We start from the raw sequence: 57,671 nt of genomic DNA, 5'->3' as shown, positions 1-57,671 counted from the left end.
CAGGAAATCTCCTGCAGCCACTGTATGCTGCTGTATGAGAAGGACCAGCTGTCCGAAGCCGTCACAAAAGCATCCAGTCTGCGCAGCCAGGGGATCGAAGTAGAGCTGGTGCGCATCACAGAAGACAGAACACGCGAAAAGTGCAGGAATTATGCGAAAAACTGTACGCTCGTCGTTGAACTATAAAAATAGTACAGGGAGTCTTGAAAATGGAAAAAGAGACAAGATATCTGACGTTTGCACTGACCAAGGGACGTCTTGCAAAAAAAACAATGGAGCTGTTTGAACAGATCGGGATCTCCTGTGAAGAGATGAAGGATCCGGATTCGCGCAAGCTGATCTTTGTAAATGAAGAACTGAAGCTCCGGTTCTTTCTGGCGAAGGGACCGGATGTGCCGACGTATGTGGAGTACGGAGCCGCCGATATCGGGGTCGTCGGGCGTGATACGATCCAGGAAGAGGGGCGAAAGATCCATGAGGTGCTTGATCTTGGATTTGGAAAATGCCGGATGTGCGTATGCGGGCCGGAATCTGCCAGACAACGCTTAAATGGACAGGAGCTGATCCGCGTGGCAACGAAGTATCCCGGGATCGCCAAGGATTATTTCTATAACCGGAAAAATCAGACGGTGGAGATCATTAAGCTCAATGGCTCCATCGAGCTTGCTCCGATCGTCGGTCTTGCTGAAGTTATTGTAGACATCGTAGAGACAGGTTCCACTTTGCGCGAGAACGGGCTTGTCGTGCTGGAGGAGATCTGTGAACTGTCTGCACGGGTTGTGGTGAATCCCGTAAGTATGCGGATGGAAAATGAGCGGATCACAGGCCTGCTTTCCAGGCTTAATGACGTGATCACACAGGAGGGATAAGATGCGGAAGATAAAACTGACAAACGAAACGAAAAAAAATATTCTGGAGCAGCTTTTAAAAAGAAGCCCGTCCAGCTATACGGGATTTGAAGAGCAGGTAAATGAGATCGTCCGCAATGTCAAAGAACATGGGGACCAGGCGGTGTTTGATTATACAAAGCGCTTTGACGGCGCACAGGTAAGCGCAGAAAATGTGCGGGTGACAGATGCTGAGATAGAAGAGGCTTACCGGAATGTGGACCAGTCGCTGCTCCTTGTGATACGCAGATCTCTGGTCAATATCCGCAGCTATCACGAAAAGCAAAAAAGATACAGCTGGTTTGACAGTACAGAGAACGGGACGCTGCTTGGGCAAAAGATCACGCCGCTTGCTACCGTCGGCGTGTATGTGCCGGGAGGAAAGGCCGTCTATCCCTCCTCTGTCCTTATGAATGTCGTGCCGGCAAAAGTGGCCGGTGTCAGACGCATTGTGATGACAACGCCGCCGGGAAAGGACGGGAAGATCCCTGCCTCTACGCTTGTCGCTGCCAAAGAGGCGGGCGTAGATGAAATCTATAAGGCAGGCGGCGCTCAGGCGATCGCCGCGCTTGCCTTTGGTACAGAAAGCATCCCAAAAGCAGACAAGATCACCGGTCCTGGAAATATCTATGTAGCGCTTGCCAAAAAGGCAGTCTATGGACATGTCAGCATTGATTCTGTCGCAGGGCCAAGCGAGATCCTCGTACTGGCAGATGAGAGCGCGAACCCCCGCTATGTGGCGGCTGACCTTCTTTCTCAGGCAGAACATGATGAAATGGCCTCGGCGATCCTCGTGACGACGAGCGAGACACTGGCCGGGCGTGTTTCCTGTGAGATCGAGCGCTTTTTACAGACACTTTCCAGAGCAGATATTATCCGAAAATCTCTGGATCAGTACGGATTTATCCTGATCGCATCGAGCATGGAGGAGGCCATTGACGCTGTCAATGAGATCGCATCGGAGCATCTGGAGATTGTTACACAAAATGCATTCGAGGTAATGACGAAAATCCGCAACGCCGGCGCGATTTTTATCGGGGAATACAGCAGTGAACCGCTTGGCGATTATTTCGCAGGACCAAATCATGTACTCCCGACAAATGGTACAGCGAAATTCTTTTCACCGCTTTCTGTAGATGATTTTATTAAAAAATCAAGTATTGTTTATTATTCAAAAGAGGCGCTTGCGCCGATCAGCAAGGATATTATGACATTTGCCCGGGCAGAACAGCTCACGGCGCACGCAAATTCAATCCAGGTACGATTTGAGGAAGTACAGCAGGAGGAGATATGAGCAGAACAGCACAGGTGATCAGAGACACAAAAGAAACGCAGATACGTATGCGCTTAGAGCTGGACGGGACAGGACAATACTGTGGAAATACCGGCATTGGTTTTTTTGACCATATGCTGGAGGGCTTTGCCCGGCACGGACTGTTCGATCTGGAGCTTGAAGTATCCGGCGATCTTCACGTAGACTGCCATCATACGGTTGAGGATACCGGCATCGTACTCGGCGAGGCAATCCGGCAGGCCGTCGCAGACAAAGCGGGGATCCGCAGATATGGAAGCAGGATCCTGCCTATGGACGAGGTGCTGATGCTCTGCGCTGTTGATCTTTGCGGACGTCCGTACTACCGCTCAAATATCGTGTTCCCGACAGAGCGGATCGGCGAAATGGATACCGAAACGATACAGGAATTTTTCTATGCCGTATCGTATGGCGCCGCCATGAATCTTCACTTTAAACTGTTTGACGGTGGAAACAGCCACCATATGGCAGAAGCAATGTTCAAGGCCTTTGCAAAGGCGCTCGATGAAGCAGTCTGTCTGGATCCGCGCATCTGCGGTGTGCTTTCCACCAAGGGAACCATCTGACAAAAAGCGCTGCCGACCGGAATGGAGGAAGAATATGAACAAAAAAGAACTGCTTGTGCCGCTCTACCTTGGCGATGGGGCAGCGGTATCCGGCTTAACTGACCAAACGCCGTATGCAGACGGAGACGCTGTCCGCCTGTCCCGCATGTATGACCACGCAGGAGCAGATGCGCTGCTTTTGTTTGATCTGTCAGAAAATGACACTCAGCATGACGCCAGCCTGGCTCTTATGAAGGAGATCGCGCGCACCATTGATATCCCATTGTATGCAGGCGGCAATATCTGTCGTCTGGAGGATGTCAAGAAGCTGATCTACGCAGGCTGCCGCAAGGTGTTTTTAAACTTTTCAAAAGAATCGAACATCGAGCTGGCGCATGAGGCGTCTGCACGGTTTGGAAAAGAAAAAATACTGGCCTGTGTAAAAACAGCTGAGGAGCTGGCATGCGCGCAGGCACACGGAACACTGCTCGACGGCATTGTTCTCCTGAATGATCTCTGCGTCAAAGACAGGGAGGATACACTGGCATATTATATTGTGGCAGATACCCCGCAGCAGGCGGGAGCGCTGCTGCAGGGCAGCTGTGTACAGGGCGTCGCTTCGCCTGCCTTTATGGAGGAGAGCTTTGATCTCATGGAGCAAAAGCACGAACTTCGCTTACAGGGGATCGCCATCAATACATACGAGTCCTCCCTTGCGTGGGAGGATATAAAAACAGACGCGAACGGTCTGCTGCCTGTAGCGGTACAGGACTATAAAACGCAGGAGGTCCTGATGCTCGCCTATATGAACCGCGAAGCATTTGAGATGACCGTCCGCACTGGAAAGATGACGTACTGGAGCCGCAGCAGGCAGGAGCTCTGGATCAAGGGGATGACCTCCGGACATTTTCAGTATGTAAAGGAGCTTCTCATCGACTGTGATAATGATACGCTGCTGGCTAAGGTATCTCAGGTCGGCGCAGCATGTCATACCGGGAACAGGAGCTGCTTTTACCGCTCTATCCTGAAAAAGGAATACGATGAGACCAATCCGCTCAAGGTCTTCGAGGACGTATTTTCCATAATACAGGATCGGAGGATCCATCCAAAGGAGGGATCTTATACAAACTATCTCTTCGACAAGGGTATTGACAAGATCCTGAAAAAGGTTGGCGAGGAGGCCACTGAAATTATCATCGCCGCAAAAAATCCGGATCCGGAGGAACTAAAATACGAAATTTCTGATTTCCTTTATCACGTTATGGTATTAATGGTACAGCGCAAAGTGACCTGGGAGGATATTACAAAGGAGCTTGCACGCCGGTAGGCGGATAGTGTATACTGAAAAAAAGAATTCCCGGTACGGTATCACACACTCCGGGCTCAGAGGGAGGTATGCAATATGAAAGGAAAACAGCTGGCAGCAGGTCTGCTCTGCGGACTTTTGATGATCGGTTCCTGCAGCACCGGTACACAGGCCGCATTTGAGGCATCTGTGGAGGCCGCATATAATACGGCCGTACAGGGGCAGGATGCGCTGGACGGACTGGATGTGACAGTGGAAGAGAAGATCGTATCTGCAAGTACCAATGTCATATCCCACAAATCGGTAGCTTTGAAGGTCTCCGGCATGAAAGGAACTTCTCTGAAAGCAAATATGGCAGTGACGACCGAAGAAGGGACAACAAAAAATTATTATGACAACGGCTGGTTCTATACGCAGACTGCCCAGGAAAAGCAGAAGCGGAAAATGGACCGCACGCAGATCTGGGATATGATCAATTCCGAGATCTATATGAATATGACAAGCAATTACTTCAAAATGCTGTATTCAGAAAAAGGCAGCGACGGTGCAGTCACGTATCATTTTGCAGCCACAGACGAAACTCTTGGAGATTACTCGAAAAAACTCCTTGCAGGTTCTGGAAGCGAAGGGATCGAGATCGACGCTCTTTACGGCACGCTTCAGACGAACGCGCAGGGCAGTATCACGCAGCGCAGTATTCAGATGATCTATACGGTCCTGCAGGGAGACAGGGAAGAAACTTTTCTGGTGCAGACGGATGCAGTATTCACTCAGAACGGGCAGGCAGTGGACGTCATGCTGCCCAGGCTTGACGGATATGAAAAGCTGGATCCGGAGGAGCCGGCAGCGACGATCACACCGCTTGAGCGGACGCTGTACGTGACAACAGATGTCAATGTGCGTGCAGCCGGAAATACCAGCGCTGTGATCCTCGGAGGGCTGCCTGCGGGAAGCGGTGTGACACAGACCGGATATACGAGTGATGGATGGATCCAGATCCAGTATAATACAGCGACCGGATATATCTGGGGTGAGTATACGAGCACCAGGCAGCCGGTACTGACGCAAAACGGCAGCGGCATCATGTATGCGACCACCGGTGTGAATGTCCGGGATTCCTATTCCTCTGATGCAGCCATACTGGGAGGCCTTACAAAGGGGCAGGCAATAGAGATCACCGGCACAACGAGCAATAACTGGGTGCGCGTGAAATTCAACGGGCACATTGGTTACGTATATGCGGATTACCTGTCATGGTCTGAGCCTGTGTCTGATACGTATGTAAAGAATGGATATTTGTCGGGGATCGTTACAGATGCTTCTTATGGTACTCTGACAATCCGGCGTGATGACGGTCAGGGAGATGCGATCTTTAATACCATCTACGCGAATATGAACCTCAAAGACGGTCTCTCGACCGGAGACTGGGTAGAAGTGTATTATACCGGCGCCGGTTCTCCATTCACAGCCACGCAGGTGGATAATTACACAGTCCATACACATTCCGACGAGATGCGTTCCGTATCTGTGGAAGGAGTTGTCGTATACTGTTCCCCGGACCGGCTGGAATTAAGCGGGCTGGATGGCGTGTATCGTACCTTTGATATTTCCAATACGGATATCGAAATGTCAGATAATCTTTCCGAAGGACAGGTCGTAGAAGTCACATGGATGTCTTCCACAGACGGAGCAGAGCTTACAGACATCGAAGCGCTGCGGATCCGCGGATAAATCTACAGCAGGGTGTTGTATCTGTTGAGTTTAGCAGATACAGCACTCTTTTTTTGCCTCTCTGGAAAAACAGGTAGCCGGGCAGACGGAGACATGGTAAAATAAAAAATCAGACGTCCGAAATCCCGTTTGGGACAATTCTGCAACATTTCAGATTTATACTGTCTGTAATACTTTAAAGGGGAGGGACTCTATTTGCGAAAAATCCTGATCATAGAAGATGACCGTCTGTTGAACAGAACGCTTTCTTATAACCTGATTTCAGATGGATATGAGGTTGTTTCAGTATATAATTTTGACAGCGCTGCAGAGCAGCTGCGGCAGAATGAATTTGATGTGGCATTATTAGACATCAACCTTCCGGATGGCAATGGTCTGGAATTGTGTGAGGAAATCCATATGCGCGGGCAGCATACTTATATCATTTTTATGACAGCCAATGATAAGGAGAGCGATATGCTAAAGGGCTACGAAGCCGGAGGCTCGGATTATGTGACCAAGCCGTTTTCTGTGACGGTGCTTTGTAAAAAAGTGGCGGCGGTTTTTGCAAATCTGGAGCTGCGGACACCCCGGCATGATCTGTTTGACGATGGCTTTTTGAGAATTGATTTTTCAGAGCGCAGCGCAGCCCTTGCAGGGGATCCGTTGGAGTTCACACCAAAGGAATATCGTACCCTGTCTTTGTTTGTAAAAAATCCCCGTATCATTCTGACAAAGCGGCAGATTTTAGAAAAGCTCTGGGATGTGGACGGAGACTTTGTGGACGAGCATACTCTGACTACGATTATCAGCCGTATCCGAAAGAAAATTGAAACGGATGAACACAAATATATCAAGACAGCCTATGGGATAGGCTATCAGTGGATCGGCGGTGAGTCACGATGAAACTGCAAAATTTATCTGTTCGGGCATTTTTGAGAAAAATTGCGGCAGGGACTATGTTTACTGCAGCTATATTGGTGCTGATTTTTTATTTGCTGACAAAAGATGTGCGTATTGTGACCTGCGGATGCCTTTTGACAGGAGCGTTTTATATCTGGGGGATTGTTTTTCTGCACTATTTTCAAAAGAAATTGTCACTGTTTACCGACGGGTTGTGTCGGACGCTGGACGATATGATGGATCGTACAGAGAGGCCTCAGATAGACTATGAAGCGGAAACACTGTTATCACGGATCAGCCACCGTCTGGAACGGCTCTATCATGTCATGCAGAAAACCAGACATAAAGTTGAGCTGGAAAAAGAAGATCTGCAGTCTCTGATATCGGATATTTCCCATCAGACGAAAACACCGATTGCTAATCTGAAGATGCTGAATGATACGATGCTGACACGGCCTTTGACAGAAGAAAAGCAGAAAGAGTTTTTACAGGCCACAGGCGCGCAGCTGGATAAACTGGATTTTCTCATTCAGGGGATGGTGAAAACTTCCCGTCTGGAAACAGGGGTGATCACTCTGGAAAAACAGGCAGCTCCTGTTGAGGACACATTGGTGCATGCGATCAATGGAGTTCTGGCTCTAATGGAGCAAAAGGAGATCAGTTTTTCAGTGGATTGTCCGTCCGAACTGATCGTATCTCATGATAAACGCTGGACGTCTGAAGCATTGTTTAATATTCTGGATAATGCAGTAAAGTACACTTGCGCAGGCGGCAGCATCCAGGTAAGTGTGCAGGAGTGGGAAATGTATGTAAAAATTGATGTGACGGACACGGGCAGAGGAATCCCGGAACATTCTCAAGGCGCAATCTTTAAGCGCTTTTACCGGGATGAAGCGGTACATGATATAGAGGGGATTGGAATCGGGTTGTATCTTGCCCGTGAGATCATCACCATGCAGGGAGGCTATATTAGCGTAGAGTCCAAAGTCGGGGAGGGATCCACTTTTTCCGTGTTCCTGCCCATAAAATAATTTTTAGGCAGTCTGTTTCGGCAGGCTGCCTTTTTTTAAAATTTTCAGAGGGGAATGGATTTTAGGACAATTCTGCAACATTTTTCATTTATCCTATACTCAACAAATCAAGAAAGGCAGGTAACTGTTATGAAAATTTTGCAGACAACTGATCTTAAAAAATACTACGGCACAGAGCCGAACATCACCCGCGCACTGGACGGCGTGAATTTTTCCGTGGAGGAGGGCGAATTTGTGGCGGTAGTCGGCACTTCCGGCTCCGGTAAGTCCACCCTGCTTCACATGATGGGCGGTCTGGATACCCCCACCTCTGGTAGCGTGATGGTGAGGGATAAGGAGCTGGCGAAGATGAACGACGAGCAGCTTACCATTTTCCGCCGCCGCAATATCGGTTTTATTTTCCAGAACTACAATCTGGTGCCGATCCTGAATGTGTATGAGAACATCGTCCTGCCCGTGGAGCTGGACGGGGATACGGTGGATCAGAAATTTATGGCGGATGTGGTGTCCATGCTGGGGCTGGAGGATAAGCTGAAAAATATGCCAAACAACCTCTCCGGCGGTCAGCAGCAGCGTGTGGCGATCGCCCGCGCCCTGGTGTCAAAGCCCGCGATCGTTCTGGCGGACGAACCCACCGGAAACCTGGACAGCAGGACCAGCGCCGATGTGCTGGGGCTTTTGCAGAGAACGAGCCGCGAATTTAACCAGACACTGGTGATGATCACGCATAACGATGCCATTGCCCAGCTTGCAGACCGCATCGTGCGGATCGAAGATGGCAGGATCGTGGAATAAAGGGGGTGCGGACATGACATTGCCTTTTGAAAATGATACAGGGCCGGTCATTAAAAAAATAGCGTCACGGAGCATTCAGACAGATAAGCGGCGCAACCTGTTTGTGATCGTAACGATTGCCCTGGCAGCCGCTTTGATGGCAGCGATTTTTTGTGCAGGAGCGGGAAGTGACAGAAAACTGGAGAAGGACATCCGGGGACAGTATCAGGCAGTTGTGGTGAATTGCGACCGCAGCATGATTGAAAAATTAAAGGCTTGCCCGGAGGTGGAACGCTGGGGACTTTCGCAGAATTATGGTTCCGCCCGCTATGGTGACAGTGTTCTGACCGTAGAGTATGCGGATGCCAACTGGATGGACCTGGGGAAGAAACCGTCATTTACCGGGGCGCTTCCGCAGGATGTCAATGAGATTCTGGTAGAACGGGCATTTCTTGATTATTTTGGAATTCCGGCAGAAATCGGACAGACCATAGAAGTGGACCTTGGAAACGGAAAGCAGACCTATACCGTGAGCGGCATTATGGATACAGAGAACGACTCCCGTATGTTCCAGCTTTATGTATCCGAAGCATTTGTGGAGGAAATGGCGCAGGGAGAGCCGCTGTTTGAATTCCGTCTTCGTTATACCGGTGCAGACGATATGGAACTGGAACAGCTCAAGGCGGATATTGCAGCCTTCCTTTCTGCCAACGGCGTCGCAGAGGATCAGATTTTTTACAGTTCCAACTATTTCGATATGCAGGGCTTTAAGACCGGCGTGATGAAATATTATATTCCGGTGGCAATCCTTTTGCTGGTTGCCTGTGCCGTGGTCATTTACAGTATCTTTTTTATTTCCGTGAAGGGGAAAATGCGGGAATATGGACGTCTGAAGGTGATCGGCACTACGCCGAAGCAGATCCGCCGGATTGTGCGGCGGGAGGGATTATTGTTATCTCTTTTGGGAATCCCCCTTGGGCTTTTGGTTGGGGGCGCTGTCGGGTTTGCTATTTACCCGGCGCATTGGAGCTGGATTGGGAATCTGCCTTATCTGGCTGCGACCGCAGCAGCCTGCGCCCTGACAGTATTTCTGTCCATTCATGCGCCAGTCCGTATGGCGGCGAGGGTATCCCCGATCGAAGCGGTGCGTTCCAGTGGTTATGAAACGGCAACAGACCGGAAGGATCAGAAAAATCACCGCATTACGCCATTCTCCATGGCACAGATGAACTTCCGGCGAAGCAGGAAAAAGACAGTCATCACCCTGACTTCTTTAGGACTGACAGGTGTATTTCTGGTAACGGCTGCCACGGTGCTGAACTCCATCAGTCCCGAAAAGATGGCGATGGAAGCCATGGGGGATCACTGTAATTATGAGGTCAGCTGGATGGATTCGGGAGGCGCGGAAGGAGTGCCTGATATTGCACGGGAGAATCCGCTGACAGAAGAGCTTCGTCAAAAGCTGCTTGCCCTGGATGGAGTGGAATCCATCACCAGCCATGAAATGATATCCGCAACGGTAAAATTCCCCCAGGAAAGCGATGCATTAAAATTCCCGGTGTTTGACAAAGAGCAGATGGAGCAATGGCTGCCAAAGGAAAATCTGGAACAGGGCAGTGCGGACTATGAGGAGCTTGCTGCAAACAACGGTGTGGTCGTGACGGACGCGGAAGATCACTTTTTAAGTATGTTTTATGGCTATACGCCTGCGATCGGGGATGTGCTGACCTTTGAATCCATGGACGGCAGGGCTATAGAAGTAACGGTCATGGGCATTGCGAAACCGTCAGTGACATCAGGCACCGGCGCATGGGGGCTGTTTACCCTTACAGAAGAATTGGCTGATCAGCTTTACCCGGACATTGAGAACAGAGAGGCTGTCTGGAATGTCCATACATCAGAGGACTCGGATGCGCTCAGAGCGTCTATTTTCAGTCTGCTGGAAAATCCGGTGCTGACGGTCTTTTCCAGAGCAGACCATGCGGCTTCCCTGGAATCGCAGCTAAAGACAATGACCCGCGGTATTTATCTGCTGCTGGCATTTCTGTTTGTATTCTCTATGGTAAATCTGGTCAACACCCTGATGACGAATCTACTGGCAAGGCAGCAGGAGATTGGGATTTTGCAGTCTGTGGGCATGACTGGAAAGCAGGTTTCGCGTATGCTGATCGCAGAATGCCTGTGGTATGCAGGGGTTACGGTGCTTTTGTCGGTTGGTATCGGCGGAATCCTGGGCTGGATTTTTGACTATGTGCTCAGCAGTTTTAATATTTTCGGGGAACTGTCCTATCAATTCCCCTTGATGGAAACGCTTGTTTTTGTTCTGGCACTTTTGGTTGTGACCGGAATCTTCTCTGTGGTTGCTGTCCGCTACTCCAAACGGCTTTCCCTTGTGGATCGGATCAAGACCATGGATTAACCAGAGGCGGCAGCTTCCAGGGTGAAGCCGCCGCTTTACTGACAGCAGAAATATAGGACTTAAAGGAGATGAGCAAAATGACAGTACCATTTGAGAATGATACAGGAAATATTGTCAGGAAACTGGCAAAGAAAAGTTTGAAAAGCGAGAAACGCCGGAACCTGATGGTGGTGATCGCCGTTGCACTGGCATCCTGTCTGATCTGTTTTTCGATTGTGATGGCTTTATCTACCCGGCAGATAGAGAAAAATCATGTGGAGGATACCTATGAGGCGGTCTATACCGGGATTACTGAGGAAGATGTGTCTACCCTGAAGGGACTGGATGACTTTTCAAGGGTAGGAGAGTATTATATGCTGGCTGTGGAACCTGCCCAGCAGGGATACAATGCCTCCTATATTTATTGTGATGAGGAAACGATGTATATTGCCCGTGACCAGATGAAGCTTTTGGAAGGCCGCCTGCCCCAAAAGGAGGATGAGGTAGCGGTCAGCCGCTATTTCCTTTCCGAATACGGTGCAGATGCCAGGATTGGCGAAAAGGTTATGCTAAGCAGCGAGAGCTTCCATGGAGAATATACGGTGACTGGTATTCTGGAAGGCTATAAGGAAAAAGAGGTAAATGGCTCTTCTATCCTTCTTTCCAAAGAAGCTTTGAAAGGATGGAGCGGCTATGACCCTTCCGATTATCGTGCCTATGTGCATTTTAAGAATGAGCAGCAGATGGATGAAACCGAGCTGACTGCCCGCAGCCGGGAGATTGCCAAAGAATATCAGCTGGAAATGCCGGTCATGAACCTCAGCTATATGAAATTCTATAAGCAGCCTGTGAATGTCAGTATGCTGGCTTTGGTTGGCGGAATTGCAGCTTTGGTCATCATCGGAGGATATGTTGTGATACAAAGTATCTTCCGAATCTCTATCAATGATAAAATCCAAAGCTATGGACAGCTTCGGACCATCGGCACAACGCCAAAGCAGATCCGCCGTATTGTAAAAAAGGAAGGCCGTTTGCTTGGCTGGACCGGCATAGGAATCGGTATTTTGCCAGGATGTGCAGCCGGGTTTGCTCTGTTTTCCCGTGGATTTCATCTGCCATTTTATGCAGCTGCGATTGTTTTGACGGCACTGCTTGGCTGGTTTATGGTATCCATTGCGATCCGCAGACCGGTAAAGATTGCTGCGAGTATTTCTCCGATTGAAGCAGTCCGCTTTACTGGCATTCAGAGCGGAAAGATCCACACGCATAAGAAAAATATGCGCTTAAACCCGCTCTCTATGGGAATTGCAAATTTCAGACGTGACCGCAAAAAAACGATCAGCATCGTGGCTTCCCTGAGCCTTGGCGGCGTGATCCTTCTGGTGACGGCATCGGTTCTTCTGGTTCGTTCGCCGGAGCGGATCGCCAGACAGTTTTTCCCGGATGGAGATTATAAAATCTATATCCACTCCGAAAAATCAGAATATGAGGTGATGTCGGAAGGAAATCCGTTGAATGAAGCACTTCGGCAGGAAGTGCTGGCCGTAGACGGCGTGACAGATGTGATAGGAAATCGTCAGGCGGTTCATGTGCGGTTTGAAAATGAGGAAAGTTCCTCCGGTGGAATGTGCGATTTATTGAGTGACCGAAACAGAGATAAAATGGAAGCGGCGCTTGTGTCGGGGACATTGCCGCAGGACGCCCATAGTATTGCACTGGATATGGAATATGCAGAAGATATGATTGGTGTAGATGTGGGTTCAGTTATAGACCTTACCATAGGGGATCAGACGATTCCTGTCACTGTTTCCGGTCTGATCACAAACAATAAACTTAAAAATGGGCATGGTCCTCTGGCATTGGACAACACCTGTATGATCGCAACAAAAGAGCTGTTTCAGGAAGCAATGCCAAAGATTAATTGTTTTGATTATTCCTGGAGCATTGTCGGCGATCCCCAAAAGGCGGAGCAGATTGAAAACAGCCTGAGTGCGATCATTTCTTCCAATCCGGATCTTAAATTGGATACCATTGAGATACATAAGGATTATGAGGAAATGGAAAACAGGGTTGTTTTTGGAGGATTTCAGGCGCTGTCCTGGCTGGTATTCCTCTTTGGCGTGGTTAACCTTATCAATACAACCCTATCCAATCAGATGTCCAGAAAGAGGGAAAACAGTGTCTTTCGTGCCATCGGGCTGACCAGAAAACAGCTCTGTCAAATGACTGTCTATGAGGGAATCTGCTATGCGTTTTCTGCTGCGCTGGCAACGCTGGCGGTCGGCCTCCCGATTGCAGTGATCGCTGCCCGGAAATTCAGTGAAATGACGTTCCATGGAACGATTATGCCATATTCCTTCCCCTTCCTGCAAATGGGCTTATTCGTCCTGATGCTGTTTGGCTTGGAGGTCATCCTGTCTTTTTGGACGATGCACAGGCAGAAAAATCAATCACTTGTGGAAGAAATGCGGTCGATGGAATGACCTGTTGGGAATGGCGGGGGCGGCAGTGTAATGTTCCGCTTTTTCCGTTATTGTTTTAATAAATCAAAATGGGGGGATATATGGTCAAAACGGCGTCCACTTTACAAGAAGCGCGGGTTGCTTTCCAAGAAGAAATGCCGTTGGTAGTCTATTGTGACCTCGATATGCCGGACGGCTCTGGCATAGACTTTCTGGACGAGGTGCGGACTGCAGATAAGGAGGTGCCTTTTATTCTGGCATCCTGCCATGATAAGGAGGCCTACGTACAGGAGGCCATGCGCCGGGGCGCAACGCTGTGCATGGATAAAATGAAAGGGCAGTTATTACAGGATAAGTTGGTGGAATATGCCTACAGGCGCTTATCCGACGAACCGGCTCCGACTTTTCACAGGCTACTCTTTGTCCATGCGGAAGATACCAGTGCTGGAGCGCTGAGGGCGGCTTTGTAAAGTAAGGCCGCCATTTTTAAGTCTTTTTATCTTTAATGCTCGTTTTGAATATTGTATAATGTATGGGAATGGCCGTGATTTCATAAATGTTGAGGATTTTTTGAGATTTGCATATATCATTGCTGACATGATACAGACGTATTTTCAATGGAAAACTTAGTTTCTCTGATTCTTGTTTTTCTATATCAAATTCAGGTTGTGCAAAACAAATGAGAAGGTTATACAAAAATGTAGAGGTGTTTATATAATGGATGAACGAGAAAAAACAATTCGGCTATGGTTTGATATGTGGCTTAACCAGCAGGATATGGGAATTGACGATATATTTACAGAAGATGTAATTTATACAGAAAGCTGGGGTCCCCAGTATAACAACAGTAAAACAGTAAAGCATTGGTTTCAGGAATGGAATACCCGTGGCAAGGTGGTTGTTTGGGAAATCAAGCAATTCTACCATAAGGGAGATCAAACGGTTGTAGAGTGGTATTTCAAAAATGAAATGAACAATGGGAGTATAGAGGAATTTGATGGAATCTCACTGGTTGAATGGACAGAGGATAATAAAATAAAGAAGTTAAAAGAATTTGGGTGTAATCGCAATACCTATAATCCATACCAGGAAGGCGATACCCCTCAACTCAGAGCAGAAAAAGTAAATTGGTTTTGAGTGAGTGCTTATGGAGGTAAAAATACGATGTATCGGACAGAATTAGTAGAAGGAATTACCGTGGAAAATGTAACAGAGAAAATCAACGCAAAAATAGAAGAAATGGAAAAGGAAAGCTATCGACTTGTTACGATGTCTTTTTGGGGAGCCGAAAGAGCTGTACTGGTTTTCAAAAAAGGGTTAAAGGGTAGTTTGCTTTAACATACATACTTATGCCAATGGGAGAATGAACAACTGCATATCGTATTTTTTTCACGGAGGCTGATATGAAAGAAAAAATATTGATAATAGAAGATGTCCCGTTGATACGGAATGAATTGAAAACGCTGCTGCAAAGCAACGGCTATGAAACGGTGGCTCCAGAGGGTTTTTCTGATGTGATTGACCGGATCAAAGCCAAGCAGCCACACTTGATTATACTGGACATCAAGCTACCTGGGACCAATGGCTTTTCTCTTTGCACCGAGATTCGCACATTCTCCGAAGTTCCAATCATTTTTGTGACAAGCTGCAGCACAGATATGGACGAACTAAATAGCATCATGCTGGGAGGAGATGCTTTTATCACGAAGCCCTATAACACAGCGATCCTGCTTGCGAAGATAGCATCTCTTTTGAAAAAAGCCTATCCCACGCAGCAGAGGGAGCAGATTGTCTATGGAGGTGCTGTGCTGCACCTGGAATCCAGCAGGTTAGACTATCATGGACAGAGCGTAGATCTGACCAAGAACGAATTAAAAATTCTCTATTACCTGTTCAAGAACGGAGGAAAAATCTGTTCTCGTGCAGATATGATTGAGTATTTGTGGGACAATCAATTATATGTGGATGACAATGCATTAAGCGTTAATATCAATCGTATCCGGGAGAAGCTGGCAGGCATCGGCCTGACAGATTTTATTAAAACAAAGCACCGACAGGGGTACACGATATGAGCAGCAGACGATATTGGAAAAACAGGCTGCCATTTCTGCTGACGAATCTTGTTTGTATGGCTGCGCTTACTGTATTCCTGCTGGTGTGTGGCAATTCTGTTTCCGCAGTAGTATTGATTCTGATTGTCTGGGCCTTGATTTTGCTGGCTGGAATTGTCCTTACTTACTGGAAACGGAAGCGGCAGATGAAAAAACTTCTGGATATGGCGAAACAGCTTTCAGAACGATACCTCATTCCCGAAGTGATGGAGCTGCCAGAACAGGCTGAGGATCAGGTTTACTATCAGCTTTTGAAAATGGCTGAAAAATCCATGCTGGAGCAGATTGGAGAGGTCGAGCGGGAACGTCTGGAATACAAAGAATATATTGAACAATGGATTCATGAAATTAAAACGCCCATTACTGCCATGAAACTTTTATGCGAAAACCATCGGACAGACTGGGCAAAAGAACTTCTGCTGGAACTGGAAAAGACCGACCGCTTTACCGAACAGGCCCTTTATTATGCCCGTAGTGAGCATACGGAGAAAGATTATTCTGTTCGGGAAATAGTGCTGTCCCAAGTCGTGCATCAGGCGATTGCAGATAATAAATATCTGCTGCTTCAAAGTGGTATGCGTCTGGAAGTGGAGGAAATGCAGGATGCGGTTTATTCCGATGAAAAGTGGGTACGCTTTATTCTGAACCAACTGATTGCCAATGCGGTCAAGTATCGTACTGAAAAGCCGACTCTCCGCATTTCTACCCGTAAACGACAGGATCAGATTGTCCTTGTCGTAGAGGATAATGGAATTGGGATTACCGCATCCGACCTGCCTCGTATTTTTGAAAAGGGATTTACCGGTCAGAATGGTCGTATGGTTCAGCAGTCCACGGGCATTGGTCTGTACCTGTGCAAACGGCTCTGTGAAAAGCTGGGCACTGGTATTACGGCGGAATCGTCGGAACAGGGCACAGCCATTTCCCTTTCTTTTCACATTAACTGTCTGATTCATGAAGTGCAGAGCTGAGAAACGTTCTGCACTTCTTACATTTTTGTTAGAACTTTGTAAGAAAACTTGATACAAACAAGGTTGCTTTTATCTTACAATAGAAATCAGAGGTGATGATAATGAAAGAAGTATTGAAACTGGATCATATCCAAAAATATTACGGAAATGGCGGGAATGTTACAAAAGCAATTCAGGACATCAGCTTTTCCGTTCAAGAGGGAGAATTTGTAGGGATCATGGGAGCATCCGGCTCTGGCAAGACTACCCTGCTCAACTGTATTTCCACCATTGATACCGTCAGCGCGGGACATATTTATCTGGACGGGACTGATGTGACGGAAATCAATGAAAAACAGATCGCCCGGTTTCGCCGGGAAAATCTTGGGTTTGTGTTCCAGGATTTTAACCTGTTGGACACGCTGACCATCTCGGAAAACATAGCTCTTGCGCTGACGATCAATAAAATCCCCGCAGGAAAGATCGATGGACGGGTGCTGGAAATGGCCGGAAAGCTGAATATCACGGATATTCTGGATAAATACCCCTATCAGGTGTCCGGTGGTCAGAAGCAGCGGTGCGCCTGTGCCAGAGCCATTATCAACCAGCCTAAGCTGATCTTGGCGGACGAACCTACCGGCGCGTTAGACAGTCATTCGTCCCAGATGCTGCTTTCTACGATCCAGAGTATCAACGAAGCTCTCGGAGCCACGATCCTGATGGTGACACACGATGCTTTTTCGGCAAGCTATGCAAATCGCATTCTCTTTTTGAGGGATGGTGCGATCTTCACGGAAATCCGTAAAGGTGGTGATTCTCGCAGGACTTTCTTTGAAAAGATTCTGGATGTCCTCACCATGATGGGAGGGGGCGTGAGCGATGTACGCTAAGCTTGTTTTCAAAAATGCAAAGAAGTCTGCGAAGGATTATTTGATTTACATTGTGACTATGACGGTCTGTGTCACCTTGTTCTATGCGTTTTTGTTTATCAGCAGCAGCCACTATCATCCGGTCATCGGTGCGGAGTATAACATTTCTCTGCTGGCCGGAGGTATGAAACTGGCGATTTGCGGAATCAGTTTGCTTTTGTTGTTCCTGATTCACTATGTCAATCGTTTCATGCTGCGAAAAAAACAAAAGGAGTTTGCCGTTGAGGCAACACTGGGAATGGAGCAAAAAACGATAGGACTGCTCTTTTTTTGCGAGACTTTTTTTCTGCTTATATTCTCTGTAGCGGTGGGTATCCTTCTGGGGATGATCGTTTCTCAGGTCATTACGGCTATGCTGCTTGCTTCTTTTGGGGAACCCTACACTTTTTCCTGGTTATTTTTCCCAGATACTGTGTTGCTGACCGTGGGCTTCTTTGCTGTCTGTCAGATTCTGGTCGGGCTGGGAAATGTCCGTATCTTAAATAAAAGCAGGATTATCGAACTTATGACGGCAAACCGGAAGAATGAAAAGCCTCTTCATAAAAGCAGATGGATGCCTGTAATCTGCATTTTGTATGGTATCCTGCTGCTGTGGATGCTGCAAGTGGGCGCTGTAAAATGTTATTTTTATTTTGATTCCAGACATCCGCTTCCTGTTAAGCTCATGTATTGGGGAAATATCATTTTTCCTGCCTTGACGTTGCTTTGGGCAACAGCAGGTACTTTTTTACGCAGAAAAATAGGGTTTTCCAGATACCTTTGCGGGATTCTGGCTGGAGCCGTCATGACCGCCATACCGATTTTTTCCATCGCAAAACTGGAAAACACCTATTTTCTAGGATTTGATGCTCCAACCCTGAATCAATATTTATTGTTTGGGATTGCGGATATTTTGTTTATCCTTTCCGCAGTCATTTATTTATCGAATGCGGCGCTTTTGTACTGGAAGGAGTCTAAAGTGTCCCGCAAATATCACAATACGAGCTTATTTCTGTTTGGCCAGCTTTCCTCAAAGCTTGCTACCAATACGAAAACGATGACGGTGATTTGTATTACGCTGACTTTTTCTATCTGCCTGTTTGTTATTGCACCGATTCTGACAGGATGGAGTCTGGGCTATCTGGACAGTCGGGCGGTCTATGATATTCAGATTTCAAGCCGTTACAACGATGTTTATGAAGTGGAAAATCTTCTGGATACAGACTATGGGGAAATTACAGGATTTATAGGAAAAAATCAAATTGCGATAGAGGAAGATCTGACTTTTTCAGAATATCTTCCAAAACGGGAATCCTTTCACCAACGGGTAAAGTACGATTTCCCTCCCCTGGCAATCGCACTGACGGATTACAATACCATTCGGAAAATGCTGGGATATGAGTCTGTTATCTTAAAAGCAGATGAATTTGCCACACACTGGCATTATGCGGCGGATGTCAGGGATATCGAGGATTACATCGCATCCCATCCCTTGCTGGAAACTGATGCCGGCACACTAAAGCTCAGTGAAAACGCGGTATTTCAGGAGCCTGTGGGTGAATCCATCTATAATCTTTATACAGCTGTGGTGTATATTATACCTGACGAAGCAGCGCAAGCCCTGCTTCCAGTTCAGAGTAACCGGTTTGTGACGACCAAATATCCGCTTTCTTTCAAAACCGCAGAATCGCTGGAACAGCTTCTGGTAAATTCTTATCCAGAAGAGTCCAATAAAGACAATCTGCCGAGCTATAGTACAACTATCCGCACAACGGAAGTGAACCGTATCATAGCACTTAACTTTATCTTAAAAGCGTCCCTGATCTACAGTGCAATTGTACTGGTGGTGATGTGTCTTACCGTACTGGCTCTCCAACAGCTCTCAGATGCAGAAAAATACCACTACAGGTTTTCGGTTTTGCGAAAAATGGGAGTGGAAGAGAAGGAACTGCATACTTTGGTTCTAAAGCAGCTTGGTGTTTGGTTTGGGCTGCCGAGCGCATCGGCAATTGTTGTAGCAATTATTGTGATCAGCTATTTTCTTCAAAGCGCTTCTGCGGAAATATCAGCTTATATAGGATACGGAGCCCTGGTGCGGCAAATAGGCATCATTATCGGGATTCTCGCTTTGCTGCTTTGCTGTTATTTTCTCAGTACATGGCTGCTGTTCCAGCGTTCTATTGGCACTGATAAAGGATATCCGGATCATGGGAGATGAGGCACACACATGTATGATATGTAGTATTTCAACAAATGTCCGTATTGCGAAGTGATACTGGAAGAAGCACCTGAGCTGGAGCAGACAGAAAAACCTTGTGCCGGGGCAGGTGGCTAAGGCTGTACTGCTTGCAGGAGGAAAACAGGGGATTAAGTATAAATCGTAATAATTTCTTCTGCAATGCTTCTCTTTGCTGTACAGCGATCCATTGCCTGCTTTTCAATATAACGGTGCGCATCAGGTTCGCTCATTTGCAGTTCACTGATCAAAATCCACTTTGCTTTGTTGACCAGGCGAATCTCAGCCATTTTCTCTTCGATAGACAGGGACTTTTTCTCCAATTGTCTCAGTCGTTCTCTGGCGCTTTCCATCCAGCTGAGAGAGTGCAGCATAATCGGTTTTGAGATTGGTTTTGGCAAGGTGAATACGCCGTGCTCGGCAACTTTATCGTGGATCTCGGCATGGAGATCATTTTTTACTAAAAGTAATACCGCGGACTGCTTTGTAGCACAGATATCAATCGCAAAACAAGTCCCGAAATCATCCGGCAAAGGTGCGTTAATGACAATAAAATCAAATGTTTTTTCGGTGACTGCCCGTTTGGCGGCGCTGATACTGGTAACACTGTGAATGGGGTAGTATCTTGTTTTCGGGAGCAGGTCAGAAAATGCAGAGGTAAAATTATCTGTCGCAGACACAACGAGGATACTGTAAAAACGTTCTCTTAAGCTCATAACTCCGCTTTCCCCTCCTTTTTATCTGTTTCGATCAATTGCTGCAATAAATAGACAGTATGGCATCAGGTATATGTTTTTTGACAAAACTGCTGGTTACAGCTGCTGCACATGCGGATTTGAAATCCCCCGGCAGTTGTTTGAACCTGGCAAGTGTATCTGCATCTGCTTTATACAGATTGATATCGGCAGGTTCCGGCAGTTCCAGTTTGTTTTGAATGCCATCCAAAATTGCATAAATTAACAGGGCAAATGTCAGATACGTATTTGTAGATGGATCGGGAGAGCGAAGTTCTGCACGCTGGTATTTTCCGACAGCAGCAGGGACTCTGATAAGCTGGGAGCGGTTCTCGCTGGACCAGGAGATGTATCTTGGCGCTTTATTGCTCCCAAAACGCTGATAAGAATTTTCTGTCGGGTTTAAAAACATGGTCATATCTGCAACTTTGTCTAAAATAGCAGCGATCATATAGCTCATATAGTCTGCATCATCAGTAGATTTTACGGATATATTAATATGAAATCCGTTTCCGGGTCTGTCTTTTAGCGGTTTCGGGCTGAAGTCAGCAAAAAGTCCATTACGTCTTGCGATTGTTTTTACAACAGTCTGGAATGTCATGGCATTATCGGCAGCTGTCAGCGGGTCGGAATAACGAAAATCAATTTCGTTTTGTCCGGGACCTTCTTCATGGTGAGAGCTTTCCGGCTGTATGCCCATCTGTTCAAGTGTCAGACATACTTCGCGGCGGATGTTTTCCCCTCTGTCTTCCGGTGCAATATCCATATAGCCGGCCTGATCATAAGGCTCTTTGGTTGGATTTCCATTATCATCCAGACAAAAGAGGTAAAATTCCTGTTCAGAACCAAAGAAGAACTGGAATCCTGCATTTTGCGCGTCCTGAACGGCCTTTTTTAAGATTGAACGGGTATCACATTCAAAGATTGATCCGTCCGGCCTGGTAATCGTACAAAACATCCGTACGACACGCCCATGCTCCGGTCTCCAGGGCAGCGGCATAAGCGTATCTGCGTCCGGATGGAGAAAAAGATCCGAATGATTTTCATCACCAAAACCGGCGATCGCAGATGCGTCAATGGCAATCCCACAGTCAAAAGCGCGGGAGAGTTCCTCTGGCATGATGGATATGTTCTTCTGCTTACCAAACACATCGCAAAAGGCGAGGCGTATGAACTTTACATCTTCTTCCTGTATATATTGCATGACCTCTTCTTTTGAATACTTCATAGTCTTACCTGCTTTCTTTTAATTTGCCACATACATTTGTTTATATGGATTGTTGCTGTCTGGTGTGATGACTGTAAAGGGAGCAGACAAAAGCTTGTCCATCGAACAGGTGAAATCTGCACAGTACTCAGACAGATATCCCAGAATTTCATCTAAATCTTCCGGGGCTGCGCGTCTTGCTGTCACCTGCTCCGGAAAGCAGATATCATCACAGTCACCACGCAAAAACATTTTTCCGCCATGCATTCCAGTACAGGGAAAATTACCCACGATACGTTTTTGACCAGCGTGAAGTCCGAGAACAATAATGATACCGCCAGCCTGATATTCGCCAAGGAAGCTTCCGGCGCATCCGCCGATGATTATGACAGGAACCTTTTCTTTGTAAGCTTTCATGTGGATTCCGGCGCGATATCCCGCGTTTCCTTTTACATAGATTTTTCCGCCGCGCATGGCATAACCGGCAGCATCGCCAATATTGCCATGTATCAGGATCTTTCCTTCATTCATAGTGTCGCCTACGGCATCCTGGGCATTAGAATGTACGGTGATATGGGCATTGTTTAAATATGCGCCCATCGCATTTCCCGGAAGTCCCTGGATCGTAAGATTTTTGCCGGACATACCGGCGGCAATAAATCTCTGTCCGCAGCAGCCTTTGATCATACAGTCACCGTCTGTTCTGCGCAATGCTTCATTTACAGCTTTATAATCTAAATTCGCAGCATCAATGATTTTCATATTATACCATACCTCCAAAAAAATGTTTACGCTTTTCTAAAGAATATGCCGCAGGATCCCCCGCTTTCTTTCCGTTATCATTCTCCTGCATGAAGGATACCAAGTATCGCAAGCTCTTTTTCTGTTAATCCGATGCCACGCAGCATGAGACGGTTTCCACGCAAGGCTTCGATGGAATTAATGCCCATACCGCCCATCAGTTCTTTGATCTCGTGTTTCCATGCTGTCATAAGATGGATCAGACGTTGGCTTCCTGCTTCAGGCTCCAGTCTCTTTACAAGTTCAGGACGCTGGGTCGCAATCCCCCAGTTGCATTTCCCGCTCTGACAGGTGCGGCACAGGTGGCATCCAAGAGCCAGCAAAGCAGCGGTAGCCACATAACAGGCATCTGCACCAAGTGCAACGGCCTTTACCACATCAGCGGCACTTCGGATACTTCCGCCAACGATCAGAGACACATTGCTGCGGATATTTTCATCACGAAGTCGCTGGTCAACGCAGGCAAGCGCCAGTTCGACTGGAATACCGACATTGTCCCGGATTCTGGTCGGTGCAGCACCTGTACCGCCGCGGAAACCGTCGATCGCGATAATATCAGCTCCGCTGCGTGCGATGCCACTTGCGATAGCAGCGATATTATGAACAGCAGCCACTTTGACGATGATGGGTTTTTTATATTCGGTGGCTTCTTTCAGTGAAAAAACAAGCTGACGTAAATCTTCAATCGAATAGATGTCATGGTGCGGAGCCGGTGAAATGGCATCGGAACCCTCCGGGATCATTCTCGTACGCGATACGTCTCCGATGATCTTTGTCCCTGGAAGATGTCCTCCGATTCCCGGTTTTGCCCCCTGTCCCATTTTTATTTCAATCGCAGCGCCGGCCTCAAGGAAATCCGCATGGACACCGAAACGTCCCGACGCTACCTGCACGATCGTATTTTCACCATAGCAATAAAAATCTTCATGCAGACCGCCCTCGCCGGTATTGTAAAAAATACCAAGCTCAGATGCAGCCAGAGCAAGTGATTTATGCGCGTTGTAGCTGACAGATCCGTAGCTCATGGCAGAGAACATGACAGGCATGGAAAGTTCCAGCTGCGGCGGGAGGCTGCAGTCCAGTTTTCCATTTTCTGATCGTCGTACCTTCTGCGGTTTCCTCCCGAGAAAAACCCGTGTTTCCATTGGCTCACGCAGAGGATCGATAGAAGGATTTGTTACCTGCGAGGCATTGATCAGGATCTTATCCCAATATACAGGGTACGGATCCGGGTTTCCCATGGAAGACAGGAGGACACCTCCGCTGTTCGCCTGTTTATATATTTCTTTGACTGTATTATCAGACCAGTTTGCATTTTCCCGAAGAGTACAGTCGCTTTTTACAATTTTCAATGCCCTGGTCGGGCAGAAGGAGACGCACCGCTGACAGTTTACACATTTTGCTTCGTCGCATTTCATGCTTTTATGTTCTTTATCGTAGCTGTGGACTTCATTGGCGCATTGCTGCACACATATCTGACAGGAAATGCATCTGTCGTTATTTCTGATCACTTCAAATTCAGGATAAATAAATTCTATTCCCATTAAAACATTCCCTCCTTCACCTTTATGATGACCGGTTCGCCTCCGGCGGGAGACCAGATGTTTTCTGCGTTTGCTTCCATCGTACGAATAGCGGCTTCTTCGCTGGCTATAAAGACAAGATCGTCCTTCTCACCAACTACCATGGAGCGGAGCTTCAGCCGATCATTCAAAGCCATCAGTCCTCCGGTAAAGCCCAGAACAATGGAGAACGGTCCTGTCACAAGCAGGCTGGAGAAAAGCGTTCTGAGGTAACTGTGCTTTTTCTGATCCTCCAGATCCGTCTTTGCATCGATCGTACTCCAAAACGGCGCTGCAACAACGCTTGCAGCTTCTGAGAGAGTAAGCCCCTGAACACGGAGCAGATAATCCATGATATAGGTGATGACCTCTGTGTCTGTCTGGAGCGTGCATTTGTAGCCAAACATTTCAATAAACCGACGGTTCGCATCATAGGAAGAGATCTCGCCGTTATGTACGATAGAATAGTCAAGCAGCGTAAAAGGATGGGCGCCGCCCCACCAGCCCGGTGTGTTGGTTGGATACCGTCCGTGGGCAGTCCATGAGTAGCCTTCATACTCGTCCAGTTTGTAAAAGACTCCGACATCTTCCGGAAATCCGACCGCTTTGAAGGTTCCCATATTTTTGCCGCTGGAAAAAACGTAGGCTCCAGACATATCTTCATTGATCTTCATGACTGTTCTGGCAACAAATTCTTTTTCGTCCAGCTGCAAAGATACTACAATAGATTTTAGCGGAGCCACGAAATATCTCCATATAATAGGCTCGTCCGTGATTGCCGGGATCTTGCGCGTCGGAATTATTTCGGACTGGACGATCTCAAAACGTTCCTTCAGGAAAGCCTCACATTTCTTTCTTGTATCACGGGTATCAAAGAACATATGAAATGCATAAAATTCTTTATATGCAGGATAAATGCCATAACCGGCAAATCCTCCGCCAAGTCCGTTGGATCTGTCGTGCATGGGTTTCATAGAATTTGTGATCATTTCACCGGACATCTTATTTCCGTCTTTCGATATGACGGCAGAGATTGCACATCCGGAAGGGATTCGTACCTGACCTTCCATTTTCATACTATCTGTACCTTCCTTTCGGCGTAAATAAAAAGAAAGGCGTCCACTTCAAGGGCAGAAATAATCTGCCTGAAAATGAACGCCTTTGCTCATATTTAATATTTATACAGCGAACAGTAATTTTTGTCAAGAGATGAGAAAAATAATCTGCTCAGTGTCCCATTGGAAGTTTGGCACGGTATGTTGCAAGCTCTTCATCTGTCGGGATGTGATCGGTCATGTCGCCATTATGGTATTTTTCGTATGCGACCATGTCAAAGTAACCAGTGCCTGTAAGGCCGAATACAATCGTTTTTTCTTCGCCCGTTTCTTTACATTTGAGCGCTTCATCGATCGCAGCCCGAATAGCGTGTGAACTTTCCGGAGCAGGCAGAATACCTTCTACACGTGCAAAATATTCAGCGGCTTCAAAAACTTCGGTCTGCTTTACGCTGACGGCTTCCATAAGTCCCTGATGGTAAAGCTCCGAAAGCGTAGAACTCATGCCGTGATAGCGCAGACCTCCCGCGTGGTTGGCAGAAGGAATAAAGTCACAGCCAAGCGTATACATTTTTGCAAGAGGGCATACCATTCCGGTATCACAGAAATCATAGGCATATACGCCTCTTGTAAAGCTGGGGCAGGATGCCGGTTCAACAGCTATGATGCGATAGTCTTTTTCTCCGCGGAGCTTTTCACCCATAAACGGTGCGATAAGACCGCCCAGGTTGGAGCCGCCGCCGGCACAGCCGATGATGATATCCGGCTCGATATGAAATTTATCAAGCGCAGCTTTTGTCTCCAACCCAATGACAGATTGATGCAGAAGTACCTGATTGAGAACACTGCCAAGGACATAACGGTAACCGTCACTTGTCACAGCTTTTTCGACAGCTTCGGAAATCGCGCAGCCAAGACTTCCGGTAGTTCCGGGATGCTGCGCAAGGATCTTTCTTCCGATCTCCGTTTCCACAGAAGGAGAGGGCGTGACGGATGCGCCGTATGTGCGCATCACTTCACGACGAAATGGTTTTTGTTCGTAAGAGCATTTAACCATATACACCTTGCAATCCAGGTCAAAGTAGGAGCACGCCATAGAAAGGGCGGTTCCCCACTGACCGGCTCCTGTTTCTGTCGTTACACCCTTAAGCCCCTGTTTTTTTGCATAATAGGCCTGCGCAATGGCTGAGTTTAGTTTGTGGCTGCCGCTGGTGTTGTTTCCTTCAAACTTGTAATAGATTTTCGCAGGAGTATCCAGTTTTTCTTCCAGACAATATGCCCTTACAAGAGGAGATGGACGGTACATCTTATAAAAATTGCGGATCTCTTCCGGAATTTCAAAGTAAGCAGTGTCATTGTCCAGCTCCTGAGCGATCAGATCCCTGCAGAATACACCTGCAAGTTCTTCGGCTTTCATCGGCTGACGGGTAGCGGGATTTAACAGCGGCGCCGGTTTTTGCTTCATATCGGCACGCATGTTATACCATGCCTTTGGCATTTCAGATTCATTCAGATAGATTTTGTAGGGAATGTTTTCTTTTCTCATAGCTGTTTCCTCCTCATAAAAATAAAGTGATAAGTTCCTTTTATTCTGAGTCAGGGAACTTGAAAAGAGAAAAATGTGCTTTTTACACGGCTGCGTTTTTACACAGCAAAAAGTCCCTGACAGAATAAATGATCTGTCAAGGACGAATTACGTACGATCATAAAGAGTACGACACGATCCGCGGTGCCACCTTGCTTCACAGGAAATGCTCCCATGCACTTAGCGGGATACAGGTATATCCCTGGCAACTAACGTATGCCTGTACGTTGCAGAATACTGGGTGTAAAGAAATACACTTTTGACTGCACCCTCAGCGGTCCATTTGACAAATTGTTTCTTGCCTGATTCTCAGCACCACAGGCTCTCTGTAAAGGCATCATTGCCGTTATCTCCGCTTCAACGGTTTAATGTATTAATTCAGCAAAGATACTAACATTGATTTATTCGGATGTCAATAGGGAATTTCAAAAAGTTAAAATAAAACAAATTGCCGGAAGCAGAAGTGACAGAGGTGGAGAAATAAAAAAAGGATTGACAAATGATTTTTCGGGGTGTATTATCCAACACGTAAAGGCAAAGGCGTCTTTGAGAAGGAGTTCTCAGAGACGCTTTATGTTTATCACGGAAAACAGATACAACAGGAATCAAAAGGCAAGGGTGTCTTTCATGTACAGAGGAACGTATCATGAAGACTGCCCTTGCCTTTTCCAATTCAGGAGGAGCGACATTATGAAAAATGTATCAGAATTTTTTGGATGTAATGTATTTGATGACAGAGTGATGAAAGCAAATTTATCAGCGAAGGTGTATGAGTCGTTGAGAAAAACGATTGATGAAGGAGCAAAGCTTGACATTACTGTGGCAAATGCGGTTGCGGCAGCTATGAAGGACTGGGCAGTGAAGCATGGCGCTACTCATTATACACACTGGTTTCAGCCGCTTACCGGCGTAACGGCAGAAAAGCATGACAGCTTTATTTCTCCTTCTCCAGACGGAGGCGTAATCATGGAATTTTCAGGAAAAGAGCTGATCAAGGGGGAGCCGGACGCTTCTTCCTTTCCATCCGGCGGTCTTCGGGCTACCTTTGAGGCGAGGGGATATACAGCATGGGATCCTACATCTTATGCATTTATAAAGGGAAAAACATTGTGTATTCCGACAGCATTCTGTTCTTATGGCGGTGAGGCTCTTGATAAGAAAACGCCGCTGCTTCGTTCTATGGAAGCCCTGAACAAACAGGCGATGCGCATTCTGCATCTGTTTGGAAATGACGATGTGAAGTGTGTCCGTACTTCGGTAGGACCGGAACAGGAATACTTTCTCATTACAAAGGAAATGTATGAGCAGCGAAAAGACCTTCGGTTTACAGGACGTACTCTTTTCGGGGCAAAGCCGCCCAAGGGACAGGAGATGGACGATCATTACTTTGGCGTGATCAAACCAAGAGTAGCGGCTTATATGGAAGAACTTAACGAGGAGCTATGGAAACTGGGAATCCTGGCAAAGACGGAGCACAACGAAGTAGCGCCGGCACAGCATGAGCTCGCTCCGATATATACGACGACCAATATCGCGACCGACCATAATCAGCTGACAATGGAGATCATGCAGAAGGTTGCGGAAAAGAACGGGCTTGTATGCCTGCTGCATGAAAAACCATTTGCGGGGGTAAACGGAAGCGGCAAGCATAACAACTGGTCGCTTGCGACAGATAAAGGAGTAAACCTGTTATCGCCGGGCGAGACGCCTTATGAAAATGCTCAGTTTTTATTGTTCCTTTGCGCCGTGATCAAAGCAGTGGATGACTATCAGGATCTGCTCCGACTTTCTGTCGCAACTGCAGGAAATGATCACAGACTTGGCGCAAATGAAGCTCCGCCGGCAGTAGTATCTATCTTCCTTGGGGATGAGCTGAATGCGGTGTTAGAAGCGATCGAAACAGATACGCCCTATGCGGGAGCAAAGAAGGCGCAGATGAAACTTGGCGTGGATGTGCTTCCGAAATTCAACCGCGATACCACTGACCGCAACCGGACTTCACCGTTTGCATTTACCGGAAATAAATTTGAGTTTCGTATGCTTGGCTCCTCGAACAGTATTGCATGTGCAAACATTATGCTGAACAGCGCAGTGGCAGAAAGTCTGAAAATCTATGCCGACAGACTGGAACAGGCGGAAAATTTTGAAGATAAGCTGCATGAAATGATCCGGAAGACGATCAAAGACCACCGGCATATCATTTTCAACGGAAACGGCTATGACGATGCATGGATCACAGAAGCAACAGAAAAGAGAGGGCTTCTCAACTATCGCACAACACCGGATTGTATGCCGCATCTGCTTGATGAAAAGAATGTACAGATGCTCACTTCTCATAAGGTGTTTTCAGAGGCCGAGTTAAAATCAAGGTGTGAGATCATGCTGGATAACTATTGCAAGACCGTATTGATCGAAGCGAATACGATGATCAATATGGCAAAAACAGAGATTGCACCTGCAGTAAGCGCATATGTGCTGGAGCTTGCAAATACGGCGGCGGCGAAAAAAAAGGTGGATAGTTCGCTCCCCTGCAGCTACGAAACCAGTCTGCTCAAGAAGCTTGCAAGGCTGGAAGAACAGATTGCTCTAAGGGCAGAGGAACTCAAAGAAGCGGTAATAAAAGTGCAGGATATCAGCGAAATTGAAACGCAGGCTTATGGGATCAGAGATGCTGTTTTAGTAAAAATGAGTGAGCTTCGGGTTGTCTGTGATGAAGCGGAAACGACAACGGCAAAGAAATACTGGCCGTTTCCAACCTATGGGGATCTGCTGTTCGGCGTAAGATAGCGTATCACATAAAGTTACGGAGGTACTGTCCTATGTGTTCTATTATGGCTTATTGCAGCCGCAGCGCTGCCTTTGACACTTTTATGGAAGGATTTAAAGAAACAATATCAAGAGGACCAGATGATACCCGCGTGGTTGAAGTCGGAGGCGGTCTGCTGGGCTTTCACAGGCTGGCCATCATGGGTCTTACTCCGTCCGGCATGCAGCCGTTTCAGTATGAAAACGATTATGCAATCTGCAACGGAGAGATTTATGGATTCGAGAAGTGGAAGGAAGCGCTGTCAGGAAAATATACGTTTGAAAGTGAATCAGACTGCGAAATACTTTTGCCGTTATACCGCGAATACGGCACGGATATGTTTGCTATGCTGGATGCGGAGTTTGCCTGCGTCATTTATGACGGTGCAGCAGGAGAATTTATCGCGGCACGGGATCCGATCGGGATCCGTCCGCTGTATTACGGATACGATAAAGACGGCTCTGTTATCTTTGCGAGTGAGGCAAAAAATCTGGTAGGACTTTCCGATAAGATCATGCCGTTTCCTCCGGGGCATTACTATAAAGAGGGAGCGTTTATCTGCTATTGCGATATTGCCAAAGCGGATACAGTTTGTCACGACGATCTGGACGCCGTCTGCAAAAATATCCATGACAAGCTTGTAGCCGGCGTAGAGAAACGTCTCGTAGCAGATGCGAAAGTAGGATTTCTGCTCTCAGGAGGTCTGGATTCCTCGCTGGTCTGTGCCATTGCGGCAAAGAAAAGCAGAGAACCGATCAAGACCTTTGCAATCGGTATGAGTGAAGATGCGATCGATCTGAAATATGCGAAACAGGCTGCAGATTATATCGGCAGCGATCATACAGAGGTTTATATGACACCGGAGGAGGTGATCGCTTCTCTGGAAACAGTTATCCGGATCCTTGGCACCTACGACATTACGACGATCCGGGCTTCGGTGGGAATGTATCTGGTGTGTAAGGCAATCCATGAGCAGACGGATATCCGTGTCCTTTTGACAGGAGAGATCTCTGACGAGTTATTCGGGTATAAGTATACAGATTTTGCACCGGATGCAGCAGCCTTTCAGGAAGAGTCACAGAAACGGATCCGGGAGCTCCACATGTATGACGTACTCCGTGCAGACCGCTGCATCTCCGTAAATTCACTGGAGGCCAGAGTACCGTTTGGAGATCTGGATTTTGTAAGATATGTGCTGTCAATAGATCCGGAATTGAAGCGCAACACATATGGAAAAGGAAAATACCTGCTGCGCCGTGCTTTTGAAGAAGACGGTTATCTGCCGGATGAAATCCTCTGGAGAGAAAAAGCTGCCTTTTCAGATGCGGTAGGACATTCGATGGTCGATTATCTGCAGGAATATGCACAAAGCAAATATACAGATACGGAATTCCGGGAAAAATCCAAACGTTATACGTATGCCAGACCGTTTACAAAGGAATCTTTACTGTACAGAGAGATCTTTGAAACGTATTATCCGGGACAGGCCGGGATGATCGTGGATTTCTGGATGCCAAACAAAAATTGGAAAGGCTGTGATGTAAATGATCCCTCCGCAAGGGTTCTTTCCAATTATGGAGACAGCGGAAAATAAATTTTTCATAATAATAAATTGACAAGTGAAATGATACGAGGTAGAATAACGTGCATGAAGGCAAAGGCGTCTTTAAGTTGAATAGACTTAAAGGCGTTTTTGCCTCTTTTTTTGTGTCACACAGAAAAAAATTTTCGCAGTGATGTGAAAAAGTCTTTCTGCGGCACAAAATGCTCCGCTGGATCGCGCGGCAGCAGCATAGAAAGAAATCACTTTCATTTAGTACAGAAATTTGAGTAAGGAAGTGGAGAATCATGACAAAATATATTTTTGTGACCGGAGGTGTTGTATCCGGACTGGGAAAAGGGATTACAGCGGCCTCACTTGGAAGACTTTTAAAATCGAGAGGTCTGAAAGTGGCGGCACAGAAACTGGATCCCTATATTAATGTAGATCCTGGAACGATGAGTCCGTATCAGCACGGCGAAGTGTATGTGACGGAGGATGGAGCCGAGACAGATCTCGATCTGGGACATTATGAACGGTTTATTGATGAAGATCTGAACAAATATTCTAACCTGACGGCCGGGAAGGTCTATTGGAATGTATTAAACAAAGAACGCAGAGGGGAGTATCTCGGCTCTACGGTTCAGGTCATTCCGCATATCACAAATGAAATTAAAGAATTTGTGTACCGCGTGGGGAGAAAAACGGATGCGGACGTAGTGATCACAGAGATCGGGGGGACGATCGGAGATATTGAATCGCAGCCGTTTCTGGAAGCAGTGCGTCAGATTTCTCTGGAGGTAGGAGAAACAAACAGCTTATTTATCCATGTGACGCTGGTTCCATATCTGAGCGGATCTGAAGAACACAAGTCGAAGCCGACGCAGCATTCTGTCAAAGAGCTTCGCGGAATGGGCATCAGCCCTGATATCATCGTTCTGCGGTCCGATAAACCGCTGGAAGAGTCTATATTTCAGAAAATTTCTCTTTTCTGCAATGTGAAACCGGATTGTGTGATTGAAAACAGAACGCTTCCGAATCTTTATGAAGCTCCCCTGATGCTGGAAAAAGCCGGTTTTTCTGATGTTGTATGCAGAGCGCTCCACATGGACTTGCCAAAGCCGGATCTAAAGGAGTGGGAACAGATGGCTGAACGCATCCGAAACCGTTCCGGGGAAGTACACATCGGACTGGTTGGAAAGTATGTAAAGCTTCATGACGCATATCTGTCTGTGGCAGAGGCAATGAGCCATGCAGGATATGAGCAGAATACATTTGTAAAAATACGCTGGATCGATTCAGAGGATATTACGAAGGAGAATGCAGGCAGTACATTAGAGGATTTGGACGGGATCATCATTCCGGGGGGATTTGGAAATCGCGGCGTTGAAGGAATGATCCTCGCAGCAAAATATGCGCGTGAAAATCAGGTTCCCTATTTGGGGATCTGTCTGGGAATGCAGATTGCCGTTATCGAATTTGCAAGAAATGTTCTGAAAATAGAAGATGCTCATTCGGGAGAATTTGACGAACAGTGCGCCCATAAGGTCATTGATTTTATGCCGGGACAAAGTGATGAGATCGATAAAGGAGGCACGCTCCGTCTGGGAAGCTATCCGTGCAGGATCAAGGCAGATACCAGAATAGAAGCCTGCTACAGAAAACGGCTGATCCATGAGCGTCATCGTCATCGGTATGAGTTTAACAATAAATACCGTGAAGAACTGGTGGAAGCCGGGCTTGTGATCAGCGGAACCTCACCGGATGACAGGCTTGTGGAAACCGTAGAACTGCGGGAACACCCGTTTTTTGTAGGCGTACAGTTTCATCCGGAATTTAAGAGCCGGCCAAATCAGGCTCATCCGCTGTTTAACGGATTTATTTCGGCAGCATTGGAAGTAAAAAAGAAAAGAGGAGTAAAATAATGTGCGGAATTATTGGATTTGCGGGAAAAGCGGAGGCCGTTCCGGTCCTTCTTGACGGTCTGGAACGATTGGAATACAGAGGCTACGATTCAGCAGGCATTGCTGTCGTATCAGAGGATGGAGCATTACAGGTAAAAAAGAGTAAAGGGCGCCTGTCTGTTCTTCAAAAGCTTCTGGAAACTCAGGAACCCTTGTCAGGCAATATCGGTATAGGTCACACCAGGTGGGCGACTCATGGTGAACCGAATGATACGAACGCACATCCCCACGTCGGCCAGGGAGGGAAAATTGCGGTCGTTCATAACGGGATTATAGAAAATTATCTGGAGATTAAGCAGTCTCTTATGCGAAAAGGATTTGTATTTTCTTCCGATACGGATACGGAGGTGATCGTCCAGCTGCTGGAATACTATTATAGAAAAAAGTCCGATCTGCTGGAAGCAGTATATGACGTGTTAAACCGCATCAAAGGTGCATACGCGCTTGGGATCCTCTGCTCTGATTTTCCGGATCAGATCGTCGCAGCGAGAAAGGATGCCCCACTGCTGATCGGATATGGAGAGGATGGGAATTACATTGCCTCTGATGCAACGGCGCTTCTTGCGCATACAAGAACGGTGACTTATATGGAGGACGATGAGGTGGCTGTCCTTACGGCTGAAGGTGTCCGGATCTTTGACGGAGACAGATCTTTGCTGGAAAAAGAAAAGCATACCATTGAGTGGGATGTCTCCGCAGCAGAAAAATGCGGATATGCGCATTTCATGCTGAAAGAGATCATGGAGCAGCCGGAAGCAGTACGAAAAACAATCTCCTGCAGGATTGCAGACAAAGAAATCGTGCTGGAAGAATTAAAAGATGCAAAAGAACTGCTGAAGAATATTTCCAGAATATATATTGTGGCATGCGGTTCAGCGTATCACGTGGGAATGGTAGGAAAGTATGCCCTCGAAAAGCTTCTCCACATTCCGGTGGAGGCATCGCTGGCATCAGAATTCCGGTACAGCGAACCGCTGCTCGGGGAGTCGGCGCTTGTCATCGTGATCAGTCAGTCGGGAGAAACTCTTGATTCTATGGCAGCGCTTCGGGAAGCGAAGCGGAAGGGATCCAGAGTCCTGTCGATCGTAAATGTCATGGGGAGCTCTATAGCGAGAGAATCCGATTATGTGCTCTATACCTGGGCGGGACCGGAAATCGCTGTAGCGACTACAAAAGCGTATACGACGCAGATGGTGCTTTTGCTCTTGCTTGGCGTATATCTTGCAAAGCAATCAGATATCATCGTCCGGGAGGAGTATGGAAAAATAGTTGGAGAATTTCAGAAGCTGCCCGAAAAGATCAGCGCTGTTTTGAACAATCTGAAAGATTACCAGAAATCTGCCTCCAGATATTTTAACCATAACAGTGTTTTTTATATTGGACGAAATGTGGACTATGCGCTTGGTCTTGAAGGGTCGCTGAAACTGAAAGAAATCTCGTATATTCATTCGGAATCTTATGCGGCAGGAGAGCTGAAGCACGGAACAATCTCTCTGATAGAACCGGGAACACTGGTAATTGCGCTGGCTATGTATGAACCTCTGGCCGAAAAAACGCTGTCCAACATTGTTGAGGTAAGGTCCAGAGGCGCGGAGGTGATTGCCATAACTACAGAACTGACGGCGCAGCTGATCGGCAGCCAGTCCTCAGAACTGTTTGTGCTGCCAGAGACTCATCCCCTTTTACAGCCGGTTCTTGGCGTGATACCGTTACAGCTTTTTGCGTATTATGTTGCTCTGAACAGAGGCTGTGATATCGATAAACCGAGAAATCTGGCGAAATCCGTTACAGTAGAATAAAGAAAACGTATGAAGCACACTTTTGTTTTTGGAAGGAGAGCAGGAAGATGGCTATTCATGAGGAATGCGGCGTGTTTGGAGTGATGAGTGCAAAAAAAGAAAATACTGCACAGATTGTCTACTACGGTCTGTATGCGCTGCAGCACAGGGGACAGGAAAGCTGCGGAATAGTAGTAAATGACGACGGCTTATTCTTTTCTTATAAAGATCTCGGTCTGGTCAGCGAAGTGTTTTCAAAAGATACACTTGCCCGTCTGCCGAATGGGACTATGGCTGTAGGGCACGTGAGATACGGAACAACAGGCGCAGCGACGCGGAACAATTGTCAGCCTGTCGAAGTGAATCACCAGAAAGGAAAGATGGCTCTGGCACATAACGGGAATCTGAGCAATGCGCTGGAGCTTCGCGATGCGCTGGAATTATCCGGCGCGATCTTTCATTCGACCAGTGATACAGAAACGATCGCTTATGTGATCACACGTGAAAGACTGATGACGCCAAGTATAGAAGAAGCAGTGAGCAATGCGATGAATCTGCTGGAGGGGGCCTATTCCTTTATTCTGATGTCGTCTGCAAAGCTGATCGCGGCAAGAGATCCCCATGGATTCCGCCCGCTTTGTTATGGGCAGATGCCGGACGGCACGTATGTGGTGGCGTCGGAAAGCTGCGCCTTGTCGGCAGTTGGAGCCAGATTCATTAAAGACCTGCTTCCCGGTGAAATTCTTGTATTTAGCAAAGACGGGGTAGCGTCAAGAAAGGAGCATTGTAGAAAAAAGAAGAAGAATACGTGTATTTTTGAATACATTTATTTTGCAAGACCGGATTCGGATATAGACGGTGTATCTGTCCATGAAGCACGGGTGAGAGCAGGCGAGCTGTTGGCAAAGAGCTATCCGGCAGAAGCAGATATTGTGATCGGCGTTCCGGACAGCGGACTGGACGCGGCGCTGGGCTATGCCAAAGGATCGGGGATTCCTTATGGGATCGGACTGATGAAAAACAGATATATCGGAAGAACGTTCATTTCACCGGGACAGAAAGATCGCCTGGATAAGGTCAGGATAAAGCTCTCGCCTATAAAAAGTGTCGTAGAAGGAAAGCGGGTCGTTCTCATTGATGATTCGATTGTAAGGGGAACGACCAGCAGACGTATCGTGAGACTTTTGCGTGATGCCGGGGCAAAGGAAATACACATGAGAATTTCTTCGCCTCCCTTCCTGCATCCTTGCTATTACGGCACCGATATTGATTCTGAAGAAAATCTGATTGCCTGCCATTATAGTGCGGAGGAGATTGCGCAGATGATCGGAGCTGATTCTCTGGGGTATCTGGACGTAAACAGACTTGATCAGCTGATTGGAAGCGAAGATTACTGTGCCGCCTGTTTTCATGGAAAATATCCGACGAAAATCCCGACAGATCTTCGGAAAGATCGTTTTGAAAGAAAGCTGTCTGAGCGGGAGGATGCAGAATCAGTCCGACAGGGATAAAGAGTGAGGAGTACATATTATGAAAAAATTTGACAGAAAACTGATTCTTGAAGACGGCAGCGAATATTGCGGATACGGGTTTGGATCGAATGATGAGAAAGTGACTGAAATTGTATTTAATACTTCTCCAGTAGGATATCCGGAAATTATTTCTGACCCTTCTTACACGTATCAGACCGTAGTGATGGCCTACCCGCTGATCGGAAATTACGGGATAACGGAAGAAGATTTTGAAACCAGGACTCCGACGATCGGGGGATTAGCGGTAAGAGATTATAACGATCTGCCATCCAATTTCCGCAGTAGGTATACGCTTTCCGAGATTATGGAAAAATATCGGATTCCGGGGATTTACGGAATAGATACAAGGAAACTGGTACGCTCGATCCGGGATCTCGGGAGCAGAAAGGCACTGCTCACTGCTGTTGATACGTCCTTGCAGGACGGGCTTCAAAGGCTGAATACTTTTGAAATACCGAAAGATGCGGTAGCGCTTGTAAGCAGGAAAAAAATTGAGCAATATCCTGTTTTAAACGGGCAGTATCGGGTAGCAGCCATTGACTGCGGCATGAAACAGAACATCGTAAGAAGCCTGAATCAAAGAGGCTGCAATGTGACTGTATTTCCATGGGACACTTCTGCACGGGAGATCGAACGATGGGAACCGGACGGCATCTTTCTCTCAAACGGACCTGGAAATCCGACGGACGTACAGCCGGTTATTGAGCTGGTGAAAGAATTGAGGGGGAAATACCCTGTTTTTGGTATCTGTCTTGGACATCAGATTATTTCTCTTGCATATGGAGCAAGGACCTATAAGCTGAAATACGGACACAGGGGAGGGAACCATCCTGTAAAAAATCTGCTGACAGGAAGGATCGAGATTACCTCTCAGAACCACTCTTATGCAGTGGACGCGGAAAGTCTTGCAGATACCAGTCTGAAAGTAACGCATTTGAACCTGCTGGATCAGACAGTAGAGGGCGTTGCCTGTGAGGAGGATAAGGTATTTTGTGTGCAGTATCATCCGGAAAGTGCGCCCGGACCGCAGGATAGCGGGTATCTGTTTGAGAAGTTCATAGAAACGATGGAGGGAACAAGGCGTGGCAAAAAGAACTGATCTAAAGAAAATACTTGTCATTGGTTCCGGACCAATTGTGATCGGGCAGGCGGCGGAATTTGATTATGCAGGTACGCAGGCATGTCTCGCATTGAAAGAAGAGGGATACGAGGTCGTGCTCTGCAATTCGAATCCTGCAACGATTATGACGGATACTGCAGTGGCGGATAAGGTCTATATGGAGCCGCTGACACTGGAATATGTGGCAAAGATCATCCGACATGAGCGCCCCGATGCTATCGTACCGGGAATCGGAGGACAGACGGGACTGAATCTGGCAATGCAGCTTGAAAAAAAAGGAATCCTAAAAGAGTGTCGTGTTGAACTTTTGGGTACGGACAGCAAAAGCATCGAGCGGGCGGAAGACAGAGAATTGTTTAAGGAGCTTTGTGAAAGCCTGGGAGAGCCAGTGCTTCCGTCTGTTATTGCCAATACGGCAGAGGAGGCGGTACAGGCAGCGCGCAGGATCGGCTATCCGGTCGTACTGCGCCCGGCATTTACGCTTGGCGGGACAGGAGGCGGTTTTGCAGATGATGAGCAGGAATTTTTCGGACTGATCAAAAATGCGCTCTCTTTATCTCCGGTTCACCAGGTACTGATCGAGAAGAGCATCAAGGGCTTTAAAGAAATCGAATACGAAGTGCTCCGCGATTCGAATGACACAGCAATTACCGTCTGCAATATGGAAAATCTGGATCCGGTAGGAATCCATACGGGCGACTCCATTGTGGTGTGCCCGTCGCAAACGCTGACCAATAAAGAGTACCAGATGCTGCGCGACAGCGCATTAAAGATTATCCGCGCATTGAAGGTGGAGGGAGGCTGTAATGTACAGTTTGCGCTTGACCCGGAATCTTTTCAGTATTACCTTATCGAGGTGAATCCGAGAGTTTCCCGTTCGTCAGCTTTAGCGTCTAAAGCAAGCGGATATCCGATCGCGAGAGTATCCGCCAAGATCAGCATAGGAATGACTTTGGACGAGATCATGCTCGTGAATACACCGGCCGCTTTTGAACCGGCGCTGGATTATGTAGTGACAAAAATGCCGCGGTTTCCGTTTGACAAATTTGCAGATGCCGATCAGAAACTGGGCACGCAGATGAAAGCGACAGGCGAAGTAATGAGTATCGGCAGAACCTTTGAGGAAAGTCTGTTAAAGGCAATCCGATCACTGGAAACGGGCGCAATTCATCTGTATATGGAAAAGTTTGCAGAAAAAGACAGGGCGGCTCTGATGGAATACATCAAAAATGGTACAGATGACCGGATCTTTGCCATCGCACAGTTACTGAGAATGGGAGAACCGGTATCTGCCGTCAGGGAGTGTACGCAAATTGACCTGTTTTTTCTGGACAAGATAAAGAATATCATAGATATGGAAACAGACCTGAAGGAAAATGCCGGAAATACGGCTCTTTTGTATCAGGCAAAGAAGAGCGGCTTTTCAGACTGGGCAATTGGACAACTATGGAATATAAAAGAGACGGATGTTTATAAAATGCGCAAGGTACATGGCATTTTCCCGGTCTACAAAATGATCGACACCTGCGCTTCGGAGTTCGGAAGCTACGTTCCGTATTTTTATTCTACTTATGAAGAGGAAAATGAATCTGTCGCAGAGGACAAAAAGAAGATCCTTGTGCTGGGAGCCGGACCGATCCGTATCGGACAGGGGGTGGAATTTGATTATTCTACGGTACACGCAGTAAAAACAATCAGAGAAGCCGGATATGAGGCGATCATTATTAATAATAATCCGGAAACTGTATCTACGGATTATACGACGTCGGACAAGCTGTACTTTGAACCGCTTTGCATAGAAGATGTAATGAATGTGATCGAGCTGGAAAAGCCGGACGGGATCCTTGCATCTCTTGGCGGGCAGACAGCGATCAATCTGGCAGAGCCGCTAAGGGAACGCGGTGTGAAACTGATCGGCACGAACTGCGAGGCGATAGAAAAAGCGGAAAACAGGGACGCATTTGAAAAGCTGCTCTCAGAACTTGGAATCCCGCAGCCGAAAGGCCGCGCAGTAACAAATATAGAAGAAGGCGTAAAAGCAGCAGAAGAGATCGGCTATCCGGTGCTGGTACGACCAAGCTTCGTGCTTGGAGGAAGAGCTATGCAGATCGTGGCAAGGGAGAAGGATCTTCGGAATTATCTGAAAACAGCAGTAGAAATAGACGAAGACAGGCCGGTACTGGTAGACAAATATATTTGCGGAAAAGAAGTGGAAATAGACGCTGTCTGTGATGGAACAGACGTATTTGTCCCTGGAATCATGGAACTGGTGGAAAGAACAGGCATTCATTCCGGCGATTCGATAAGCGTATATCCGACGTTTAGTATTTCAGAAAAGGTAAAGGAGACGATTCTGGACTATGCAAAGAGGCTTGGCATCGGCATTGGGATTATCGGACTGTATAATATCCAGTTTATCGTGGACAAACAGGAGCATGTATATATCATCGAGGTGAATCCACGATCCTCAAGAACGGTTCCGTTTTTATCAAAGGCTACAGGATATCCTTTAGCTGATATCGCCACGAAGGTCATATTGGGAAAGCGTCTGCAGGAACAGGGAATCTCCGAAATCTATCCAGAAGAAAAAAAGCGATGGTACGTAAAAGTTCCGGCATTTTCCTTTGCAAAGTTAGGCGGTATGGACGCTTACCTCTCACCGGAGATGAAGTCTACGGGAGAGGCGATCGGATACGATACGAAGCTGCATCGGGCAATGTATAAAGCCATGATCGCGTCCGGTATTCGTGTGCAGAACTATGGTACAGTCATTGTAACACTTGCCGATGAGGACAAGAAAGAAGCGCTTCCGCTTATCCGGCGTTTTTATGATATGGGATTTAATATAGAAGCGACATCTCTTACCGCAGAATATTTAAAACAGAACGGAATACGCACCCGCACACTTGGAAAACCGTCGGAGGGAAGCAGCGAGATATTGGATGCGATCAGAGCCGGATATGTCAGCTATGTCATCAATACGAGGGCAATTCTTTCCGGGATCCATTATGAAGACGGCGCCGCGATACGAAGTGCAGCAACACAGAGCAATATCACCATGCTCACATCCCTGGACACGGTGAAAGTGCTGTTAGATGTTCTGGAGGAAGTGACAATAGGCGTATCAACGATAGATGCATAAATAACAGGAGGAGCGCATTATGATCAGACCGAATATGTATTACAACGAATTAAAGGATTCCTATCTCTTTTATAATATTGCTCAGAAAACAAAGGCGTATACAGAACAGCATCCCGGAACAGAGCTTTTAAGAATGGGAATCGGAGACGTTTCCCTGCCCCTGTGCGATGCGGTGATCAAAGCGCTGTATGAAGCCGTGCAGGATCAGGCTTCTAAAACGACTTTTCATGGATATATGCCTGAGTGCGGAGCACCGTTTTTGAGAGAGGCGATCGCAAAGTATTATGAAAAAAGAGCGGTTCATCTTTCACCGGAGGAGATTTTTGTTTCGAGCGGTGCAAGTGATGAACTGGGCGATATTCTGGATTTATTTGACCGGTCGAATGCTTCTCTGGTGATCGAACCGGCGTATCCGGCATATGTAGATGCAAACGTGATGGCAGGACGAAAGATTCTCCATCTGGCATCCGGGGAGGAAAACAGCTTTTTGCCTGAGCCAACTGAGGAAATTGAAGCAGATATCCTCTATATCTGTTCACCAAACAACCCGACCGGGGCAGTTTTCTCCCGAAGCCAGCTGCAGGCATGGGTGGATTTTGCAAATCAAAAAGGAGCTGTCATACTGTTTGATGCGGCATATGAGGCTTTCATCGAGGATGAAAGCCTTCCTCACAGTATATACGAACTGAAAGGAGCCAAAACGTGTGCGATTGAAATCTGTTCTTTATCAAAGACAGCCGGTTTTACAGGAACAAGACTTGGCTATACGGTAATCCCGAAAGCGCTCAAACGAGCCGGAATGAATCTGAATGACATGTGGGTGCGTAACCGTACGACAAAAACAAACGGCGTTTCTTATATTATCCAGAAAGGCGGTGCGGCAGTTTTTACGGAAGAAGGCCAGAAACAGATCCATGAAAATATCCGGATATATAAGGAAAACGCCAAAGTACTGATGAAAGCGCTCGACCAGCTTGGTATCTGGTATTGCGGCGGAAAAAATGCCCCCTATATTTGGATGAAGTGTCCGGAAGGGATGGGAAGCTGGGAATTTTTTGATTATCTGCTTCATGAAATACAGGTGGTAGGAACGCCGGGTGAAGGCTTCGGATCCTGTGGAGAAAACTATTTCCGATTTTCAACTTTCGGGGCGCCAGAGGACACAAAAGAAGCTTCCGAAAGGCTTGTAAAGCTGCTTTCGAGATAGGAGAAGTCCGTTCTTATTATTGCAGAATCATTTTCTGATATTATCTGAAGCTATGATTACTTAGTGCAGAGAAAATATCTTTTATTCTTTAGGCGAATGAAGTATAATATAAAAAAGCTGTCGAAAGCCTGATGGCGGGCTTTTGGCAAAGAACAGCAGGGGGATAGAAAGTTATGTTTGGACTTAAAAAGAAAGAGCAGAAACCTTTATGGATTAAGGCTAAAGATATAATGGAACTCATTCGATCGGACTATGACGCAGATCTGTCTTTTACCCTGATAGAATTTCATTATCAGGGAGAAGCGTATCTTATGGGATCCTGCGTAATTCCTCCGGATGCAGAAGAGCGAAAAGAAAATATTTCCTTTGTATTTCAGGATCAGATATTTCAAAATTTTGATGCGTTTCAGGCTAATGCCTGCATAAACGGCATCAGAATTTCTGAGCTCGAAGAACCTGTCGAGGTTGTACGCGCCGGGATCATTGGGAATGACACCATATTGAAGACGCCATGGGGAGAAACCAGACTTGCAAAACTGGCACTGAAATGACCGAAAGAGAGAACGCGGGAGAAAAGGGAAATGACAAACAGCAAAAAAAGAGAAAAAACAATCTATGACGCTTCTCTGACCAGAATATTTTTATGGTCCGGTTTTACTATGTTTATTATTTTATTGATTGCCTGTATCGCCATAGGCTTTCTTGTACTGTTTTACAGGCGCTCCGATCCGGAAGGAATAAAAATTATACTTTTTTGTCTTGCCCTGGTGATCCTATCTTCGTATGGTATCCCCCTGTTCAGTTTGATAAACGCATGGAAGCAGGAACGCCGACTTGGTATTTACTGGAAGGATCGGACGGATCAGGATCGTCCAAAATGGGAAAGAGACTGGTATCTGACCTGTGACCGGGGCGGATTTATTCTCTGTCACAGAAAGTATATCCGATGTATCCAACGATACCAGGCAGAAACAGAGATCGCAGAACATGCCAGAGGAAAAGTCTATTATGTGCTGTATGAGGATATAGATGGCAAAAAACGCAAAGTAAAATTTTCTTCAGGTTCTTTGGCTGCAGAATTTCAGAAATGGTTTAAGAAACAAGCTTATAAAGAAACGGGCGAAAATGAATAATCAGGAGAAATACAAATGAAAGCCCAAAACTGCCGGTTTACAGCGTTTTATTGTAAATCGGCAGTTTTTTAATTTCCGGCACAACGTAATATTTTGGCTGACTACTGTGTCTAAGAGATAAAAGGAGGGAAGAAAAGGAATGGCAGCAGAACATCGGAAGATCAGAGAATGCAACGATACAGCGTGTGAGTCGTGCCAGAAAAAAACTTGGGGAAATTTTGAAGGAGGCAGGGTATGGAACGTAAAGAAATCAAACAGAAAATAGACACCGAACTCAGCGGAATGCTATACCTCTAAACAGGGTTACAAGGTGAATCTTATTCAGGATACAGCAGGTAATGACATGGAGACAAATTACATTTCAGAAAAATGTGCGGTATTTGTGGCAGATGGTATCCGCTATACGATATGCGGCAGGACTTCCATGGAGATGATAAAAAAAATGGTAGACAGTATGGAATAAGACTACACGCTTTCAAATATGCGAGGTGAATTTAAAACACAAAAAGTTTGTTACGGAAAGAATTTCGTGTTGCACCGCACGAAAGCATTAGCTATAATAGAGCTCGGATATTTTTTTAACAGGAGGATTTTATTATGCCACTCTCGTTTCGGCTGTTTTCAGTCGGATTTTCTTTTGTATGTTTCGGGATCGGGTTATACGCTCTGGCATCCGGAATTTTAGGGAAAAAGATAAAGGCTGTTCCGTGCCTGATTTATACAGTCTACTATCTGCTGGCAAACGCAATGATATATGCAGTGATAGCAGTATTGGAAGTAACGATGGGAATCTTTCAGTATGCAAACATTATAAATCTTTTAAATGGCACATTAGGGAATCTGTTGCATGCTGTGATATTGGCACTTGTACTGCGCCGATGTTTGGGCGCTGATTTCTGGCAGGGATTAGCGGCTGCATTTTTAGGAAACTTTATCGCATATACAGCAAATTCCGTCCTGATGGAAGTGACAGCTTACTATAGCCCAACATTCGGCGGTATGTATCTGTATACGTTTATCACAATCTATATTCCGTACCTTGCGGTGCTGCTGAGTGCTGCGATTGTGGTACCGATTTTAAGAAAAAGTAGTTTCTATCGGTACTTTTCTCATTTGTTTTCCAAAAAGCCGTGGGCAATTGGAACTTTGTCGTTCAGCTTTGTACTGATGTGTATCTGGCAGGTATTGACTTTTATGTATCCGGATACAACGCCGGGGATAGGTTATAATATTTTCTTTTTTGCTCTCATCGTAGCAGCTTTATTCTGGGTACAGTTTCTGGCAATGTATGCGGCAGGGCAGGATAAGATCCGGGCGCAGGAAGAAACGATTGCGCAGCATCAGGCGCATATGGCGCTTTTGGAAGAATTGCAGCAGGAGATACGCGCATTCCGCCATGATTTCACAAATCTGTTTTCCGGTCTTACCTTGCAGGCACAGGAAGGGGATCTTGCAGGGATCCAGGATTTTATGAAAAAGACCAGCAGCTATTTTGATGAAAAGCTGGGACAGGAAATCCAGCAGATGGATGGATTGAACAATATCGGGCTTTATCCGCTGCGCTCTTTGCTGACCACAAAGCTGGCAGATATGCGAAAAAGAGGAATACATTCCGCACTTGAGGTACTCTATCCGGTTGATACCAAAGTTGTAATGGAAACGGAAGATCTGCTCCGGGGCCTGGGGATTCTGATTGATAATGCAATGGAGGCAGTGCCACCGACGGACGGAACCGTGCGGATTGTCCTTCTTCAGGAAAAAACGGAATTGTATATTGCAGTTTCTAATAATTACGAAAAAACGCCGGAGTTATCTGCGCTTTCCCAGAGAGGCTATACGACAAAAGGAAATGGTCATGGCACAGGGCTTACCAGTTACCGGCGTATCGTATCCCGATACAAAGGCTGTGTCACAAGAACCTGCTTAAAAGACGGATATTTTGTGCAGGAATTGCGGCTTCCGGCAGCATAGGAGAGAAGAGAAATGATTCCAATTTACATATGTGATGATGAAAAAACCATCAGTGACAGACTGGAACATATTATTTCAAACCAGATCACCATACTGAATGGAGATATGGGACCTGTCCGTGTGACAGATACACCTGAAAAATTGTTGGACCTTCAAAAGAAGGATACAATACCGGCGGTATATTTTCTTGACATTGATTTTCCGGGAAGGATGAGCGGACTGGAACTGGCACAAAAGTTAAGGCTTCACGATCCGCGGGGCTTTATTATATTTATCACAGCGCATAATGATCTGGCGTTTGAAACCTTCCGACTACGGCTGGAGGCGCTGGACTATATTGTAAAAGGCAATTATGATGCGATGGCAGTTCGGGTCAGAGCGTGCCTGACAAGTATTCAGGAGCGTCTGGCCAGTGAACGGCCAAAGAATGGAAGATACTGTACAATCCGGTTGTTTGACACAGTCCGCCATATTCCGGTAGAGACAATTCTTTATTTTGAAGCTCTGGGATTTAAGCACACACTCTGTCTTCATCTGGATAATGAACTGCTGGAATTTAACAGCAGTCTGGAACATTTCGCAGAAGAGATGGGAGAGGATTTCTGGCGCTGCCACAGAGGTTTCCTGGTAAACCGTAACCGCATTCAGGCAGTGGATCTGAAACGCCAGGCTGTTATTCTGGACAATGGAGAGGAGTGTCCTTTATCAAGAAGAGCGAAAACAGAGTATAACGCACAGCAAAAACAAAGTATAAAAGAAAAATAATACCGTTCGTGAAACCAAACGGGCAATCCGCGTAAAAAATGAGCCGTATGACCTTCTGTTTGTTATAGTTATCTCAGGAAAACAAAACAACAGGAGGTCTTTTTTATGAAAACAAAATCTATCTTATCAAGTCACATGGTAATGCTGCCTGTCATTTTTATCGCTTTTGCAGGATACTTCCTTTCTCTGTACAGGGGAAATACCAGCCTTGCATCGAATTATTCTTTGCTGATCATAGTTACCAATTGCGTGTATTTGGACAATCCCATTTTTGGCGGTAAGGTGCCGGAAAACAGAGCGTTCAAACTGCTGGCACACGTTGACGGTCTTTTACTCGTTGTCTGGTTTGTGATCCTTATTGCACAGCTCTTTTTATAAGAAAACGATATGCGAAAATGGATATGGGCGCAGGTAAAAGGAAGATTTTTTGCATTGGCATTGATATTTTTGATTTTTGGGTTATATCAGGGATATAAAGTATTTGTTTCCATCGCCAGTCCAAGGACGCTAAGATCAAAGCAGTCAAAAATCGCAGATACAGAATTAAGGATTAAGGAGTTGGCGGTTTTTTCTTCTGTACTCAACATATCAGGTTCGTATTTTATCTGTGCAAACGGTGAGATTAAAAGATGTACGTTTGCAGTGTTTCTTTTCAAACCTTTCATCTATAGTGGATTTTCGATACATATGTGGCTATATTCAAGTAAGTAAAGCTATCTGAAACATAATGTGCATTTCACTTTAGATAGCTTTACTTATTTGAGAAATTATGAAACGGGAAGCGTTAGATAAAAAGTTGCTCCGCCTCCCTCTGTTTCTAAAAAGCCAATTTTACCGCCTAGGAGCTCCGCCAGTTCCTTTGCAATGCTAAGTCCAAGCCCGAAGTGTTGTTTTTCTGTTCTGGATTTATCAGCGCAGTAAAAACGATCAAAGATAAAAGGTTGATCTTCTTTGGCAATTCCTGTTCCGTGGTCTGCTACAAAAAAAGAAGTTCTTTTTTGTCATAAATTGCTTGAAGTTCGATCCGACCGCCTTCCGGTGAATACGAAATGGCATTATCCATGTAAATGGAAAGAAGTTGAAAAAGTCGTTGAGAATCCGTATGTAAAAGAGGATAGCTTTCGGAAGTGAAGTCCGGAATAAGCTGGATCTTCTTTTTTAGGCAAATAGGTTCAAAGGCTTCATAAAGTGAAAATACAGATATTACTGGAAGCATTAATCATTAGTGTGGCTGCAGTTCTGCTTTCTTTTGTTCTCGCTCCGACAGTTTCCAATGTATCGGCAGATTATTTGGTGGGACAGCAAACAGAACAGAAAAAGCTTCAGAAGCAGGCAGACGAGGGAAAAGTTGGTGTAGATGAATACTATCAGGATACTGAACTGACTGTAACGCAAGTGCAAACAAAGCTGACACCTCTGATGCTGTTTGCCGATGTGGCAAGCATAGGAATTTTGCTTGTATTGTCCATATCAGCAGCAGGAATTCTGATATTCAGAAAAAAACCAAAAGAGATTTTAAGCGAAATGAGTTAGGAGGAAATAAAATGATCTTGGAAGCGAAAAATATAATCTATTCCTATAAGTCAAAACGTGACACTATGGTTTTAAAAAATGTGTCCGTATCTTTTGAGGAGGGAAAATTTTATGCGATTGTAGGTTCCAGCGGTTCTGGAAAGACCACTTTTCTTTCCTTATTAGCTGGGCTTGATAATCCTGTATCTGGAAAAGTGAAATATGAGGGAGAGGATATTCAGAAAAAAGGGTTAAATTATCATCGCAGACACCATATTTCCCTGGTATTTCAGAACTATAACCTTATTGATTATCTGACAGCAGAGGAAAATGTAAAACTGGGAGGAGAGAATAATGCAACAAAACTTTTGCGGGAAGTAGGGATTCCAGAGGAGGGATGGAAGCGGAATGTCCTACAGCTTTCCGGAGGACAGCAGCAGAGGGGTGCCATAGCAAGAGCGCTTGCCAGTGAAGCTAAGGTGCTTTTGGCTGACGAACCATCCGGAAATTTGGACGAGGATACGGCAGAAGAGATTATAGAACTGTTGAAGAAGACAGCCCATGAGTTGGGAAAATGTGTGATTGTGGTGACACATAGTAAACAGTTGGCAGATGAAGCAGATGAGGTTTTGGAGATTCAGGAGGGTAAGTTGCATAAAATGACTACAAAGTGATGAATAAAATTCTTCGGATGTTTAGACTCGGAAATTCTTAGAATAACCTCATGTGATTTCTGTTCGTCAGACCAGAGAGTTGCCATCCGACTTCCTTCAGATTCCACCTCACGATTGAGCGCATGAAAACTCTGCCGCAACAACAACGGTTTTTTTACCGCTGGACGGCATATTAACATTATCCTAGCGTATGAAGATTCCTTCTGTATTCCTGCATTTCTTCTTCGCTGACTGTATCTATGATATATTGCAGTTCACTTACGATTCTATCACGTCCTTTTGGGAGAAAAGCAGTGGTTGGATAAAAATTAGAAACAGAGTTTGCAAATAAATGGGTTCGTATCTGCAAATGCTTAATAAATGTCTGTAATTCTTCTAACCGCTCTTTTTCTCCCGCAGGAATAAATTTTCTTTCCTGTGCCATTCGATACAATTCTGTATCGGGGAATAGTGTTAATGAATCTATGGAAATAAAACGCGGATTTACTTTACTGAATACTTTCGCACTATTGACAGCATTTCGATAACCGTTTCCTTTTCCGGCAAGTCCTGTCATATATACAAAATAGTATTCAATCCCTGCTTCATCTAATTTTCTGCATTGCTCAATCAAGTCCTTTGCAGTGTAGCCCTTATTTGCTAAAAGCAGAGTGCTGTTATCGCCCGATTCTGTACCAATACTGATTCCGTTAATGCCTAAACTGCGGAGCCTTCTTAACTGCCATACCTTTTTATTTTTTATATCACGAATACTGGAAAACATAGCAATCGTCTGACATTCTACAAGATAGTCATGAATAAGCAATGCCCGTTCTGCTAAATTTTCATAACTCATTACAAAAGGATTTGCACCTGTTAAAAAAATACGTCTTGCAGTAGGTTGATAACTTGCCAACTCTGCTAAGTCCTCTTTAAATTCTTCTAATGGCGACATACGGAAGCATTCATTTTTATACAGGCTGCAAAAACTGCATTTGTTATGTGTACAACCGGACGTTACTTGTACAATAAAGGAACTTGCTTCATAAGGTGGTCGCCATGTTCTTCCTGTAAAATGCAATATTGGATTCCTCCTTTATAAATGCCGGAGATTTTTTCTATAATCTCGCAGTTCATTTTCATCAACACTGCTAATAATTCGTTCCAATACAGAAATAACTTTCTTGGTATCTCTTGGCAGTGTACCTTGAATCGAAATAGCATTTGAAGCACCTCCGGCGGCAAACCAGACAGGAATGTTCAAATGTTCGACTAAAGTTTTCAATTCCCTGTATTTCTCAATTTCCTGTTCCTCTTTCCAATTATCTTTTTGAATTTCCTGATATAACTCAGAACTTTGATAAATGGTAAGCATATTTGCACCTATGATTTGAGGGTTCAGTTGATTGCATACTTCTGCTGTTTTTTTTGCTCCTGCCTCTCCTTTTCCTGCACCGGATACTCCTGTAAGATAGAAAAAGTTATAGCTGATACCTGCTCTATCCAAACGCTGACATTGGAGGACAATATCATTTGAAGTGTATCCCTTGTGCATAAAAGTTAAGGCTTCGTCATCACCCGTTTCAATTCCAATCGTCAAGCCATCATATCCTGCATTTTTTAACTGCAAAAGTTCCTCGTCTGTTTTTAATGTAATATCTGTAATTCTTGAAAAGCACCCGATTGATTGATTCGTTGGAAAATACCGCCGTATCAGGTCTGAAATTTCAATTAAACGGGAAGCCTTTAAGACAAAAGGATTTGCACCTGTTAAAAAAGTACGGGATATTTTATGACCAATCCATATACGAAATTGTCCTTTAGCTTCTTTTAAATCGGCTTCAATATCTTCCATAGGTGTCATTCTGAACTTAAACGGTAAATCGTCATATAAAGTGCAGAATTTACATTGATGATGTGTACAGCCTGCCGTTGCTTCCAAAAGCAGTGAGGATGCTTCATAAGGAGGCCGCCAAATCGTTCCTGTATAGTGCATGAAAATTTCTCCTTTCTTCCTTGCTATCCTCATTATATCGCTGTACACTTGTTTGAAAAGTACTGTACTTTTTTATAGTACATTGATTTTTGATTGTAAGAATGGTATATTGTAGTGGATTGGAGGGTTAATACATGAAGAAAAGCCAAATGTCGATTGAGCGCTGTGCTACTGTTTCTACAATTCAAAAAATCTTAGGCGGAAAATGGAAAATTGAAATACTTTATTATATTGGATTTCAAAATATACAACGGTTTGGAGAACTACGCCGACATATCGGAGATATAACAGAATCCTCTCTGACAAAGCAGTTGAGGGAACTGGAAGCAGACGGTTTTATTTCCCGTTTTGATTACAAGGAAGTCCCACCCAGAGTAGAATATTCATTGACCGAACTTGGCAAAAGTTTTATGCCTGTCTTAGAATTTATGAAACAATGGGGAGAAAATAATCTGAATTAAAATCCTTAAATAAAAATTGAATTTATATGATCGAACACGCTGTAATCACTTTTGGATTATAGCGTTTTTCTTTTTCTTCTCTTTGGCATTTTTGCAAATCCGGCGTACTTGGAAGTAAGAAAAACTTTTTGAAAAATTTTTCTCAAAAATTCGGCAAAATTCCTCTGCTCAGTGTTATAGATAGTGAAAGGAAAATCGGAAGGTTGGGGAAACGTTTCGCCCACCGGCTCGATCGGCGTTAGGCGGTCGGCACTGGCGACCAATGCCCCATCATGCGGCCCCATCATGCGTATGTCGTGAAGAAAGATTTGCTTGAATTCCTTTCATAATAAGGATATAATATTTTGGGTTTATATACCGTTTAAAAATAAGTTCTTTTATTTCACAGCAAAAAGTATCAAATATACCAAAACCGTCTGTTTTTAAGAGATTAAGGAAAGAACAACGGATTTTTTGTAAGCATGCTGCAAAAATCGAAAGGAGATATATGAGAAAACTTGCATTAAATGATGAAATACTGCTGAGTATTGAAAAGCCTGCCCGCTATATAGGCGGTGAGATCAATTCGGTAATGAAAGACAGGGATCAGGTGGATATCCGCTTCGCTATGTGCTTTCCGGACGTCAGTGGAGTGATATAATAGAGAAATGTCAGAGAACAACATATAGTGTCGAATGGTGATGAATGATACAATATATATGGACTGGACATAATGAAAACAGATTGCAAGAGAGCGAATGATATTGTTACGCTACTAGATTTGTTACGCAAAAAGAGCAGATTTTAATGAATACTATTTAAAAAAGATAAATACAAATGCAAGTGCTATATGCATTCGTTTACCAGCAGAGAGAAAGATTGAGTCAGTAATTGCCTCAGCCTTTCTCTCTGATTAATGTTTATTAATTAGAAACAAATTTTTTATCTGAGAAACGCACGTATCATTAAATATTTGACATTCATATTAGTATTAGGTATAAAGTAATAGTGTCATGAGAGCAGTATTATTTTTGAACTGTAAATAAATTTAAAAGGACTGGAGTATTAAGAGTGACATGATTCGAGCAATACGTGGCGATATTACAAAAATTGATACGGTGGAAGCGATTGTAAATGCTGCCAATACCAGCCTACTTGGAGGGGGTGGTGTTGACGGAGCGATTCATAGAGCAGCAGGTCCGAAGCTTCTTGAGGAGTGCCGAACACTTCATGGATGCAGGACTGGCGAAGCGAAGATTACGAAGGCATACTGTTTGCCATGTGAGTATATAATACATACACCGGGATCGGTTTGGCAAGGTGGTGAGCAAAATGAGCGGAGCTTTCTGGCATTTTGCTATCAAAATAGTTTGCAGCTCGCGATTGACTATGGAATTCGTTCTATAGCATTTCCTTCTATTTCAACAGGGGTATATGGTTTTCCTGTAAAGTTGGCGGCTGAAATTGCCGTTGGTGTAGCATACGAATTCATGCAAGAACACGTAGGAGAGATGGACACGATTATATGGGTTCTGTTTGATGAGAGAACAGAAATTGCTTATCAGGAAGTCATTCGACGTTTGCCGTAGGTAATTTATTTGCATTTTTTGTTTTATTATGTAGAGATTATAATAGTTCATTTTAGTGACTGTTATAATCTTTTTTTATTTTACAGAAAAAATAATTTTTTTACTTCTTTTTGTTAGAGGACAAACAAAGAAGATTATTTTAATGAAGAATGGGAGGAGAATATGATAATTGCAGGTATTATCTTGGTGATAATAGTTCTTTTGCTTATTTTATACTGCTGTATTGTTCAGGGAAAGCAGGAGGATGAGATTATGGAGCAATTATACCAGAAAAAATGGAAGTCAAATGCCGGAAAGGACAAGAAATAAAAATGGGAAAGTCTGGAATTATAACAGAAGAGTATAAAGGTCAGGAAAATAAAAATTATCATAATGTTGCAGCACTTTTTAAAATTTATCGTGCTGTAAACTGGCGAATGCAGATAAAAATAAATCAGGTGAAACATCGGTTTCAGCTAGAATATGGTACAGATGTAGATTCATTTTTAGATAGTATGTATCAGGCTGGAATGGATATTAACCAGGATCTTTCTGGAGAAAAGGAGAGAATAGAATCGATTAATCGTTCAAATAAATTTTTGAAATTGATTGATGAAGCAGTTGAATTGATGCGGAATTATCATCCAAATGGAGAACGTTATTATTGGGTTCTGTATTATAGTTATCTGTCGGCTTATAAGGCGGAAAATATAGAGGAAATTTTGGACAAATTAGAACCGCATTTTCCAAATTTTACACGCATACATAGAGCAACCTATTTTCGTTGGAGGGAAAAGGCATTTGAGGCAGTAAGCGGTATCTTGTGGGGGTACGAAAGTGAAGATATTCGATTACTGGAGCAATTTCAAGAGAATTATGAAGAAAAATAAAATTTTTGGATACTGTTGACACAGATTTATCGTAAAAACTATAGTGAAAGTGCAAGGACACATAGAAAATGTATAGAAAGACGCTTAGAGAGAAAGGAGACTGAAACTATATGATTATTGCAGTAGATACAGGAAATAAAATGGTGAAAACGGAAACAACCGAATTTCATGCAGGAGTAGAAGTGTTGGATCAAATGCCAGGGGAGCAGGAAGATGTTCTTACCTATGACGGGCAGTATTACAGGATTACGAGTAGAAGGCTTTCTTACATGGAAGACAAAACGGAAGACGATAGATATTTTGTTTTAACTTTGTTTGCTATTGCAAAAGAATTTGAAAAAAATGAAATGCAGGAAAAAATGATTCCTAGTGGACTGATTGATGTAAAACTACTGGTGGGATTGCCGCCGGCGCACTACGGTAGGCAGCGCAGGACATTTTACGAATATTTTTACCGTGACGGTGAGATTATTTCTTTCGCTTATAAAAACAACTGGTATAAAATTGTATTCTCTGATGTGCGGGTTTATATACAGGCATATGCAGCGTATTGTCTTGTAGCTGGGCAAAAACGACTGTTTACTTATCCCAAAGTACTTGTTATTGATATTGGCGGTTTTACAGTGGATTATATGATTTTGCGTTACGGATGCCTGGAACCGAGTTATGTAGACTCACTGGAAGAAGGGGTAATAAAAATGTATCGTCTAATCAAAGCAGGAATTCGGCAGAGGTATAGTGTCTTATTAGAAGAAACGGATATTGATAATATCATAATGGGTAAGAAAATGCAGCTCTCTTTAGACTTACAGGAACGTGTGAAAGAAATTGCAGGAAAGCATGTAATAGAGCTTCTTGGTATTTTCCGGGAACTTGGGATTGACTTTAAAACAACTCAGACCGTGTTTGTTGGTGGAGGAGCAATTTTATTATCAGAATTTATCCAAGAAGTATGGAAAAAATACCGAGGAGAATATTTTATCATCAATGATACAATGGCAAATGCTAAAGGATATAGGATGCAATACAAAATAGAATGTAAAGAGGAGGTGGAGGCAGATGAGCAAACAGGATCCGTACCGATTTAATTTAAAGTTTGACGAGACAGACGAAAATCATAGGAAGGTATGTGCTTTCCTGAATGCTTGTGGACGCAAAAAAGCCCGGTATATTGTAAAAGCTGTCCTTGCATACTGGGGGAAAGAAAATGGTGATCTATCTGAAGGTGAAAGTAATCTTTTTTTTTCGCCAAGTAAAAAGAAAAATGGCGAAATTTCTATGATAGAAGAACAGAAGAAGGATAGACATTTTGTGGAAGTGAGAGCAGATAGATCTTCAGCAGAACAAGCAGAAATAGAACTAATGAAAAGAAATTACCAGATGTTTGAGTTTTTGGGAAAGGAGACTAAGCTATAAATGAAAAGTAAGAGGATGCAAATTTTATGTGGTATAGCCATTATGCAGTTTTTGGGCTGGTGGTTTATAGCTGGTAACGGGCATTATGGCGTGTTTTTTGCAGCAGGAGGTACAATGCTCTTTGCAGGATATGCAGTTTTACTTTTATTTAGAGGTGCAATAAAAAAAGAATGTCCGAAGTGTCATACGTTAATTTCAAAGAAAAATCGAATTTGTCCAGAATGTGGTTTTTGTTTCACAAAAGGGATTTCAAAGGAAAAGTTGACAGAATACATTGAACAAGAACAGGAGAAGGCAATGACATCAGAACAAATTGATTTTGATTTTGAAAAAATTGAAACAATAGTATTGGATGAGATGGAAGCATTTGATGGTGATATTGAAGAATTCTTACAAAAAAGAAGTTCAGAAACAGAAATATAAGAAAAAATATATTGTTTAAAATATATAAAAAGGTGGGAGATATAAGACGAATATCTGATATAATATATAATGATTAAACTGAAATAAACTCAGTATACAAAAGCCTCCCGGCAATTTAACCGAAAATAATAGTTATATTTTAAGGCAAATTGGTTGTTCTGGGAGTCGAGGGACTGATCAAAATTGATATAGCAGGCGAGGAAAAAAGAATAAAATTGAGTCCCAAAAGCTGTCAGAAATTATTTCTGGCAGCTATTTTTTTTGCTTGTCGGAATATGAAAAGTTATCAATATTTCAGTCAAAATTTGCAATTAAAAACAGTAAAACTTATAAAGAAACCATGTAAGGTACGTTCACCTCCTTTTTGAAATCCAATCAAAAAAAATCAAAAAGGAGAATAAAAATGAACGTAGAAGAAAAAGACTTATTAAACCAGTTCAGTGCATATGTAAAGGCATCCATAAAATATACAAAAAGTGAATATTTGGAAAAAAGGACAAAAATTAGAAACAGTGAAGTAATATTGTTTGAAAATGAAGACGTGAACGAGGAGGGAATGGATGATATTTTGCAGCAGGTTGAGAAATTATCGGAAAATTTAGGACAAGAGGTGTTACAGATTCAACTGTTATTGGATCAGATCAGCAACTCCAAAATATATCGGGCTGTATCTGGTCTTAATAAGGATCAGAAAGAGATTTTACTGTTAAGGATTTTGTATTTGAAAAGCTTTGAAGAAATCAGTAGTATGCTGAACATAAAACAAAAAAAGGTAGAGAATACATATTACAATGCAATCAAAAAAATACGGATAATTTTAGGAGGCAGAAACAATGGGATTTGAAGAACTTTTCTTTCGGGCACGGAAGGAAGATAAAGAGGCTATGATGAAAATAATTGAAATGTACCGACCATTGATGATTAAATATGCATTTGTGGATGGAAAATTCGATGAAGATCTTTATCAGGAGTTTGTATATCGGATTCTTGTTTGCATTAAAAAATTTCCATATAATAAAAAATGAAATACTATATACAGTACTTTATTGTTGATATATTTATTATATATAGATGATATGGAAGAGTAAAGAAATATGAGTCTGGGAAGCCACGGATTGTTAGGATAATTCGTGGCTTTTCCAGAAATTAGAGGGGGCTAGCAAAAGAAACAGTACTTATGGGTATTGTATTAGAGATATGTTACTTCATCCCCAACTTATGGACTTGTTGAAAAAGAAGATGGAATAAGGAAGTGATTTTTAATTGTCAATGTTGGATTGGGGATTCGGGCACTGTAGATTTTTTATTTGTTATAAGAATATAGTCGTAGATAGAATTGCGACTTTAGCGGACATGATTGCGACTGAGACGATATTGACATATGACTTTAAAATTTATACAATGGTAGCGTAAAGTTTTGTGCATGCGAAAGACATGCATGGAGAGCCGCAGAATTTTATAAAGTGAGACAGTCCTGAAAGGGATTGTCTTTTTTTCTGCATTTTAGAAGAGAGGAGGTGATTGATTGGCAGCAAAGAAAAGGAGTAAGAAAACAGATATAAGGACTTTAGAGGCGGGGAATCATCGGTTTGTGTTGGTTCCCCGTCTTGCATTTCTTGCCTTTATGACAGTAACATTCGTGACGGCAGCAGGAATGCCGGTTTTGGCATCTGATATTTTTGGCACTGCCAAAACCGCTATGCAGACCGTATATACAGACGTAGCAGGAATTGCAACGGTGGCAGCTGTTGTATGCGCGGCAGTATGCCTGTTTTTAATGAACTTTTCAAAATCAGGGAGAACCGTGGATGAATCCCGTTCCTGGTTGAAACGAATTGTCATCTGCTGGGCAGCTCTGATGACTTTGGGTGCAATTGTAACATATCTCGAAAAGATAATTCCAAAGGCTATGTTTGCAGGTTAAATGTAAACAAAAATACAGCCGGTGCTCTCCCGGCAATGGAAAGGAGGATATCCTTTAGGATATACAACGGATGGGGTGGTTATTAGAACTTTTACTTGAAGGGATCAGAGAAATCTGTTCACAGTTCATCGTTGATATGATGGAACTGGTAACAGAAATGTTTACAGAACTTCTTTCCTGCAACCTGTCTTTGTTTGAGGAACTGTTTTCTGTTGTTACTGTCCTTTATCAAAATGTTATTGTTCCCATGGGAATTGCCATACTGCTTTTGATTTTAGTATGGCAGCTTTTTAAGTCCATGTTTGGAAAAAGCGTAAATGGAGAAGAGCCGATAGAATTACTGATCCGTTCTGCAATTTCTCTATTTTTTGTAATAGCAGCGAAACCGCTTGTAAATTATATTTTACGCATTGCTGGTACGCCGTACCAGTGGGTAGTTGGGACGGAAATTAAAGTAGAAAGTTTCTCCGGTTTTGTTTCTGCATTGGAAGGCGTTACAGAAACACTGGGAATTGGTTCTTTGAGTATTGCTCTTTTAATGTTGATCATGCAGTTTGTAGTAGCATGGAATTACTTCAAAATGTTATTTGTGATCGCGGAAAGGTATGTCCTGCTTGGCGTGTTTTCTTATACAGCGCCATTGGCATTCTCTACCGGAGGTTCCAAAGCGACCAACAACATTCTTGGATCGTGGGCAAAAATGTTCGGAGGACAGATGGTTTTGATCATTTTGAACGCATGGTGTATGAAAATGTTCTTATCCGGGTATGGAAATATGATGGCTTCTACCTACGGATTTACAAAATTTTTTGTGGCGACACTTTGTCTGGTTGGATTTTGCAAAATTACATTTAAACTAGACTCTTATATGGCTTCTCTCGGGGTTAATTTGGGACGTCCTTCTGCTGGAATGGGTGCAATGGGACTTATCATGGCAGCAAGCAGAATTTTTTCTCAAATCGGGAAGGGTGGAGATTCTACAAACGGAGGAGGCTCTCCGGAAGGTGGAGAAACCTCACAGGCAGCTACGTCCGGCGGTATGACAGAGGAGTTTGCTGGTCCGATTCCGATGACACCAGGAGAGGAACCAAAACAGTCGATGAATATGGCAGATACCGTTTCCGAAGATTTTGACACTCCGCCATCCGAAAATGGTTATGGAGAAGGCAGTGACTATACAGATCAGCCGGCAGAAACAGGTGTGTTGGATGAACTTGGGATCACTGCGGAAGCAAGCGCATCTGCTCAGGAAAGCGATACGGGTGTTCAGTCAGATATGGGAGCTGGAATTGGAAGAATGGATCAAGTTGAAAGTGATGCTGCAATAGATTCCTCAAATAATCCGCTTCCTGGACAGGAAGATACACCTATGGAAATAGGATACAGCACAATTCCTGGATATGAGGAGGAAGCT

54 protein-coding genes and 1 pseudogene (2 of these 55 cut by a window edge) are annotated in these 57,671 nt (G+C 44.7%); 46 read left to right on the top strand and 9 right to left on the bottom strand.

Going from position 1 to position 57,671, the window contains the following annotated elements; genetic code table 11:
• The 18 genes and pseudogenes from hisZ to QOX44_RS12825 all read left to right on the top strand — a co-directional run.
• Positions 1-186, top strand: the final stretch of a protein-coding gene (hisZ, locus tag QOX44_RS12910; RefSeq protein ID WP_283683560.1) for an ATP phosphoribosyltransferase regulatory subunit. It extends 987 nt beyond the left edge of the window; only the last 186 of its 1,173 coding nucleotides appear in the window; its start codon lies beyond the left edge, outside the window; its stop codon occupies positions 184-186.
• Between the two features lie 23 nt (positions 187-209).
• The gene (gene hisG, locus QOX44_RS12905; protein WP_283683559.1) at positions 210-869 is read left to right on the top strand and encodes an ATP phosphoribosyltransferase; all 660 of its coding nucleotides are present in this window, start codon (positions 210-212) and stop codon (positions 867-869) included.
• Between the two features lies 1 nt (position 870).
• Positions 871-2,181: a histidinol dehydrogenase gene (gene hisD / locus QOX44_RS12900; protein ID WP_283683558.1), complete on the top strand. Its 1,311-nt coding sequence runs from the start codon at positions 871-873 to the stop codon at positions 2,179-2,181.
• Positions 2,178-2,765: an imidazoleglycerol-phosphate dehydratase HisB gene (hisB, locus tag QOX44_RS12895; RefSeq protein ID WP_283683557.1), complete on the top strand. Its 588-nt coding sequence runs from the start codon at positions 2,178-2,180 to the stop codon at positions 2,763-2,765. The genes hisD and hisB overlap by 4 nt, the downstream gene beginning before the upstream one ends.
• Before the next feature lie 34 nt (positions 2,766-2,799).
• Entirely contained in the window at positions 2,800-4,071 is a 1,272-nt protein-coding gene (gene hisIE, locus QOX44_RS12890) for a bifunctional phosphoribosyl-AMP cyclohydrolase/phosphoribosyl-ATP diphosphatase HisIE (RefSeq protein WP_283683556.1), read from the top strand.
• A gap of 75 nt (positions 4,072-4,146) precedes the next feature.
• Positions 4,147-5,781, top strand: coding sequence for an SH3 domain-containing protein (locus QOX44_RS12885; RefSeq protein WP_283683554.1), 1,635 nt, complete (start codon positions 4,147-4,149; stop codon positions 5,779-5,781).
• Positions 5,782-5,976: 195 nt separating this feature from the next.
• Positions 5,977-6,666: a response regulator transcription factor gene (locus QOX44_RS12880; protein ID WP_283683553.1), complete on the top strand. Its 690-nt coding sequence runs from the start codon at positions 5,977-5,979 to the stop codon at positions 6,664-6,666.
• A complete protein-coding gene (locus QOX44_RS12875) occupies positions 6,663-7,694 on the top strand; it encodes a sensor histidine kinase (protein WP_283683551.1) in 1,032 nt (343 codons plus the stop codon). The genes QOX44_RS12880 and QOX44_RS12875 overlap by 4 nt, the downstream gene beginning before the upstream one ends.
• 129 nt (positions 7,695-7,823) lie before the next feature.
• Positions 7,824-8,489 carry an ABC transporter ATP-binding protein gene (locus QOX44_RS12870; RefSeq protein WP_283683550.1) on the top strand — a complete coding sequence of 222 codons (666 nt, stop codon included), beginning with the start codon at positions 7,824-7,826 and terminating at the stop codon, positions 8,487-8,489.
• Positions 8,490-8,502: 13 nt separating this feature from the next.
• A complete protein-coding gene (locus tag QOX44_RS12865; RefSeq protein ID WP_283683548.1) occupies positions 8,503-10,887 on the top strand; it encodes an ABC transporter permease in 2,385 nt (794 codons plus the stop codon).
• 77 nt (positions 10,888-10,964) lie between these two features.
• Positions 10,965-13,349, top strand: coding sequence for an ABC transporter permease (locus QOX44_RS12860; RefSeq protein ID WP_283683547.1), 2,385 nt, complete (start codon positions 10,965-10,967; stop codon positions 13,347-13,349).
• Between the two features lie 74 nt (positions 13,350-13,423).
• Positions 13,424-13,795: pseudogene (locus tag QOX44_RS12855) on the top strand (response regulator); the annotation flags it as partial.
• Between the two features lie 250 nt (positions 13,796-14,045).
• On the top strand, positions 14,046-14,465 hold the full coding sequence (locus QOX44_RS12850) for a nuclear transport factor 2 family protein (RefSeq protein WP_283683543.1): 420 nt from the start codon (positions 14,046-14,048) through the stop codon (positions 14,463-14,465).
• A gap of 27 nt (positions 14,466-14,492) precedes the next feature.
• The gene (locus tag QOX44_RS12845) at positions 14,493-14,666 is read left to right on the top strand and encodes a hypothetical protein (protein ID WP_283683542.1); all 174 of its coding nucleotides are present in this window, start codon (positions 14,493-14,495) and stop codon (positions 14,664-14,666) included.
• Between the two features lie 65 nt (positions 14,667-14,731).
• Entirely contained in the window at positions 14,732-15,400 is a 669-nt protein-coding gene (locus tag QOX44_RS12840) for a response regulator transcription factor (protein WP_283683540.1), read from the top strand.
• Positions 15,397-16,410 (top strand): sensor histidine kinase, encoded by a 1,014-nt coding sequence (locus tag QOX44_RS12835; RefSeq protein WP_283683538.1) that lies wholly within the window; start codon positions 15,397-15,399, stop codon positions 16,408-16,410. Before QOX44_RS12840 ends, QOX44_RS12835 begins: the two co-directional genes overlap by 4 nt.
• A gap of 101 nt (positions 16,411-16,511) precedes the next feature.
• A complete protein-coding gene (locus QOX44_RS12830) occupies positions 16,512-17,279 on the top strand; it encodes an ABC transporter ATP-binding protein (protein ID WP_283683536.1) in 768 nt (255 codons plus the stop codon).
• Positions 17,269-19,515: an ABC transporter permease gene (locus QOX44_RS12825; protein ID WP_283683534.1), complete on the top strand. Its 2,247-nt coding sequence runs from the start codon at positions 17,269-17,271 to the stop codon at positions 19,513-19,515. The genes QOX44_RS12830 and QOX44_RS12825 overlap by 11 nt, the downstream gene beginning before the upstream one ends.
• A 149-nt stretch (positions 19,516-19,664) precedes the next feature.
• On the opposite strand, the gene QOX44_RS12820 is transcribed toward QOX44_RS12825, so the two are convergent.
• The 6 genes from QOX44_RS12820 to QOX44_RS12795 form a co-directional block, all read right to left on the bottom strand.
• Positions 19,665-20,249 (bottom strand): ANTAR domain-containing response regulator, encoded by a 585-nt coding sequence (locus QOX44_RS12820; protein ID WP_283683532.1) that lies wholly within the window; start codon positions 20,247-20,249, stop codon positions 19,665-19,667.
• Between the two features lie 34 nt (positions 20,250-20,283).
• Positions 20,284-21,495, bottom strand: coding sequence for a glutamine synthetase family protein (locus QOX44_RS12815; RefSeq protein ID WP_283683531.1), 1,212 nt, complete (start codon positions 21,493-21,495; stop codon positions 20,284-20,286).
• An 18-nt stretch (positions 21,496-21,513) separates the two neighbouring features.
• Entirely contained in the window at positions 21,514-22,236 is a 723-nt protein-coding gene (locus QOX44_RS12810) for a glutamate synthase (protein ID WP_283683529.1), read from the bottom strand.
• Positions 22,237-22,313: 77 nt separating this feature from the next.
• Entirely contained in the window at positions 22,314-23,819 is a 1,506-nt protein-coding gene (locus QOX44_RS12805; RefSeq protein ID WP_283683527.1) for a glutamate synthase-related protein, read from the bottom strand.
• Positions 23,819-24,913 carry a class II glutamine amidotransferase gene (locus QOX44_RS12800; protein ID WP_283683525.1) on the bottom strand — a complete coding sequence of 365 codons (1,095 nt, stop codon included), beginning with the start codon at positions 24,911-24,913 and terminating at the stop codon, positions 23,819-23,821. Before QOX44_RS12800 ends, QOX44_RS12805 begins: the two co-directional genes overlap by 1 nt.
• Before the next feature lie 151 nt (positions 24,914-25,064).
• Complete coding sequence (locus QOX44_RS12795) at positions 25,065-26,438, bottom strand: TrpB-like pyridoxal phosphate-dependent enzyme (RefSeq protein ID WP_283683523.1); 1,374 nt, start codon at positions 26,436-26,438, stop codon at positions 25,065-25,067.
• Positions 26,439-27,167: 729 nt separating this feature from the next.
• Between QOX44_RS12795 and QOX44_RS12790 the strand changes: the two genes are divergently transcribed.
• From QOX44_RS12790 to QOX44_RS12725, 14 genes are all read left to right on the top strand, one after another.
• The gene (locus tag QOX44_RS12790; protein ID WP_283683521.1) at positions 27,168-29,264 is read left to right on the top strand and encodes a glutamine synthetase III family protein; all 2,097 of its coding nucleotides are present in this window, start codon (positions 27,168-27,170) and stop codon (positions 29,262-29,264) included.
• 32 nt (positions 29,265-29,296) lie between these two features.
• Positions 29,297-30,877 carry an asparagine synthase B gene (gene asnB, locus QOX44_RS12785; protein ID WP_283683519.1) on the top strand — a complete coding sequence of 527 codons (1,581 nt, stop codon included), beginning with the start codon at positions 29,297-29,299 and terminating at the stop codon, positions 30,875-30,877.
• A gap of 254 nt (positions 30,878-31,131) precedes the next feature.
• The gene (locus QOX44_RS12780; RefSeq protein ID WP_283683517.1) at positions 31,132-32,748 is read left to right on the top strand and encodes a CTP synthase; all 1,617 of its coding nucleotides are present in this window, start codon (positions 31,132-31,134) and stop codon (positions 32,746-32,748) included.
• Complete coding sequence (gene glmS, locus QOX44_RS12775) at positions 32,748-34,586, top strand: glutamine--fructose-6-phosphate transaminase (isomerizing) (RefSeq protein ID WP_283683516.1); 1,839 nt, start codon at positions 32,748-32,750, stop codon at positions 34,584-34,586. Before QOX44_RS12780 ends, glmS begins: the two co-directional genes overlap by 1 nt.
• A 47-nt stretch (positions 34,587-34,633) precedes the next feature.
• Entirely contained in the window at positions 34,634-36,076 is a 1,443-nt protein-coding gene (gene purF, locus QOX44_RS12770) for an amidophosphoribosyltransferase (protein ID WP_283683514.1), read from the top strand.
• A gap of 19 nt (positions 36,077-36,095) precedes the next feature.
• Positions 36,096-37,196: a glutamine-hydrolyzing carbamoyl-phosphate synthase small subunit gene (carA, locus tag QOX44_RS12765; protein WP_283683512.1), complete on the top strand. Its 1,101-nt coding sequence runs from the start codon at positions 36,096-36,098 to the stop codon at positions 37,194-37,196.
• Positions 37,180-40,359: a carbamoyl-phosphate synthase large subunit gene (gene carB / locus QOX44_RS12760; RefSeq protein WP_283683510.1), complete on the top strand. Its 3,180-nt coding sequence runs from the start codon at positions 37,180-37,182 to the stop codon at positions 40,357-40,359. Before carA ends, carB begins: the two co-directional genes overlap by 17 nt.
• Positions 40,360-40,378: 19 nt before the next feature.
• Positions 40,379-41,566, top strand: a complete 1,188-nt coding sequence (locus QOX44_RS12755; protein ID WP_283683508.1) for an LL-diaminopimelate aminotransferase — start codon at positions 40,379-40,381, stop codon at positions 41,564-41,566.
• Between the two features lie 173 nt (positions 41,567-41,739).
• The gene (locus QOX44_RS12750) at positions 41,740-42,117 is read left to right on the top strand and encodes a hypothetical protein (protein WP_283683506.1); all 378 of its coding nucleotides are present in this window, start codon (positions 41,740-41,742) and stop codon (positions 42,115-42,117) included.
• 30 nt (positions 42,118-42,147) lie between these two features.
• On the top strand, positions 42,148-42,699 hold the full coding sequence (locus QOX44_RS12745) for a hypothetical protein (RefSeq protein ID WP_283683504.1): 552 nt from the start codon (positions 42,148-42,150) through the stop codon (positions 42,697-42,699).
• Between the two features lie 139 nt (positions 42,700-42,838).
• Positions 42,839-42,964: a hypothetical protein gene (locus QOX44_RS12740; RefSeq protein WP_283683502.1), complete on the top strand. Its 126-nt coding sequence runs from the start codon at positions 42,839-42,841 to the stop codon at positions 42,962-42,964.
• 332 nt (positions 42,965-43,296) lie between these two features.
• Positions 43,297-44,670, top strand: a complete 1,374-nt coding sequence (locus tag QOX44_RS12735) for a sensor histidine kinase (RefSeq protein WP_283683500.1) — start codon at positions 43,297-43,299, stop codon at positions 44,668-44,670.
• A gap of 12 nt (positions 44,671-44,682) precedes the next feature.
• On the top strand, positions 44,683-45,435 hold the full coding sequence (locus QOX44_RS12730; protein ID WP_283683498.1) for a LytR/AlgR family response regulator transcription factor: 753 nt from the start codon (positions 44,683-44,685) through the stop codon (positions 45,433-45,435).
• 105 nt (positions 45,436-45,540) lie between these two features.
• Positions 45,541-45,813 carry a hypothetical protein gene (locus QOX44_RS12725; protein ID WP_283683496.1) on the top strand — a complete coding sequence of 91 codons (273 nt, stop codon included), beginning with the start codon at positions 45,541-45,543 and terminating at the stop codon, positions 45,811-45,813.
• Between the two features lie 389 nt (positions 45,814-46,202).
• On the opposite strand, the gene QOX44_RS12720 is transcribed toward QOX44_RS12725, so the two are convergent.
• Complete coding sequence (locus tag QOX44_RS12720; protein WP_283683589.1) at positions 46,203-46,370, bottom strand: ATP-binding protein; 168 nt, start codon at positions 46,368-46,370, stop codon at positions 46,203-46,205.
• A gap of 253 nt (positions 46,371-46,623) precedes the next feature.
• Between QOX44_RS12720 and QOX44_RS12715 the strand changes: the two genes are divergently transcribed.
• Positions 46,624-46,968, top strand: a complete 345-nt coding sequence (locus QOX44_RS12715; protein ID WP_283683495.1) for a hypothetical protein — start codon at positions 46,624-46,626, stop codon at positions 46,966-46,968.
• An 11-nt stretch (positions 46,969-46,979) separates the two neighbouring features.
• The gene (locus QOX44_RS12710) at positions 46,980-47,621 is read left to right on the top strand and encodes an ABC transporter ATP-binding protein (RefSeq protein ID WP_283683493.1); all 642 of its coding nucleotides are present in this window, start codon (positions 46,980-46,982) and stop codon (positions 47,619-47,621) included.
• A gap of 178 nt (positions 47,622-47,799) precedes the next feature.
• Here the strand turns inward: QOX44_RS12710 and QOX44_RS12705 are convergent, their stop codons facing one another.
• A complete protein-coding gene (locus QOX44_RS12705; RefSeq protein ID WP_283683491.1) occupies positions 47,800-48,681 on the bottom strand; it encodes a radical SAM protein in 882 nt (293 codons plus the stop codon).
• 15 nt (positions 48,682-48,696) lie between these two features.
• Positions 48,697-49,596, bottom strand: coding sequence for a radical SAM protein (locus QOX44_RS12700; protein WP_283683489.1), 900 nt, complete (start codon positions 49,594-49,596; stop codon positions 48,697-48,699).
• Between the two features lie 134 nt (positions 49,597-49,730).
• Here QOX44_RS12700 and QOX44_RS12695 point away from each other — a divergent pair, with 134 nt between their 5' ends.
• The 12 genes from QOX44_RS12695 to QOX44_RS12640 all read left to right on the top strand — a co-directional run.
• Positions 49,731-50,057 (top strand): winged helix-turn-helix transcriptional regulator, encoded by a 327-nt coding sequence (locus tag QOX44_RS12695; RefSeq protein WP_022268433.1) that lies wholly within the window; start codon positions 49,731-49,733, stop codon positions 50,055-50,057.
• 487 nt (positions 50,058-50,544) lie between these two features.
• Positions 50,545-50,697 (top strand): hypothetical protein, encoded by a 153-nt coding sequence (locus tag QOX44_RS12690; protein ID WP_283683592.1) that lies wholly within the window; start codon positions 50,545-50,547, stop codon positions 50,695-50,697.
• Positions 50,698-51,112: 415 nt separating this feature from the next.
• Positions 51,113-51,625 carry an O-acetyl-ADP-ribose deacetylase gene (locus tag QOX44_RS12685; RefSeq protein ID WP_283683486.1) on the top strand — a complete coding sequence of 171 codons (513 nt, stop codon included), beginning with the start codon at positions 51,113-51,115 and terminating at the stop codon, positions 51,623-51,625.
• Between the two features lie 162 nt (positions 51,626-51,787).
• Positions 51,788-51,934 (top strand): hypothetical protein, encoded by a 147-nt coding sequence (locus QOX44_RS12680; RefSeq protein WP_283683484.1) that lies wholly within the window; start codon positions 51,788-51,790, stop codon positions 51,932-51,934.
• A gap of 2 nt (positions 51,935-51,936) precedes the next feature.
• Entirely contained in the window at positions 51,937-52,494 is a 558-nt protein-coding gene (locus tag QOX44_RS12675; RefSeq protein WP_283683482.1) for a hypothetical protein, read from the top strand.
• 110 nt (positions 52,495-52,604) lie between these two features.
• Positions 52,605-53,582: a ParM/StbA family protein gene (locus QOX44_RS12670; RefSeq protein ID WP_283683481.1), complete on the top strand. Its 978-nt coding sequence runs from the start codon at positions 52,605-52,607 to the stop codon at positions 53,580-53,582.
• Positions 53,554-53,910, top strand: coding sequence for a hypothetical protein (locus QOX44_RS12665; protein ID WP_283683480.1), 357 nt, complete (start codon positions 53,554-53,556; stop codon positions 53,908-53,910). Before QOX44_RS12670 ends, QOX44_RS12665 begins: the two co-directional genes overlap by 29 nt.
• Positions 53,911-54,333 (top strand): hypothetical protein, encoded by a 423-nt coding sequence (locus QOX44_RS12660; RefSeq protein ID WP_283683479.1) that lies wholly within the window; start codon positions 53,911-53,913, stop codon positions 54,331-54,333. It begins immediately after the preceding gene.
• A gap of 403 nt (positions 54,334-54,736) precedes the next feature.
• Positions 54,737-55,177, top strand: a complete 441-nt coding sequence (locus QOX44_RS12655) for a sigma factor-like helix-turn-helix DNA-binding protein (protein ID WP_283683478.1) — start codon at positions 54,737-54,739, stop codon at positions 55,175-55,177.
• Complete coding sequence (locus tag QOX44_RS12650) at positions 55,167-55,358, top strand: helix-turn-helix domain-containing protein (RefSeq protein ID WP_283683477.1); 192 nt, start codon at positions 55,167-55,169, stop codon at positions 55,356-55,358. Before QOX44_RS12655 ends, QOX44_RS12650 begins: the two co-directional genes overlap by 11 nt.
• Before the next feature lie 500 nt (positions 55,359-55,858).
• Positions 55,859-56,257, top strand: coding sequence for a hypothetical protein (locus QOX44_RS12645; RefSeq protein ID WP_283683476.1), 399 nt, complete (start codon positions 55,859-55,861; stop codon positions 56,255-56,257).
• Between the two features lie 70 nt (positions 56,258-56,327).
• Positions 56,328-57,671, top strand: partial view of a hypothetical protein gene (locus QOX44_RS12640; RefSeq protein ID WP_283683475.1) — the 5' portion only. It continues 993 nt past the right edge of the window; 1,344 of the gene's 2,337 nt are visible here — the first part of the coding sequence; the start codon lies at positions 56,328-56,330; its stop codon lies beyond the right edge, outside the window.

Source organism: Parablautia sp. Marseille-Q6255, assembly GCF_951230155.1.
In the GTDB taxonomy this organism is placed as follows: Bacteria; Bacillota; Clostridia; order Lachnospirales; family Lachnospiraceae; genus Choladousia.
Note: the sequence above shows the minus strand (reverse complement) of the source record. Positions and strands in the feature narration are given on the sequence as shown.

Coding starts and splice junctions, on each gene's coding strand:
- QOX44_RS12780 (WP_283683517.1), top strand. CDS start 31,132: ATGACAAAATATATTTTTGTGACCGGAGGTGTTGTATCCGGACTGGGA.
- QOX44_RS12840 (WP_283683540.1), top strand. CDS start 14,732: ATGAAAGAAAAAATATTGATAATAGAAGATGTCCCGTTGATACGGAAT.
- QOX44_RS12870 (WP_283683550.1), top strand. CDS start 7,824: ATGAAAATTTTGCAGACAACTGATCTTAAAAAATACTACGGCACAGAG.
- QOX44_RS12850 (WP_283683543.1), top strand. CDS start 14,046: ATGGATGAACGAGAAAAAACAATTCGGCTATGGTTTGATATGTGGCTT.
- QOX44_RS12820 (WP_283683532.1), bottom strand. CDS start 20,249: ATGAGCTTAAGAGAACGTTTTTACAGTATCCTCGTTGTGTCTGCGACA.
- hisIE (WP_283683556.1), top strand. CDS start 2,800: ATGAACAAAAAAGAACTGCTTGTGCCGCTCTACCTTGGCGATGGGGCA.
- QOX44_RS12745 (WP_283683504.1), top strand. CDS start 42,148: ATGACAAACAGCAAAAAAAGAGAAAAAACAATCTATGACGCTTCTCTG.
- QOX44_RS12695 (WP_022268433.1), top strand. CDS start 49,731: ATGAAGAAAAGCCAAATGTCGATTGAGCGCTGTGCTACTGTTTCTACA.
- QOX44_RS12800 (WP_283683525.1), bottom strand. CDS start 24,913: ATGAAAATGGAAGGTCAGGTACGAATCCCTTCCGGATGTGCAATCTCT.
- QOX44_RS12700 (WP_283683489.1), bottom strand. CDS start 49,596: ATGCACTATACAGGAACGATTTGGCGGCCTCCTTATGAAGCATCCTCA.
- QOX44_RS12825 (WP_283683534.1), top strand. CDS start 17,269: ATGTACGCTAAGCTTGTTTTCAAAAATGCAAAGAAGTCTGCGAAGGAT.
- QOX44_RS12660 (WP_283683479.1), top strand. CDS start 53,911: ATGAAAAGTAAGAGGATGCAAATTTTATGTGGTATAGCCATTATGCAG.
- QOX44_RS12650 (WP_283683477.1), top strand. CDS start 55,167: ATGGGATTTGAAGAACTTTTCTTTCGGGCACGGAAGGAAGATAAAGAG.
- QOX44_RS12680 (WP_283683484.1), top strand. CDS start 51,788: ATGATAATTGCAGGTATTATCTTGGTGATAATAGTTCTTTTGCTTATT.
- hisD (WP_283683558.1), top strand. CDS start 871: ATGCGGAAGATAAAACTGACAAACGAAACGAAAAAAAATATTCTGGAG.
- QOX44_RS12885 (WP_283683554.1), top strand. CDS start 4,147: ATGAAAGGAAAACAGCTGGCAGCAGGTCTGCTCTGCGGACTTTTGATG.
- QOX44_RS12875 (WP_283683551.1), top strand. CDS start 6,663: ATGAAACTGCAAAATTTATCTGTTCGGGCATTTTTGAGAAAAATTGCG.
- QOX44_RS12740 (WP_283683502.1), top strand. CDS start 42,839: ATGGCAGCAGAACATCGGAAGATCAGAGAATGCAACGATACAGCGTGT.
- QOX44_RS12750 (WP_283683506.1), top strand. CDS start 41,740: ATGTTTGGACTTAAAAAGAAAGAGCAGAAACCTTTATGGATTAAGGCT.
- QOX44_RS12865 (WP_283683548.1), top strand. CDS start 8,503: ATGACATTGCCTTTTGAAAATGATACAGGGCCGGTCATTAAAAAAATA.
- QOX44_RS12685 (WP_283683486.1), top strand. CDS start 51,113: ATGATTCGAGCAATACGTGGCGATATTACAAAAATTGATACGGTGGAA.
- QOX44_RS12690 (WP_283683592.1), top strand. CDS start 50,545: ATGAGAAAACTTGCATTAAATGATGAAATACTGCTGAGTATTGAAAAG.
- QOX44_RS12710 (WP_283683493.1), top strand. CDS start 46,980: ATGATCTTGGAAGCGAAAAATATAATCTATTCCTATAAGTCAAAACGT.
- QOX44_RS12835 (WP_283683538.1), top strand. CDS start 15,397: ATGAGCAGCAGACGATATTGGAAAAACAGGCTGCCATTTCTGCTGACG.
- hisB (WP_283683557.1), top strand. CDS start 2,178: ATGAGCAGAACAGCACAGGTGATCAGAGACACAAAAGAAACGCAGATA.
- QOX44_RS12725 (WP_283683496.1), top strand. CDS start 45,541: ATGAAAACAAAATCTATCTTATCAAGTCACATGGTAATGCTGCCTGTC.
- QOX44_RS12675 (WP_283683482.1), top strand. CDS start 51,937: ATGGGAAAGTCTGGAATTATAACAGAAGAGTATAAAGGTCAGGAAAAT.
- QOX44_RS12735 (WP_283683500.1), top strand. CDS start 43,297: ATGCCACTCTCGTTTCGGCTGTTTTCAGTCGGATTTTCTTTTGTATGT.
- glmS (WP_283683516.1), top strand. CDS start 32,748: ATGTGCGGAATTATTGGATTTGCGGGAAAAGCGGAGGCCGTTCCGGTC.
- QOX44_RS12810 (WP_283683529.1), bottom strand. CDS start 22,236: ATGAAAATCATTGATGCTGCGAATTTAGATTATAAAGCTGTAAATGAA.
- QOX44_RS12805 (WP_283683527.1), bottom strand. CDS start 23,819: ATGGGAATAGAATTTATTTATCCTGAATTTGAAGTGATCAGAAATAAC.
- QOX44_RS12795 (WP_283683523.1), bottom strand. CDS start 26,438: ATGAGAAAAGAAAACATTCCCTACAAAATCTATCTGAATGAATCTGAA.
- QOX44_RS12755 (WP_283683508.1), top strand. CDS start 40,379: ATGATCAGACCGAATATGTATTACAACGAATTAAAGGATTCCTATCTC.
- QOX44_RS12670 (WP_283683481.1), top strand. CDS start 52,605: ATGATTATTGCAGTAGATACAGGAAATAAAATGGTGAAAACGGAAACA.
- purF (WP_283683514.1), top strand. CDS start 34,634: ATGGCTATTCATGAGGAATGCGGCGTGTTTGGAGTGATGAGTGCAAAA.
- QOX44_RS12830 (WP_283683536.1), top strand. CDS start 16,512: ATGAAAGAAGTATTGAAACTGGATCATATCCAAAAATATTACGGAAAT.
- QOX44_RS12860 (WP_283683547.1), top strand. CDS start 10,965: ATGACAGTACCATTTGAGAATGATACAGGAAATATTGTCAGGAAACTG.
- QOX44_RS12845 (WP_283683542.1), top strand. CDS start 14,493: ATGTATCGGACAGAATTAGTAGAAGGAATTACCGTGGAAAATGTAACA.
- QOX44_RS12655 (WP_283683478.1), top strand. CDS start 54,737: ATGAACGTAGAAGAAAAAGACTTATTAAACCAGTTCAGTGCATATGTA.
- QOX44_RS12665 (WP_283683480.1), top strand. CDS start 53,554: ATGAGCAAACAGGATCCGTACCGATTTAATTTAAAGTTTGACGAGACA.
- carA (WP_283683512.1), top strand. CDS start 36,096: ATGAAAAAATTTGACAGAAAACTGATTCTTGAAGACGGCAGCGAATAT.
- QOX44_RS12815 (WP_283683531.1), bottom strand. CDS start 21,495: ATGAAGTATTCAAAAGAAGAGGTCATGCAATATATACAGGAAGAAGAT.
- QOX44_RS12790 (WP_283683521.1), top strand. CDS start 27,168: ATGAAAAATGTATCAGAATTTTTTGGATGTAATGTATTTGATGACAGA.
- asnB (WP_283683519.1), top strand. CDS start 29,297: ATGTGTTCTATTATGGCTTATTGCAGCCGCAGCGCTGCCTTTGACACT.
- hisG (WP_283683559.1), top strand. CDS start 210: ATGGAAAAAGAGACAAGATATCTGACGTTTGCACTGACCAAGGGACGT.
- QOX44_RS12730 (WP_283683498.1), top strand. CDS start 44,683: ATGATTCCAATTTACATATGTGATGATGAAAAAACCATCAGTGACAGA.